The sequence below is a fragment of the Acinetobacter tjernbergiae DSM 14971 = CIP 107465 genome (genome assembly GCF_000374425.1).
Lineage (GTDB): Bacteria > Pseudomonadota > Gammaproteobacteria > Pseudomonadales > Moraxellaceae > Acinetobacter > Acinetobacter tjernbergiae.
Map to the genome: position 1 here is coordinate 1 of NZ_KB894354.1, position 57,671 is coordinate 57,671.

At 38.5% G+C, this 57,671-nt stretch carries 48 protein-coding genes, 1 tRNA gene and 4 pseudogenes (1 of these 53 running past the window's edge); 26 read left to right on the top strand and 27 right to left on the bottom strand.

From position 1 onward, the window contains the following. The 6 genes from C502_RS17990 to C502_RS0101300 form a co-directional block, all read left to right on the top strand. On the top strand, positions 1-265 hold a 265-nt coding region (locus tag C502_RS17990; protein WP_018677050.1), incomplete at its 5' end, for a transposase. 209 nt (positions 266-474) lie between these two features. Next, positions 475-1,413 carry a diacylglycerol/lipid kinase family protein gene (locus tag C502_RS0101280; protein WP_018677051.1) on the top strand — a complete coding sequence of 313 codons (939 nt, stop codon included), beginning with the start codon at positions 475-477 and terminating at the stop codon, positions 1,411-1,413. Continuing rightward, entirely contained in the window at positions 1,394-2,161 is a 768-nt protein-coding gene (locus C502_RS0101285) for a metallophosphoesterase family protein (RefSeq protein ID WP_018677052.1), read from the top strand. The genes C502_RS0101280 and C502_RS0101285 overlap by 20 nt, the downstream gene beginning before the upstream one ends. Before the next feature lie 176 nt (positions 2,162-2,337). Continuing rightward, the gene (locus C502_RS0101290) at positions 2,338-2,628 is read left to right on the top strand and encodes a co-chaperone GroES (protein WP_005144860.1); all 291 of its coding nucleotides are present in this window, start codon (positions 2,338-2,340) and stop codon (positions 2,626-2,628) included. 57 nt (positions 2,629-2,685) lie between these two features. Next, a complete protein-coding gene (gene groL / locus C502_RS0101295; RefSeq protein ID WP_018677053.1) occupies positions 2,686-4,320 on the top strand; it encodes a chaperonin GroEL in 1,635 nt (544 codons plus the stop codon). 152 nt (positions 4,321-4,472) lie between these two features. Beyond that, complete coding sequence (locus C502_RS0101300) at positions 4,473-5,210, top strand: outer membrane beta-barrel protein (RefSeq protein WP_018677054.1); 738 nt, start codon at positions 4,473-4,475, stop codon at positions 5,208-5,210. A 61-nt stretch (positions 5,211-5,271) separates the two neighbouring features. Here C502_RS0101300 and C502_RS0101305 read toward each other — a convergent pair whose 3' ends face one another. Continuing rightward, positions 5,272-5,646 (bottom strand): diacylglycerol kinase, encoded by a 375-nt coding sequence (locus C502_RS0101305; RefSeq protein WP_018677055.1) that lies wholly within the window; start codon positions 5,644-5,646, stop codon positions 5,272-5,274. A 191-nt stretch (positions 5,647-5,837) separates the two neighbouring features. Here C502_RS0101305 and C502_RS0101310 point away from each other — a divergent pair, with 191 nt between their 5' ends. Then, positions 5,838-6,905 (top strand): 4-phosphoerythronate dehydrogenase, encoded by a 1,068-nt coding sequence (locus C502_RS0101310; protein WP_018677056.1) that lies wholly within the window; start codon positions 5,838-5,840, stop codon positions 6,903-6,905. Further along, positions 6,902-7,885 carry an EF-P lysine aminoacylase EpmA gene (gene epmA, locus C502_RS0101315; protein WP_018677057.1) on the top strand — a complete coding sequence of 328 codons (984 nt, stop codon included), beginning with the start codon at positions 6,902-6,904 and terminating at the stop codon, positions 7,883-7,885. The genes C502_RS0101310 and epmA overlap by 4 nt, the downstream gene beginning before the upstream one ends. Positions 7,886-7,904: 19 nt before the next feature. Here the strand turns inward: epmA and C502_RS0101320 are convergent, their stop codons facing one another. The 5 genes from C502_RS0101320 to C502_RS0101335 form a co-directional block, all read right to left on the bottom strand. Further along, positions 7,905-9,032, bottom strand: a complete 1,128-nt coding sequence (locus tag C502_RS0101320) for a helix-turn-helix transcriptional regulator (protein WP_018677058.1) — start codon at positions 9,030-9,032, stop codon at positions 7,905-7,907. Between the two features lie 202 nt (positions 9,033-9,234). Beyond that, positions 9,235-9,393: a YgdI/YgdR family lipoprotein gene (locus C502_RS19400; protein WP_217997235.1), complete on the bottom strand. Its 159-nt coding sequence runs from the start codon at positions 9,391-9,393 to the stop codon at positions 9,235-9,237. Between the two features lie 96 nt (positions 9,394-9,489). Continuing rightward, positions 9,490-10,521: a formylglycine-generating enzyme family protein gene (locus tag C502_RS0101325; protein WP_018677059.1), complete on the bottom strand. Its 1,032-nt coding sequence runs from the start codon at positions 10,519-10,521 to the stop codon at positions 9,490-9,492. Next, positions 10,518-12,200, bottom strand: coding sequence for an arylsulfatase (locus C502_RS0101330; RefSeq protein ID WP_018677060.1), 1,683 nt, complete (start codon positions 12,198-12,200; stop codon positions 10,518-10,520). Before C502_RS0101330 ends, C502_RS0101325 begins: the two co-directional genes overlap by 4 nt. 133 nt (positions 12,201-12,333) lie before the next feature. After that, entirely contained in the window at positions 12,334-12,951 is a 618-nt protein-coding gene (locus C502_RS0101335; RefSeq protein WP_018677061.1) for a rhomboid family intramembrane serine protease, read from the bottom strand. 154 nt (positions 12,952-13,105) lie between these two features. Between C502_RS0101335 and nfuA the strand changes: the two genes are divergently transcribed. Both nfuA and C502_RS17995 read left to right on the top strand, forming a co-directional pair. Continuing rightward, complete coding sequence (gene nfuA / locus C502_RS0101340) at positions 13,106-13,738, top strand: Fe-S biogenesis protein NfuA (RefSeq protein ID WP_018677062.1); 633 nt, start codon at positions 13,106-13,108, stop codon at positions 13,736-13,738. A 354-nt stretch (positions 13,739-14,092) separates the two neighbouring features. Next, positions 14,093-16,003, top strand: a pseudogene (locus C502_RS17995) (ligand-gated channel protein); the annotation flags it as partial. Positions 16,004-16,038: 35 nt separating this feature from the next. Here C502_RS17995 and C502_RS0101350 read toward each other — a convergent pair. After that, positions 16,039-17,046, bottom strand: coding sequence for a hypothetical protein (locus C502_RS0101350; protein WP_018677064.1), 1,008 nt, complete (start codon positions 17,044-17,046; stop codon positions 16,039-16,041). 24 nt (positions 17,047-17,070) lie between these two features. Continuing rightward, entirely contained in the window at positions 17,071-18,084 is a 1,014-nt protein-coding gene (locus C502_RS0101355; RefSeq protein WP_018677065.1) for an alpha/beta fold hydrolase, read from the bottom strand. Between the two features lie 236 nt (positions 18,085-18,320). Between C502_RS0101355 and C502_RS0101360 the strand changes: the two genes are divergently transcribed. After that, on the top strand, positions 18,321-18,935 hold the full coding sequence (locus C502_RS0101360; protein WP_018677066.1) for a carbonic anhydrase: 615 nt from the start codon (positions 18,321-18,323) through the stop codon (positions 18,933-18,935). Positions 18,936-18,968: 33 nt separating this feature from the next. Here the strand turns inward: C502_RS0101360 and C502_RS0101365 are convergent, their stop codons facing one another. Further along, a complete protein-coding gene (locus C502_RS0101365; protein ID WP_171067597.1) occupies positions 18,969-19,592 on the bottom strand; it encodes an arylesterase in 624 nt (207 codons plus the stop codon). 42 nt (positions 19,593-19,634) lie between these two features. Here C502_RS0101365 and C502_RS0101370 point away from each other — a divergent pair, with 42 nt between their 5' ends. Both C502_RS0101370 and C502_RS0101375 read left to right on the top strand, forming a co-directional pair. Further along, the gene (locus C502_RS0101370) at positions 19,635-20,339 is read left to right on the top strand and encodes an ABC transporter ATP-binding protein (RefSeq protein WP_018677068.1); all 705 of its coding nucleotides are present in this window, start codon (positions 19,635-19,637) and stop codon (positions 20,337-20,339) included. Further along, a complete protein-coding gene (locus C502_RS0101375) occupies positions 20,336-22,828 on the top strand; it encodes an ABC transporter permease (RefSeq protein WP_018677069.1) in 2,493 nt (830 codons plus the stop codon). Before C502_RS0101370 ends, C502_RS0101375 begins: the two co-directional genes overlap by 4 nt. Here C502_RS0101375 and C502_RS0101380 read toward each other — a convergent pair. Then, positions 22,825-23,631, bottom strand: coding sequence for a rhomboid family intramembrane serine protease (locus C502_RS0101380; RefSeq protein WP_018677070.1), 807 nt, complete (start codon positions 23,629-23,631; stop codon positions 22,825-22,827). The genes C502_RS0101375 and C502_RS0101380 overlap by 4 nt on opposite strands. Before the next feature lie 72 nt (positions 23,632-23,703). Between C502_RS0101380 and mtgA the strand changes: the two genes are divergently transcribed. Further along, positions 23,704-24,378 carry a monofunctional biosynthetic peptidoglycan transglycosylase gene (mtgA, locus tag C502_RS0101385; protein WP_018677071.1) on the top strand — a complete coding sequence of 225 codons (675 nt, stop codon included), beginning with the start codon at positions 23,704-23,706 and terminating at the stop codon, positions 24,376-24,378. A gap of 112 nt (positions 24,379-24,490) precedes the next feature. Beyond that, positions 24,491-26,569, top strand: coding sequence for a polyphosphate kinase 1 (ppk1, locus tag C502_RS0101390; protein WP_018677072.1), 2,079 nt, complete (start codon positions 24,491-24,493; stop codon positions 26,567-26,569). Between the two features lie 246 nt (positions 26,570-26,815). Here ppk1 and C502_RS0101400 read toward each other — a convergent pair whose 3' ends face one another. Next, positions 26,816-27,859 carry an NAD(P)H-dependent flavin oxidoreductase gene (locus C502_RS0101400; protein ID WP_018677074.1) on the bottom strand — a complete coding sequence of 348 codons (1,044 nt, stop codon included), beginning with the start codon at positions 27,857-27,859 and terminating at the stop codon, positions 26,816-26,818. Between the two features lie 118 nt (positions 27,860-27,977). Continuing rightward, entirely contained in the window at positions 27,978-28,679 is a 702-nt protein-coding gene (locus C502_RS0101405; RefSeq protein WP_018677075.1) for a VIT1/CCC1 transporter family protein, read from the bottom strand. A 231-nt stretch (positions 28,680-28,910) separates the two neighbouring features. On the opposite strand from C502_RS0101405, the gene C502_RS0101410 reads away from it, so the two are divergent. Continuing rightward, complete coding sequence (locus C502_RS0101410; RefSeq protein ID WP_023274505.1) at positions 28,911-30,125, top strand: tetratricopeptide repeat protein; 1,215 nt, start codon at positions 28,911-28,913, stop codon at positions 30,123-30,125. Between the two features lie 98 nt (positions 30,126-30,223). Here C502_RS0101410 and C502_RS0101415 read toward each other — a convergent pair whose 3' ends face one another. From C502_RS0101415 to C502_RS0101455, 9 genes and pseudogenes are all read right to left on the bottom strand, one after another. Next, a complete protein-coding gene (locus tag C502_RS0101415; protein WP_018677077.1) occupies positions 30,224-31,126 on the bottom strand; it encodes an alpha-amylase family protein in 903 nt (300 codons plus the stop codon). Next, positions 31,104-32,952, bottom strand: a pseudogene (locus C502_RS18000) (hypothetical protein). The gene C502_RS0101415 and the pseudogene C502_RS18000 overlap by 23 nt, the downstream one beginning before the upstream one ends. Continuing rightward, on the bottom strand, positions 32,953-34,203 hold the full coding sequence (locus C502_RS0101425) for a glycosyltransferase family 2 protein (protein WP_018677078.1): 1,251 nt from the start codon (positions 34,201-34,203) through the stop codon (positions 32,953-32,955). It abuts the pseudogene before it with no gap. Further along, entirely contained in the window at positions 34,190-35,095 is a 906-nt protein-coding gene (locus tag C502_RS0101430) for a hypothetical protein (protein ID WP_018677079.1), read from the bottom strand. The genes C502_RS0101425 and C502_RS0101430 overlap by 14 nt, the downstream gene beginning before the upstream one ends. Next, positions 35,096-35,845 carry a hypothetical protein gene (locus C502_RS0101435; RefSeq protein ID WP_018677080.1) on the bottom strand — a complete coding sequence of 250 codons (750 nt, stop codon included), beginning with the start codon at positions 35,843-35,845 and terminating at the stop codon, positions 35,096-35,098. A 180-nt stretch (positions 35,846-36,025) separates the two neighbouring features. Then, on the bottom strand, positions 36,026-37,468 hold the full coding sequence (locus C502_RS0101440; RefSeq protein WP_018677081.1) for a cryptochrome/photolyase family protein: 1,443 nt from the start codon (positions 37,466-37,468) through the stop codon (positions 36,026-36,028). A gap of 121 nt (positions 37,469-37,589) precedes the next feature. Next, positions 37,590-38,072, bottom strand: a complete 483-nt coding sequence (locus C502_RS0101445) for an FKBP-type peptidyl-prolyl cis-trans isomerase (RefSeq protein ID WP_018677082.1) — start codon at positions 38,070-38,072, stop codon at positions 37,590-37,592. Between the two features lie 122 nt (positions 38,073-38,194). Then, entirely contained in the window at positions 38,195-39,481 is a 1,287-nt protein-coding gene (locus tag C502_RS0101450) for an NAD(P)/FAD-dependent oxidoreductase (protein ID WP_018677083.1), read from the bottom strand. 93 nt (positions 39,482-39,574) lie between these two features. Next, positions 39,575-40,894, bottom strand: coding sequence for a D-alanyl-D-alanine carboxypeptidase PBP6B (locus C502_RS0101455; RefSeq protein ID WP_023274502.1), 1,320 nt, complete (start codon positions 40,892-40,894; stop codon positions 39,575-39,577). 171 nt (positions 40,895-41,065) lie between these two features. Between C502_RS0101455 and C502_RS0101460 the strand changes: the two genes are divergently transcribed. Further along, on the top strand, positions 41,066-42,769 hold the full coding sequence (locus C502_RS0101460; protein ID WP_018677085.1) for a M61 family metallopeptidase: 1,704 nt from the start codon (positions 41,066-41,068) through the stop codon (positions 42,767-42,769). Positions 42,770-43,010: 241 nt separating this feature from the next. On the opposite strand, the gene uraH is transcribed toward C502_RS0101460, so the two are convergent. After that, positions 43,011-43,412 (bottom strand): hydroxyisourate hydrolase, encoded by a 402-nt coding sequence (gene uraH / locus C502_RS0101465; RefSeq protein ID WP_018677086.1) that lies wholly within the window; start codon positions 43,410-43,412, stop codon positions 43,011-43,013. Positions 43,413-43,544: 132 nt separating this feature from the next. After that, positions 43,545-44,237, bottom strand: coding sequence for an outer membrane protein (locus C502_RS0101470; RefSeq protein ID WP_018677087.1), 693 nt, complete (start codon positions 44,235-44,237; stop codon positions 43,545-43,547). A gap of 150 nt (positions 44,238-44,387) precedes the next feature. Here C502_RS0101470 and C502_RS0101475 point away from each other — a divergent pair, with 150 nt between their 5' ends. The 5 genes and pseudogenes from C502_RS0101475 (at position 44,388) to C502_RS0101495 (ending at position 50,843) form a co-directional block, all read left to right on the top strand. Further along, a complete protein-coding gene (locus C502_RS0101475; RefSeq protein ID WP_018677088.1) occupies positions 44,388-45,071 on the top strand; it encodes a heavy metal response regulator transcription factor in 684 nt (227 codons plus the stop codon). Next, the gene (locus C502_RS0101480; protein ID WP_023274501.1) at positions 45,055-46,431 is read left to right on the top strand and encodes a heavy metal sensor histidine kinase; all 1,377 of its coding nucleotides are present in this window, start codon (positions 45,055-45,057) and stop codon (positions 46,429-46,431) included. The genes C502_RS0101475 and C502_RS0101480 overlap by 17 nt, the downstream gene beginning before the upstream one ends. A 543-nt stretch (positions 46,432-46,974) precedes the next feature. Then, positions 46,975-49,206, top strand: a complete 2,232-nt coding sequence (locus C502_RS0101485) for an NADP-dependent isocitrate dehydrogenase (protein ID WP_018677090.1) — start codon at positions 46,975-46,977, stop codon at positions 49,204-49,206. 264 nt (positions 49,207-49,470) lie between these two features. Beyond that, positions 49,471-50,124, top strand: a pseudogene (locus tag C502_RS18715) (IS3 family transposase); the annotation flags it as partial. A gap of 122 nt (positions 50,125-50,246) precedes the next feature. Further along, entirely contained in the window at positions 50,247-50,843 is a 597-nt protein-coding gene (locus tag C502_RS0101495) for a DUF4112 domain-containing protein (protein ID WP_018677092.1), read from the top strand. Positions 50,844-50,896: 53 nt separating this feature from the next. On the opposite strand, the gene htpX is transcribed toward C502_RS0101495, so the two are convergent. Next, complete coding sequence (gene htpX, locus C502_RS0101500; RefSeq protein ID WP_018677093.1) at positions 50,897-51,802, bottom strand: protease HtpX; 906 nt, start codon at positions 51,800-51,802, stop codon at positions 50,897-50,899. A 211-nt stretch (positions 51,803-52,013) separates the two neighbouring features. Beyond that, entirely contained in the window at positions 52,014-52,874 is an 861-nt protein-coding gene (locus tag C502_RS0101505; RefSeq protein ID WP_018677094.1) for a lytic transglycosylase domain-containing protein, read from the bottom strand. A 492-nt stretch (positions 52,875-53,366) separates the two neighbouring features. On the opposite strand from C502_RS0101505, the gene ttcA reads away from it, so the two are divergent. Continuing rightward, positions 53,367-54,272 carry a tRNA 2-thiocytidine(32) synthetase TtcA gene (gene ttcA, locus C502_RS0101515; RefSeq protein WP_018677096.1) on the top strand — a complete coding sequence of 302 codons (906 nt, stop codon included), beginning with the start codon at positions 53,367-53,369 and terminating at the stop codon, positions 54,270-54,272. A gap of 200 nt (positions 54,273-54,472) precedes the next feature. Beyond that, positions 54,473-54,856 (top strand): SCP2 sterol-binding domain-containing protein, encoded by a 384-nt coding sequence (locus C502_RS0101520; RefSeq protein WP_018677097.1) that lies wholly within the window; start codon positions 54,473-54,475, stop codon positions 54,854-54,856. A 53-nt stretch (positions 54,857-54,909) separates the two neighbouring features. Here the strand turns inward: C502_RS0101520 and C502_RS0101525 are convergent, their stop codons facing one another. After that, complete coding sequence (locus C502_RS0101525) at positions 54,910-56,019, bottom strand: transglycosylase SLT domain-containing protein (RefSeq protein WP_018677098.1); 1,110 nt, start codon at positions 56,017-56,019, stop codon at positions 54,910-54,912. A 370-nt stretch (positions 56,020-56,389) separates the two neighbouring features. On the opposite strand from C502_RS0101525, the gene greB reads away from it, so the two are divergent. Then, entirely contained in the window at positions 56,390-56,878 is a 489-nt protein-coding gene (gene greB / locus C502_RS0101530) for a transcription elongation factor GreB (protein WP_018677099.1), read from the top strand. Positions 56,879-56,974: 96 nt separating this feature from the next. Then, positions 56,975-57,064 (top strand) — tRNA-Ser (locus tag C502_RS0101535). A gap of 403 nt (positions 57,065-57,467) precedes the next feature. On the opposite strand, the pseudogene C502_RS18010 reads toward C502_RS0101535, so the two are convergent. Continuing rightward, a pseudogene (locus C502_RS18010) lies at positions 57,468-57,671 on the bottom strand (IS5 family transposase) (it continues 730 nt past the right edge of the window).

The window sequence follows — 57,671 nt, forward strand, 5'->3', positions numbered from 1 at the left end:
GTTAAAGAATCAAGGTATTGATTTAATTACGTATCATCGAAAGAACATGCGGACTGTTCAACTCTGTGCACAAGATGAATATCACTTAAAACAACGTAATAAGATAGAAACGTTATTTAGCTTATTGAAAGGACAATACAATTTAGTGACGAGTAAGGCACGTAGTATTCATGGATTTCTAAGTGGGATTTATGCATCGTTATGTGCATATCAATTAACCCAACGAAATAAGCCAAAAATTCAAATTATGGAATCAGTGGCTTAAACAGGATTCGGGTTATTCTATGTATTTTTTTTATGTGTATTATTTTTATTAAAAATTATAATTAAAAACAATGATTTAAATTTGTTTATTTTTTTGAGAATTATTATTGATAAATTGAATAATGCTCATCCAAAATTTACATAAACAAGCTTTTATTTGTTGATTTTGTAAACAAAAATACAGGTAAATTATTTTAAAGGCTGATGTGAGTGAAGCAAGATTTGCAGCCCTTATCGATTATCTATAATCAGAAATCAGGATTCCATGCGACACAACAAGAGGATGTTTATGAAAGCCTGATGACATTGTGGACACAATATCATTTTGAAATTCAGGTTTTTAAATTAAATCAACACATTGATTTTGATGAAATGATGAGAAAAGTTTTAGCTCGTCATCAATATGCACATTTGCGTGGTGTTGTGGTGGCTGCGGGTGGTGATGGAACTTTAAATGCCGTTGCAAAAAAGTTGCTACATACTGATATTCCGATGGGAATCATTCCTTTAGGAACTTTTAATTATGTTGCACGTGCGCTAGATATTCCGATTGATGTGGTTCAAGCAGCAGAGCTGATCGCCATAGGTCAGCCACGCGATGTTCATGTGGCAATGATCAACGATCAAATTTATTTGAATAATGCCAGTCTAGGTTTGTATCCTTTATTCATCAAGAAACGTGAATTATATAATCACTATTTAGGGCGTTTTCCATTACATGCTTATACGTCAGCTTTGGATGTATTGCTTCGTGAACATAAATCATTAAAGCTTGCGGTTACTGTCGATGGTCAAAAATATCCTGTTGCGACGCCTTTAATTTTTTTTGGAAATAATCAACTGCAATTGAGTGATATGAAATTAAGAATTGCAGAATGTGCGGCAAAAGGAAAGTTAGCAGGCGTGGTGGTGGTTAAAAGTGATCGACTCAGTTTATTAAAAATGTTGTGGCGGTTAATTCAAGGGAAAATTGACCAGAAGAGAGATGTTTATTCTTTCTGTGCCGAGGAAATACGAGTTGATTGTAAAAAGTCAAAACTCACTGTTGCAGTAGATGGTGAATTGGTGCAGATGCAGCCGCCATTAAAATTTTCAGTTCAAAAATCAGCGTTAAAAGTGATGGTTCCAAATGTTGTTACACCTGTCTGATCTACATTTTGGTACTGAGCGTGTGGGATGTATTCAAGCCATACAGCAATTTTGTCAGCAATATCGTCCAGAAGCGATTGTTGTGAGTGGTGATCTTACACAACGCGCTCGTTTTAAGCAGTTTTATCATTGTCGCCAGTTTTTAGATTCTCTGCATATCCCATATCTTGTAGTGCCAGGCAATCATGATATTCCGCTTTATCATGTTTGGAATCGTTTTTTCTCCCCATTTGTTCGTTATCAAGCTTTCTTTGGTGGTTTAGAACCGACGTTGGAAACGGAGCATTTTTATCTTGTCGGAATGAATAGTATTCGTCGTAGATACCATACACGAGGGCATATTTCTCTTGAACAAATTCATGAGACGAGCAGAAGGTTAAAGAATGCACCAGCCAATAAAATAAAGTTAGTCGTTTTCCATCAACCTTTTTATACCTTTCCCAATGAGCATGGCGATAAGGATTGTCCTGTACTGGCTAAAATTGCATTAGAAGCTTGGGGCGAAGAGGGATTGTTTGGTTTATTACACGGGCATTTGCATAAAGTTGCTGTGCATGATTTAAATCAAATTTTTCAGTTGGGATTTGATCATCCAATTTTAGATATTCATGCTGGAACAGCCACTTCAAATCGATTGCGTTTTGGATTGTCAAATAGTTTTAACGTGATTTTGGAAGATGGAATAATTGAGCATTATTGGTTTGATGAGAAAGACAATATCTTTGTTCCATCACAAAATGTTGTTTAATTCGACATGTCTGAAGAGTTGTGCTTAAAAAAACATCTATAAATGGAATTTTTTTTCATTTTCCCCTTGAAGCCTTTTTTTTTAACCCCACAAAAGTGGCATATCAAAAATTTGTGTATTGCTTCAAACCGAGCAATACAAATTAATCAAAAAGACTAAGTCTGATGGAGTTAACTATGAGCAACATTCGTCCATTACATGATCGTGTTGTGATTCGTCGCGTAGAAGAAGAAACTAAAACGGCTGGTGGTATTTTACTTCCAGGTTCTGCCGCTGAAAAACCATCTCAAGGTGAAATCATTGCAGTAGGTAATGGTCAAATTACTGACAATGGCGTTCGTGCTTTAGACGTTAAAGTTGGTGATAAAGTATTGTTCGGTACTTATGCGGGTACAACAGTAAAAGTAAGTGGTGAAGAACTCTTGATCATGAAAGAGTCAGACATCTTAGCTGTACTCGAAGGCTAATCGATACATAACTCACAAATTATCAGATTCAGTATTTAAAAAGATTCGGAGTTTAACATGTCAGCTAAAGACGTAAAATTTGGTGATTCAGCTCGCTCAAAAATGATCGCAGGCGTAAACGTACTTGCAGATGCAGTAAAAGTAACTTTAGGCCCTAAAGGTCGTAATGTTGTTATTGACCGTTCTTTCGGTGCACCACACATCACTAAAGATGGTGTAACTGTTGCGAAAGAAATTTCTTTAAAAGACAAGTTTGAAAACATGGGTGCTCAACTTGTACGTGAAGTTTCTTCTAAAACCAATGACATCGCAGGTGACGGTACAACAACTGCAACTGTACTTGCTCAAGCAATCTTAAATGAAGGGATCAAATCTGTAACCGCAGGTATGAACCCAATGGATTTAAAACGTGGTATCGACATCGCAGTAAAAACGGTTGTTGAAAATATCCGTACCAACGCAAAACCTGCTGATGACTTCAAAGCGATTGAGCAAGTTGGTTCGATCTCTGCGAACTCAGATACCACAGTTGGTAAGTTGATTGCACAAGCAATGGAACGTGTTGGTAAAGAAGGTGTTATTACTGTAGAAGAAGGTTCTGGTTTCGAAGACGCTTTAGACGTTGTAGAAGGTATGCAATTTGATCGTGGTTATATCTCTCCATATTTCGCGAACAAACCAGAGACTTTAACGGCTGAACTTGAAAATCCATTCATCCTTCTTGTTGACAAAAAAATCAGCAACATCCGTGAATTGATTGCAGTATTAGAAGCCGTTGCTAAAACGGGTAAACCACTTTTGATCATCGCTGAAGATGTTGAAGGCGAAGCGCTTGCGACGCTTGTTGTGAATAACATGCGCGGTATCATCAAAGTATGTGCAGTGAAAGCCCCTGGTTTTGGTGACCGTCGTAAAGCAATGCTTCAAGACATCGCGATCTTGACTGGCGCGACGGTGATTTCTGAAGAAGTAGGTATGTCTTTAGAGCAAGCTTCTCTTCAAGACCTTGGTACTGCACACAAAATCACTGTATCTAAAGAAAACACAGTGATTGTTGATGGTGCGGGTAATGCGGCTCAAATCTCTGAACGTGTTCAACAGATTCGTGCGCAAATCGAAGAATCAACGTCTGAATATGACAAAGAAAAACTTCAAGAACGCGTTGCTAAATTAGCAGGCGGTGTTGCAGTCATCAAAATTGGTGCGGCAACTGAAGTTGAAATGAAAGAGAAGAAAGACCGTGTAGATGATGCGCTTCATGCAACTCGTGCAGCAGTTGAAGAAGGTGTTGTTGCTGGTGGTGGTGTTGCCCTCGTACGTGCAGTCAATCAATTAGATGGCTTAAAAGGCGCGAACGAAGATCAAACTGCGGGTATCAATATTTTACGCCGTGCGATTGAAGCACCCCTTCGCCAAATCGTTGCGAATGCAGGTGATGAGCCATCTGTCGTGATCAATGCGGTAAAAGCAGGTGAAGGTAACTTCGGTTATAATGCTGCAACTGGTGAATATGGCGATATGTTAGAAATGGGTATTCTTGACCCTGCTAAAGTAACGCGTTCTGCACTTGAACATGCAGCTTCTGTTGCTGGTTTGATGTTAACAACTGAATGTATGATTACTGATCTGCCAGAAGATAAACCTGCTGCTCCTGATATGGGCGGTATGGGCGGTATGGGTGGAATGATGTAATTACATCTTCTTCCCAGATCAAAAAATCCCTGCGAATGCAGGGATTTTTTACGTTTGTAGAATAGAAAAAGTCTTACTAACAGGTTATTAATAATCTGATTGATATTTATAAAACTAAGAATTGAATAGAAAACAAATTATTGGAGCTATAAATGAATAAATTCTTTTATTTCTTGATCGGTTATGGCTTCTTGAGCTGTCCAGCTTATGCTGAAAGCATTAAAGATTCATTGAATGGAGAGACTAAATTCTTTATCAATATTTATGGCTTTGCAGCAGATATTGATGGAGTAATTGGTTATCAAGGATTGAATTATCAAGTTGATCAACCATTTAAAGATACGCTTGAAGCACTAGATAAAGCATTGATGGGGCATTTTGAAATAAATAAAGGTAAATGGGGCATTTTTTCAGATATCCAATATGTAAAGACTGAGGAAAAAAAAGATGTACTCCCTTTTCCTGTTGCATTATCCACCAAAGTGAATTTAAGTAATTTAGGTATTTATTATCGAGCTTATGAACAATTTGCTGATGCAAAGGGTTTAGTTATCGAACCGACCTTAGGTTTTAACTATACAGATTTAGAGGCGGATTTATCTGCTTTAGGTATGCAAGTTTCAGTGGGAAAAAGTTGGGCTGAGTATTTTGGTGGGGTGCGGATAAAATATAATACGGATTCGTCTTGGAATTTAGCCGCCCAATATACGTATGGGATTGAGCAGACCCAAATCGCACAAGCATATTTAGGTTATCGTCAAAATATATGGACCAATCCGATCAACTTTAGAGTGGGTTATCGTTATGTATCACAAGATTACAAAGATGGCGCTTTTAAATGGGATACTGTACAACAGGGACCAGTAGTCGGAATTGGTCTTGCTTTTTAAGGTCAATTTGATGGTAAATGAGAGAATAAATCGACATATGATTCATTCTCTCCGATCATGGTTATTTAAGTAAAATAATCATCCAAGTACAAAAGATAATCGCAAGAGAAACAAATTGAGCAGCACTGCCCATGTCTTTTGCATTTTTAGAAAGTTGATGTTTTTCTAAAGAAATACGGTCGACGACTGCTTCAATTGCTGAATTAAATAATTCAACAATAATTGCAAGCAAACAAACAGCCACCATAAGTGCTTGTTCTAGAGCAGAGACATCAACCAAAAAACTGATGGGGATCAAAATCAAATTAAGTAAAATAACTTGCCTAAATGCGGCTTCATGGCTAAAAGCGGCTTTAAATCCTGCGAGTGAATAACCCGTTGCATTAAAAATACGCTTGATACCAGTTTTGCCTTTATAGGGAGAGTAAGGCGTCATGATAGAACTGCTTATGAAGAAAACATAACTATTATAAAATTAAAAGTAGGCTTGAGGATTGGCAATAAGTCGCATGATTGCATCAAAATTATAGTGTTTCTCGCCATTTTCACTGGAACATTGAGATTTGATTTGTCAATTTCCCTTGTGCTAAGGATAATGAGCACAGACAAGTTGATGGAAGGCACTGCATGAAAATTATCGCAGATGAAAATTTGGCATTTACCGATTATTTCTTTGCGGAATTTGCAGAAATACAGCATAAAGCTGGGCGTACACTCACGCATGTAGATGTACAGGATGCAGATGCTCTTTTGGTTCGATCTGTGACCAAAGTCAATCATGCATTAATTGATCAGACAAAAATTCAATTTGTGGGTAGTGCGACAATTGGCACAGACCATCTCGATATCCCAGCGTTAGAACAACAAAACATTGCATGGAGCAATGCTGCGGGCTGCAATGCACAAGCCGTTGCTGAATATGTGATTACCGCTTTATTGCATTTGAATATCGACTTATTAGAACAAGAGAAAGCTTTTACGTTAGCAATTGTTGGTTTAGGCAATGTAGGGAGTCGACTCGCAGTTATGGCTCAATTGTTGGGCTGGAATGTGATTGGCTATGATCCTTATGTGCAACTGGCAGGCATTGAAAATCTATCTTTTGATGAGTTGTTAAAACATGCCAATGCAATTTCGATTCATGTGCCTTTAACGTTGTCGGGCGAATATCCAACACAGCATTTGTTTAATGAAGCTGCATTTGCTGCAATGAAGCCATCCGCTATTCTAATCAACAGTGCACGTGGGTCTGTGATTCAGCAATCTGCATTGATGGCTGATATTGAGAAAACCAAACGCCAAGTCGTACTCGATGTATTTGAGTTTGAACCAGAAATTCCTGAAATTTTATTAAATATGTTGGCTTTAGCGACACCGCATATTGCAGGTTATAGCCTTGAAGGTAAGGCAAGAGGTACACAGATGATCTATGAAGCCTTTTGTCGTAAATTCGCTTATCCAGCATCCAAACAGTTTGAAAGCCAATTACCAAGTGTTGCACCGTATTTTGAGCAACAAGCTTTAAACGCTGCTCTCAGAGAGCATCTTACACAAATTTATGATATTGCAGCGGATGATCAACAACTTCGTGACTGCGTTCAAAACGGTAAGGTCGAGCAAACAGCATTTGATTTACTCCGTAAAAATTATCCTTTACGCCGTGAATGGGCAGCACACAGTGGACCAAAAGCATGAGCCAAGATATGAAAACTTATCAACCAACTTGTTCTATTGATGCATTAAAAGCACGTGCAGAAATGTACCATAAGATTCGCCAGTTTTTTGCTGAGCGAAATGTATTGGAGGTTGAAACGCCAGTTTTGTCGCAGGCAGGCGTGACGGATGTACATTTGGCATCGGTACAAGTACAGCGTCATATTTATGGGAAATTGAATACTCAATATTTACAGACTTCACCTGAATTTCCAATGAAACGCTTATTAGCCAGTGGCAGTGGGGCGATTTATCAAATCTGTAAAGTCTTCCGTGATGATGAACATGGTCGCAAGCACAATAGCGAATTTACTATGTTGGAATGGTATCGACCCAACTTAGATTTAAAAGCATTAATGCATGAAACAGCCGATTTATTAGAAACCTGTTTAGCACATCGCTTTGGTGAAGTTCGTCCCTATATTTTAAGCTATAAACATGCTTTTCAAGATCGCTTGGATATTAATCCATTACAAGCAACGTTAAAGCAACTCAAAGAGACAGCGAATCGAGTGGGTCTAAATCTTGATTTAGGTGATGATCGTTTGGGTTATATGGATTTATTATTTTCTCATTTTGTTGAACCGAGTTTAGGTTTCGATGCACCCGTATTTTTAACTGATTTCCCACCTGAAATGGCGTCATTAGCCAAAGTGAAAACGGATGAAGATGGTGAATTGGTTGCAGCACGTTTTGAGGTGTATATCGAAGGTTTAGAATTGGCAAATGCCTATGATGAACTTCTAGATGCGGATGTATTAGCAGGTCGTTTTGATGCAGATAATGCGGAACGTGCCCAACAAGGTTTGTCCGTCATTCCAACAGATCAATATCTTTTAGCGGCTTTGCCGCATATGCCAGAATGCTCAGGTATTGCGCTAGGCATTGATCGCTTACTTATGGTCGCGATGAATAAGATGAAAATTGATCAAGTGATCACATTTCCAGCAGAGATTGCCTAAGACTTAGGTTTTCAGAAGCCTATAAAAATTGCATTAATAATTGAATTAATTCACTTTGCCGATGTGTTTTGGTTTTTTTGAAGATCGCCTGTAAATGTTTTTTGACCGTATCTGCTTGAATCTCATGCGCAAGGGCAATTTCTTTGGTGGTTTTCCCTTCAAGTAATTGCTCACATATTCTATGTTCAACAGGTGTAAACATAAAAAGCTGAGTACAAATTTGTTTCTGATATTTGGGTTTATGCCTTAGCCCAGAAAATGTCGCGAGTAGAACAGGGCGTAAACCAAAGATTTTATTGGTTTTTTCTGGGCTTAGTAAATCTAGTGTTAAGAAGAGATGGTGATCAATCATCATCGTCTTACTACGCTCGTTATAAGCTAAATCATGATTATTTTGATAGTTACGTTCTAGCTCGATCAGGTTGAGTTCAAATTGTTGTTGTCTACTTTCATTGAATGCAAAGCGGCGTTGTTTGATTTGGATAGATTCATTATTTTTCAAGAGCTGTTTTGCTTCGGTATTTAGTTCTAAAACATCACCATTCAAGTTAATAATCGCAATCGGTTGATTCATTTTTTGAATCAATTGTGACCCTAGTAAAGTCATAAGCGAGTATTCAAAATGATGGCGATATTGCTGAACTTTTTGTTGTAATCTCGGTAAGATTTCATAAATCGGTTGCAATTCAGAGCAACTCAAAGTACCGCGATCTGGGCTGGTTAGAAAAGAAAGAATAACGCAGACTTTGTGATCATAAATAATTTGAATCGCTGAACAGAAACGTAAATCCAGTGGTTGTAATACCTGTTGATAGACTTGGGTTTGAATAATTTCATCTTCTGCAAAATGTTGAAAACAATGCATCCAACCATCTATAGGTGCCAATAGCATTTTATGTAGACGTGGGTCATCATCAATATCTAAACGAATTTGTTTTAGGGCAGCTTGTTCAAGTTGATGTGCATCAAAATCTACTCCATGATGGACACTAAATGAAAGTGCTTGTACTTCAAGGTCGACAGCGAGTAGTTGGGATGCTTGAAGATTAAAATGTTGATTCAGTTGTTCTAATAAAATAATCCAATCATCAGCATGCTGCACCTTATTTAAGATTTCCATGACAGTGCTTTGTTGGCTTAGATCCATTCAAAAATCTCATTAAAATAAATAGAATACATTTCCATGTAGTTTATATGGGTTTTAATTAAATGAAATCAGTAACTGAAATATATTCTAGTTTTATTTATACAATTTGATGAGATGAATCATTTGAAAGAAAAAAACTGAATGAACTTTATCACTTGATGAAAAATGCCTAAGCCTTACCAAAGCCTAGGCCAGATTGAATTTAACAACGTCCTTTTTTAGCTTGTCCCGGAGGACAAAAATCACCGTGACCCTCATGATGGTCAGGATTAACAATTACGCTACCATGAGGCGTATGTACGGCACAGGCTGATAAACCAAATGTCATTAAAGTGCTGAAGCAAAGTAGTATTATTTTCATCATTGCATCCTCTTTTTATTGCTTTCTCATTCACTTTAAATAGATCTGTACTTTTCGACTAGCATCGACATGAGTGATTTCTAATGAATATTTGTATCATGATTGGGGGCGTAATACGGTTCTAAATCCGACATGGGTTGCTGCTAAATCAAATTCCTGTGGATAGCGGCTGCTATTACGATAACGCGCACAGAAATTGGAGGCACATAAAAAAGAGCCACCTTTTAATACATATTGTGTGACATGAGCATCTTGCTGGCGTAGTTCAGTGTAATTCCCCATATGTTGATCATGCGCACCGTGATAAACCGAAGATGTCCATTCCCACACATTGCCGATCATATCGTATAACTTGAATGCATTTGCAGGATAGCATCCTACGGGTGCAACACTTTCAAAATGGTCTTCAGCGGTATTTTTTTGTGGAAACTCACCTTGCCAATAATTAGCTTGAGGATGTTGATGTGCATCCTGTGGGGCTTGACGTAAAGGGGTATCCGTTTTTGAACCTGCTTTGGCTGCATATTCCCACTCTTGTTCAGTGGGTAAATCTCGCCCTAACCAAACTGCATAATGCTCTGCATCATTTTTAGTGACATAGCGGACGGGTTCAGAAGGGAGAGGTGCTTGCCCCTTAGCACCGTTAGGTGTTTTCCATGTGTAATCTGCTTTGAGTTGCCACCATTGATTCGGAGTGTTCACATTCGGTGAAAATACCGCAGCCTGTTTTTGTTTTTCTGCATCGGTGATGTAGTTTGTAGCTTTCACAAAACTAGAAAATTGGGCAACCGTCACTTCAGTTTGGTCGATCCAAAAACCATCTACTTGACGTTGTTTTTCTCCAAAATTTAACTCATCGGGATAGGCTTGGTTGGAACCAAGCTGAAAAGAACCTTTGGCAATCCAAACCATGCCCGCCGTTTGATTTTTTTGCCATGCATTGGGTAAGCCTGAATATTGTTGGCATTGTTGTAATGTGCCAAGTTGTGTCTGTGTCTGTGTCTGTGTCTGTGTCTGTGTCTGTGTCGTGGTTTGCGTATGTGCATGACGGCTATCAGGCGTAACTTTACTACAGCCTGTCACAAAGGACAGGCTACAGATTGATGCGAATAAGGAAATAAACTTCATTTAATATTGTATTCCTTGACGCCATTTTGCTGGGTGTATTGGTTATATACCTTGACAAGTTCTTGTAATTTGGTTGGATTATCTTGGGCAAGGTTTTGGGTTTCTCCACGATCATTTTTGAGGTTATAGAGTTCCCATGTACCCGTTCCAAGCTCTGATTTGCCTTGTAATGCAATCTTCCAGTCACCTTGACGAGCGTATTTACTACCATGTAGTTCATCTGCGAAATTAAAGTTTACAGGGCGAATCGCTTGAGCTTTATTTTCGAGCACTGATTTCCAAGAATAACCACTTGGCGTATTGATTTGACGCCCTTTATATTGACCTTGTGGGACTGCAATGTTGGCATAATCGAGCACAGTCGGGAACACATCGAGTACAGAAGCAAAACCATGATGGGTTGCTTGAGCTTTATTTTGATGTGGAAGTTTTACAATTGCAGGCGCTGTGGTTGCACCTTCACCTGCGGTGTCTTTCCATAAATGAAAAGGTGCTGCGCTGACTTCTGCCCAACGTGGTCCAACATAATGATAAGAGTTTGATGTACCAACATTATTTACACCATTATCAAAACCTGATTCCGCTCCATAATTGCCACGAATAAAGCCTTCTGCACCATTATCCGAAACGAAGAAGATTAAGGTATTGTCATATAGATTATTACGTTTCAGATATTGAATCACACGACCAATATTGGCATCCAAATTTTCGACCATGCCTGCATAGATTTCCATTCTGCGCGCTTCTAAAGCTTTTTGCTCGCTCGAAAGTTCATTCCATTTACCATATTTTTGTGGTGCATTTTGAGAAGCAATTGGTTCAGCCGCAGTAAAATTAGCAGGAATTAATCCAAGTTGCTTTTGGCGTGCAATCCGTGCGTCACGAATCACATCATAACCCGCATCGTAAACACCACGATAACGGTCACGATATTCGGTTGGTGCTTGTAAAGGCCAATGTGGGGCAGTGTAAGCCGCATAGGCAAAGAATGGTTTACCTGAATTTTTTCCTGATTCTAAGTAGCTAATTAATTTATCGGTAAAATAATTGGTTGAGAAAAAATCATCAGGTAAGGATGAGATCGGCACTGGTTTGCCGTCTTCAGTATAAGTCGCATTACGTTTATAAGCAGACGGAGCTTGTTTAAAATGTAGGTCTAAACCTTGTAGTAAGGTAAAGGAATGATCAAAGCCTTTGGCATGTGCATTGGTCGCATCAGTCAGACCTAAATGCCATTTACCACTGATATACGTTCGATAGCCATTATCTTTGAGGACTTCTGCAATCGAGAGTGAACGTTCATTTAAATAGCCTTCATAGCCAGGTTGCCCCTTTAAGTGAGTAGGCGTGAGTTCCGCCATTGCACCAATACCAGCTAAATGATGGTCTGTGCCTGAAATCAACTGAGAACGGGTTGGTGAACAGGTTGGAGCAGTATGGTAATCTGTTAAGATTCGACCTTCTTGGGTCAGTGCATCAATATTTGGAGTATGGATTTCTCCTCCAAAAGCGCCTAAATCTGAATAGCCTAAGTCATCTGCCATGATGAATAAAATGTTAGGTTGTTTCTTTGTTTCAACCACAGTGGTTGAATTATCAGAATCGTTATTGCTGCAAGCTGAAATTGACAGGCTAAATAATGCAATTGAAAGTGTACTAAGAAGGCTATTACGAGACATTAGAATCGACTTAATTTTCTAAAAGAATTAAATGAAGTTTAGAGTTTTGATTTTTATGATAAAAATAATTAAATTTTGATTGTTAATCTGAAAAAAAGAAAAGCCCCGATTACGGGGCTAATTTTTGCATCAATTAGAACGGTATTTGGGTGAGTTGATTTAGAAAGTGGGGCAGTACTTTCGGTTCTAATAAGATTGTAACGATAACACCATAGGCAGCTCCCCATAGGTGAGCACTATGGTTGATATTGGTATTCCCTTGTTTACCTGACCAGATGCTATAGGCAACATATAAAATGGCAAAAATAATAGCGGGCACGGGGATAAAGAAAACAAATATCAACTTCCAGGGTTGAAACAGAATATAAGCAAACAATACTGCTGATACAGCACCAGATGCACCTAAACTTGCCCAGTGAATATCATGTCGGTGTTTTAAATAGCTTGGTAAAATTGCTGCAATTAATCCACCTAAATAAAATAAGACAAAGCCAGTGTCATAGAAAAACTGACGGTAAAAGCTTTCAATAATATTGCCAAAGAAAAATAGCGTGATCATGTTAAAGAGCAAATGTGTACCATCTGCATGAACAAAACCGTGTGTGATAAACCGGTCATATTGCCCGCGTTGCATAGCAGGTGGCCAAAAAATTAAACGATTCATCACCGTTTTATTAGAGAGTGCTAACAAGGAAATTGCAACGGTAATAATGATGAGCGTCACAGTATGATTAAAGGGTAGATGTAACATAAATGTTTTAAAATTGATCAGTGTCTAGGCAATAATGCCATTAAAAACTTAATAAACAATGATCTTGCATAGAATTCCTACAAAAATGGTTGATTTTTTTTTATTACACTCCATCTTCGGTTAAGATAACGACATCAGCTTGAGGATTATTGTTATGTCGACTGAGAACACTGCCATTGCAGAAGAAATTCCAAACCTTTTGATTACTCCCTCTGCGCAAGAGTATTTAAGCGATTTATTGTCAAAACAAAATACTCCAGGAATTGGCGTTCGTGTTTTTGTAGAGCACCCAGGTACACCACGTGCAGAGTGCTGCATGGCATATAGCGCACCTGATGAAGTGGTACCAACAGACTACAAACAGGAATATCCTGATTTTCCTGCTTATGTTGATGCACCATCAATTCCATATCTTTTAGATGCTGTGATTGATTACAACAAAGACCGTTTTGGTGGTCAATTAACTTTCCGTGCGCCAAACTCAAAAGTGCCACGTGTCGGGCCAGATGCATCAATCGAAGAACGCATTACCTATATTCTACAATCTGAAATCAATCCAGGTTTAGAAGGGCATGGCGGCAATTGTAGTTTAGTCGAAGTGAAAGATGATCCAGAGCATGGTCTTACTGCTGTATTGAAATTTGGTGGTGGTTGCCAAGGCTGTTCAGCAATTGATGTGACCTTAAAACAGGGTGTGGAAACAACCTTACAACAACATGTTCCTGAACTAAAGCGTGTGGTTGATCAAACAGATCACTCTCAGGCTGATGGTGCATACTTTAAGTAATTAAACTTGAAATTTACTGTATTTTTAAAAGCCCTTTCGAGGGCTTTTTTTATTTCTTTATAAAAATATACAAATTTTTATTTAGTTTAAAATCATATAAATAATTATAAAAATGAATATATAAATAATAATTATTATCATTTGTGTTGAGTTGTACGATTTTTTTGTTAGAATTCCCAATGATTTTTAAGAAAAAATTAAGATTTATCTGATTTAGGTGTGAATATGTCCAAGAAAATAGTTCGTCAAACCTTACTCGCAATTTCGGTTTCTAGCAGTATGCTAACATTCGGACATGCAGCAGAAACGTTGATGACTGAAAAATAATCAGTTGAAAAGTCAAGTGAAAATAATGTTGTTAAGCTAGAAACAATTGTTTTGACAGCCAGTGGGTTTGAGCAGGATATTAAGAAAGCAGCAGCATCTATTTCCGTTCTTACACAAGAAGAAATCAATAAAAAAGCATATCGTGATGTAACTGATGCACTCAAAGATGTTCCTGGTGTTGTGGTGACAGGTGGTGGTAGTTCAAGTGATATTAGTATTCGTGGTATGGGCAGTGCTTACACCGTTATTATGGTGGATGGAAAAAAAGTAAATACACGCTCAGTACGACCAAATAGTGATAATTCGGGTATTGAACAAGGTTGGTTGCCAAATATTGGTGCAATTGAGCGTATTGAAGTGATTCGTGGACCGATGTCAGGATTATATGGTTCAGATGCGATGGGTGGGGTGATCAACATCATTACAAAGAAAGCTGGGAATGAATGGACTGGATCAATCAAGCTCGACACAACATTACAAGAAAACTCAAACTCTGGAAATGTGTATCAATCCAATGTTTATATTGCAGGCCCTTTGATTGCTAAGCTTTTATCTTTTAAAGCAAATGGATTGTATTCTCAACGTGATGAAGATGAAATCTATGGAGGGTATAGTAAACAAACAATTCGTGCGGGTGGGGCAGCCTTTAGCCTTACACCGAATGATGACCATACCATTGATTTGGAATATCAGCGTTCGATTCAAAATCGAGATGCCACGGTGGGTAAAAGTATTTCTCCAGTACAAACTGGACGTAACCCACCGACAAACTCGTTAACAGATTATTATCGTACAGAATATAGTTTGACGCATCGAGGTAAGATTGGCGCTATAGAAACACATTCATATATCCAACGTGAAGAGAATGACAATCCATCACGTAATATGGAAGCAATCAATACTACCTTTAATAGCATTAATAAAATTGATTTTGATCGTCATAGTCTCAGCTTTGGCGGGATGTATTTAAAAGAAGAATTAGAAGATAAAGGGAATCAGTTAAGTATTGGTGGTGCAAGACCTGTTTCAAATCTTGATCGTTATAGCTGGGCGTTATTTGCTGAAAATGCGTGGAATATTGTTGATGATTTCACTTTGACCAGTTCGTTGCGTTTAGATAAAGATGAGAAATTTGGTGATCATTGGAGTCCAAAAGTTTATGGTATTTGGACGTTGGATGATCATTGGATCATAAAAGGCGGTGTATCAACTGGATATAAAACACCTGCATTGCGAGCAACTGTTGCTGAATGGGGGCAGGCGACGGGTGGTGGGCAAAGTAAAGGTGTGATTGTCGGCAATCCTGATTTGAAACCTGAGAAAAGTGTCAACTATGAGGTTTCTTTCAACTGGGATAGTTTAGATCGTCTGACCGCGGGTCTCACTTTATTTAATAGTGAGTTTAAAGATAAGATTACTGAAATTAGGACTTGTCAAGGAACTTCAGGCTCGTTGAGTTGTGATTGGTTAGGTGAAAAATTTGACTTTGTGAGCTTGCGTGAAAACGTCGATAAAGCAAATATGCGCGGTGCAGAAGCCACTTTCGGTTGGAATTTTTTACCAAATGTGAATGTGAGTGCGAACTACACTTTTACTGATACGGAACAAAAAAGTGGTGTAAATAGCGGAAAACCTTTAAATGAAATGCCAAAACATATATTCAACACAACCGCAGATTGGGAAATTAACGATCAGTTCTCAAGTTGGGGCCGTGTGAACTATCGTAGTAAAACCTCTGACTATTTAAGTCGCACCACCATGGCAAAGGGTAAACCTGCTTATACAATGGTTGATGTTGGCGTAAACTATAAGCCAACACAAAATATTGCAGTCGCAGCAGGTATTTATAATCTCTTTGATAAAGAAATTGATACTGCGACTTATAACTACGTCTTAGATGGACGCCGTTACAATCTTGGTATGACGTATCGTTTCTAAATAGCAGAAAGTGAAGGATAAGTGCAACACATGCCTTATCCTTCTTTGTTTAAGATTTCACTGACGTGCTCTGAATAATAAAATTTTTCTAAGTGTGCTCGTGCGCGTTGTCTTAAATAGCCTGTTTGAATCACTTGCTGTAGCACAGGCGTTAGTAGGTGACTCAATTCATTTTGGATCAAATCTTCATCGATATTGAGATCACGAAGTAATAGGTCAAACGTTCTCTCTTGGTTTCGTGCATACCACGCATATAAGCCATCATGGATTTGTTGTTTTAAATAAGGGGTTTGGCGAATATGATCCCAAATTTCATGACCCATACCAACCGTTGTTGGTAGGTCTTGGACTTCGAAATAATGGCGCAATACTGAGATCGGCATAAGTTTAATTTTATGCCAAATATTCGCTTGGAAATGATAGAGCTTGTCATCATTAAAGTGTTGATTTAAAACTCTTTCACTCATTTGGCTGATCTTTAAAATATTCTTTTGTAAATAATGTCCAATGGTTTCATTGAGATTTGAATCTGTGACCGACTCTAAAACAGATTTGCCCATTTTCATAAAATGTCCCACACCAGGAACACGTTTAGACATGACTGAATTATCTAGATAATCTTGAATTGAATGCTGGATAAGCTGAGTAATCAGAGCTGAAAAAGCAGGGTTGTTGACGATGGTCTTAATTAAATCTTGGCGATGTCTCGTTTTGCTCGCAACATATTGTGCAATTGAATCTATGGTGAGTACAGGAATCACTTCTTCAATCGTGGTGGTATCATTGAGTGGATGAATTAGAGCGAAACGAATATGTTCAGCAATTTGCTCAATTAAAAATGAACTGGCTGGCGTAGCGAGAATTTGTTTCTCGATGAGTTTAAATATTTGTTCAAATGACCAAATATGTTGTAGTTGTTGTAAACGTAACCAATGATAGAACTGTTTAAATTCATATTGAATCGTTTCGGTTTGTGCAAATTCTTGATCTAGAAAATCAAGTTGTGCATCTATTAATTGTTCTATCATTGGATGTTTAGACATAAAATCTCAAATTCTTAATTAAGTTTATGGTGAAGGGGCAGTTGCAGGCTTTTGTGTTTGGATCTTGCTCAAGAACGGTAAATATTGTTGAACGACCAATTGATCTGCTTCCAAGATGGGCATATGCCCCACATTATCTAAAATCACAGGTGCTTGCGCATTTTTCAATAATGATTTTAACTCAGGTGCCACTTCGACATTAATAATTTTATCTTGCTTGCCCCATAAAATCAGGGTTGGTGCATCAATAGATTTTGCAAGCAGGGCAAAAGAATCTGGAGTAAACAGTTTATTGAGTGCGATCACTTGATCCACCATTTTTTGCGTTTGCTCAACTTGACCAATCATCATTTTTTCTTGGGCTTGGGCAATTTCTTTTGGAATAAATGGCGGTGCATACATCGCTTGTTGCATGAGGAAATTGAAGTCACCTTTCTTACTAACGATCATGTTTTTCACATGATTCGGATCTTTGAGATAAGGTGTTGTTGCTGACTTATATACACCTGCCGCATCAACCAAGAATAGGCTCTTGGTCTCAAATGGATATTGACCTGCATAGAGCATTGCAATTGAGCCACCAAGTGAGTGACCTGCAATATGTGCAGGGCCTGTCAAATTTGCGGCTTCGATAAAACGACGTAATTTTTCAGTCACATTCGGAACTGAATAATCAAAGTCTTTAGGAACTTGCGTTTCGCCACTCGCGGGTAAGTCAGGGATAATCACATGGTAGTTTGCAGTGAGTGCATGGGCAACACGATTCCAGTTATCTCGACTACCTGCTAAACCATGAATTAAAATAACAATCGGTTTTCCTGCTTGGCCACCTTCACTATATGACCAAGCGATGTCACCTACTTTTAAGGTTTTACTTTGTAAGCCTGCCCAAGTACGTTCTTGTTGTAATACATTTTGAAAACTCATTTCTATTTCAGCAGCTTGAGTAGAGCTTACTGCAATTGTTGCTAAGCTGAATGAGAGCAAAGTGGCATTGATCGCTTTGCGAAAAGGCGTTGAAAACATTGTTTTGGTCATGATTGTTCTATCCTTGATTTATTTTTAAACCAATTGATTATTGTAGAAGTTTGGAGTGGAGTCATTTGCATAATCTACAGATGTATGGAAATTCTTGCCAATGAAATCAGAGATTTTCTGCTATTCATATAAGTAAAGAATTGATTAGCGTGGTGAGAGTTTCTATTTTTGTCAGTGACTTTCTATCATGCGCACATTAAACTGCTTACTTATGTTAATCATAAATGGATGCACGCATGCTCACCGCGCAACAAGCTTTAGAACGTTTAAAAGTTGGTAATGCTCGTTTTGTGAAAGGGGAAGCCACCCAACAAAATCAACTTACTCACCAAGAGCGCGCTGCATTGGCAGGAGAACAGAATCCTTTTGCAATTGTTTTAGGATGTTCAGATTCACGTGTACCTGCGGAAATGGTATTTGATCAAGGTTTAGGTGACTTATTCGTTATCCGTGTTGCAGGAAATGTCGTTGCACCTTCACAAGTTGGAAGTGTTGAATTTGCAGCAGAACGCTATGATTGTGCAGTCGTCGTCGTATTAGGGCATAGTCATTGTGGCGCGATTCAAGCAACCATTGATACTCTAATGAATCCTGACCAACCACCATCATCAAATTTGATGTCGATTGTGAACCGAGTACGTCCTTCAGTAGAAATTTTGATGCAAACTGACTTAAAGGATGATTTGAAAAAATTATCTGCACATGCAGTTCGCTCAAATGTATTTGCTTCTGTTAATCAATTACGTCATGGATCAACCGTGTTAGAAAACCTAATTGAAAAAGGTAAAATGATCGTGGTTGGGGCAGAATATTCGCTTGAAACAGGTGAAGTGACGTTCTTTGATTTTTAATTAAAATCTAAGACTCTAAAAAATAAGAGGTGCCTAAAGGGCGCCTTTTATATAGGGATAAGCCAAATTTAACAGGATAGGTTGTGCTTTGGCGTTTGGGTGGATTTGATCGTTTTGGATTAAAGTTTTATGCCCTGCAACACCCTCTAAAAAGAATGGCAGCAGTTTAACCTTATATTGCTGACTTACAACTTTATAATTATTTTCAAAAGCGGTGCTATAGGCTGTCCCATAATTTGGTGGTATTTTCATACCGAACAGTAAAACATTAGCTTGCTGTTTTTGGCTGAGTTGTACCAATTGCGCTAAATTTTTTTGAATCATTTGGGGTGGTTGACCACGTAAGCCGTCATTGCCACCTAACTCAATCACAACAATTTCAGGCTGATAAGTTTGCAATAATTTAGGCAATCTTGCCAAAGCACCACTTGTAGTTTCACCACTGACGCTTGCATTGACCACTTTATGCTGTTTCGGATACTGTTGATCTAAACGTTGTTGTAATAAGTGAACCCAACCTCGTTTGGCATCTATACTATAACCTGCACTGAGACTATCACCCAGAATCAAAATAGTCTTTGCTGAAACGAGTGTTGGTAATACACCAATTGTAAGGATTAGAAGGGTTTTTGATACCAACAAGATCATTTTAGATATTTGCATCGCACTTCAAATTTGTCCTAAAGGATACGTGACATCATGCCACAACCGATTATTTCTGCCCAAAAAGTTACACAAAATATCCAAATTAATCAGCAAAGTTTAACCATTTTGAAAAATATTGATTTAGATATTTATCAGGGGGAACAGATTGCGATTACTGGGCGTTCAGGTTCTGGCAAATCAACATTATTAGGTATTTTAGCGACGCTTGATCGACCGAGCATGGGGGAGTTATGGGTGTGTGGACAAGCGGTACATACCTTAACAGAAGAACAGCGTGCCCAAGTCCGCTTAGAAAACATTGGTTTCGTGTTTCAATCTTTTCAGCTTTTACCGCAGCTCAGCGCACTTGAAAATGTGATGTTACCCTTACGTTTGCAAGCTGATTTCAATTTTAAACAAGCTGAAAAAAAGGCATTACAATGGTTGGAACGTGTTGGATTAGTTCGTCAGGCACAACAAACGCCTAAAGTTTTATCGGGTGGTGAGCAACAACGTGTTGCAATTGCGCGGGCATTAATTGCTGAGCCTAAAATTATTTTTGCAGATGAACCGACAGGTAATCTGGATGGACAAACCGCAGCAGAAATTGAGCAACTGTTATTCGATTTAAACAAAGAACTCGGAACAACTTTAATCCTTGTCACGCATGATCAAAGTTTGGCAGCCTTGTGTCAACGACATGTCAAATTGCTTGATGGTCAAATCCAAGAAATTGTAAAAGTGCAGGAGGGCGTATGAGTTCAGTCCTCAAGCCACTGCTTTTGCAAAGCTTCCGTACAGGAGGATTGTATTTATTGATCATTGCTCTGTCTTTGGCAATCAGTGCCACCACCGCATTAAAATTTAGTAATACTCAAGTCCAAAATGCAGTTTCATTGCAAGCTGCTGAAATGTTGGGTGCAGATTTAGTCTTGTCTGATAATGACCCTATTCAATCAAACTGGGTGCAAAAAGCCCAACAACTCCAGCTAAAAAAGACATCTGTCACTTTATTTGGATCAATGGCACATACGCAAAATCAATTTGTGATGGTCAATGTCAAAGCTGTCGATGAACATTTTCCACTGCGTGGTAAATTAGAGATTCAACCAAGAGCGAAATCGATTCAACAAGGTGAAGTTTGGTTAAGTCCAAGAGCAATTGATCTATTAAAAGTAAAAGTGGGGGATCAGGTTGCAATTGCTGATGGCAAGTTTAAGGTAACAGGCATTATTGAGCATGATTCTAATCAGGAATTGGGCTTTTCAGGTTTTTCACCGACCGTTATTATTCATCAAGCAGATATTGCGAAAACGAATGCTATTCAGGTTGGGAGTCGAATCGAATATCGGTTATTGATGGCGGGTGAGCCAAAACAAGTCGAAACATTTAAGCCCCTATTTAAACAACAAACCAAGCATGAATCTGATCCCAAAGTTGATCAAAATCGTGTTCAGCAGGCAGAGAATAGTGAACAAAGCACACTGAAACTACGTGATGCGAGTCAATCCAATACTCGTTTGATGAAACCCATTGAAAATCTGGATACCTTTCTACAGCTTGCCAACCTTTTAACGATTCTGTTGTGTGGGATTGCGATTGCTTTAACCAGCCAACGTTATGTGCAACAAAATCAGGATCATATTGCCTTGATGCGTTGTCTTGGTGCGAGTAAACAACAGATATTAGTGGCCTATGTGATATTGCTTGCGATTGTCAGTGCCTTATCAATTGTGATTGGAAGCTTAATCGGAATCGCGTTGGGGTATGGTTTGTTGCAATTGATGTTGCAACTGATTCCACAATTGCAACTCAGCTTTGCCATTGCTGATTTGCTTATGGCATTACCCATTGCAATTTTTACCAGTGTCATGGTGCTGATTGGTTTCATTTTGCCAAGCATTTGGGAATTATTGAATACGCCACCGATTCGTGTCATTCGTCAGCAAGAGCGTTCACGTAAGTCCTACATGATGATGTTCAGTGTCGGTATTGCGAGTTTGGTCATCTTTAGTTTGGTGCTGAGTGATAATTTAAAATTAAGTTTATTGGTCTTATCTGCCATCTTAGTGCTTTGTTTGGCTCTGTTTATAGTGATTTGGTTTGTATTGAAAGCCATTAAACAGCTCAAACATCCCTTATCTGCTTATGTTCGAATTCCACATCAGACGGCTTTTCAAATTACCGCGCTTGCATTAGGTCTCAGTTTAATTACGGTATTGAGTGTTTTAAGAACGGATTTATTAGAGCGTTGGCAGCAACAATTACCTGAAGGTACACCGAATCAGTTTGTCTATGGTCTGCCGCCATTTGATATGCCACAGTTTAAACAGCAGCTTGAACAAAATAATTGGCAATCAACACCCCTCTATCCCAATATTCGGGGACGCTTAATTGCTAAAAACGGTCAGGCTTTCAGTACTGAACTGATTCAACAAAATAACTCCTTACGCCGTGAACTGAATTTGACTCAAGCGGAGCTTTATCCAAAAGATAATCTTATTACTCAAGGGAATCCAAAGTTCACCCAAGTTGGACAAGTGTCAGTAGAAGAAAAATTGGCTACTGAGCTAGGGATCAAAGTCGGAGATCAACTGAGCTTTAGCTTGCCCGAAGGGTCGTTGGATGCAAAGGTGATTAACCTACGTTCAGTCGAATGGGAAAGCTTTAGTCCTAACTTCTTCTTTATCTTTTCCCCACAAACTATGGATGAAAATGCAGGAAGTTATTTAAGCAGTTTTTATGTGCCTGCTACAGATCAGCCGAAAATGGTGCGATTGATTCAGCAATTCTCCAATACTGTATTTATTGATGTTGGGCGTGTTTTAGATGAAGTGAAACGTTTAATGAATATATTGGTTCAGGTGGTGACAGTCTTGGCAATATTGGTTGGTTTGTCAGGTATCTTGGTTTTAATTGCATGTTTGAATGTTTTAATGGATGAGCGTCGTAAAGAAGTGGCGTTATTACGTTCGTTTGGTATTGCAAAGAATAAATTAAAACAGATGCTCAGTTTAGAAATTGGTTTTATTGGGTTAGTGGCAGGAATCGTAGCATGCCTTTTTGCCGAAGTAATTAGTGCGATTGCCAGTTACAAGATGCAAATGGCAATCCAATTCCATCCTGAAATTTGGTTAATTTTACCCATGAGCATGATGTTGGTTTGTATGCTGATTGGTCGTTATCGACTGAGTTATTTATGTGATATTCCACCGTTACAGAGTTTGAGAGAGATGAACCAATCTTAAAAACTTAACTGGTTTTGACGCAGGATTTCACTCCATAAGGGATGAAGTCCTGTGCTTAACTCATTGCAGTAACTATAAAATGTAGCAAGCATAAGCGTTCCTACGATCAAAGCAGCGATTTGAACTCTACTTTTATTATGAGCTTTTTGGCTGAAATACCATGCGATTGCAAGTAATACACCCATGATCATCCCGCCGATATGGGCAGCATTGTTGATGCCTGAAACCGTAAAACCGAAGGCGAGGTTAATCCCCATCATCATTAATAGTGATTTTTTATCTAGCCAAAAACGTTGTTGGGGGAGCGGTGGAAATAAAGAAGCTGCCGTGAGTGCAGCACCTAAACCCATTACTGCACCTGAAGCACCTGCACTGATATGTGGAAGTAGCTTCGGATCAAAATATTGTAATAATTCATAGCCATCACGAATGCTGAGATAACTTGAAAGTACGCTGCCCATTAAACCTGCTAGAAAATACAAAGCAATATAATAACCACGCCCAAACAGTGGTTCTGCAATACTTCCAAAGATATACAGTGCCCACATATTCAGCATTAAATGAATTAAGCCAAAATGGAAAAACATACTGCTAAACAGACGTTCAGGCTGCCCTGAAAAGGTCAATGGCGGAAAATCTGCACCCCAAGCAATTGCATCCATAGGGGAAGGGTCGGTAATATTCACACCTGAAAGTATTTGCCAACCGAATAACCCAACATTGATTGCAATTAACAAGGCTGTAAACCACCATGTCTGTAGTTGCAATTTTTGAGTGATTTGTGGTGGAGTGGTTTCAGTCATATGTTTGTGCGAGTTATTACGATATAAAAATAGCTTAGCATGAATTTGTTGCCCAAGGAGTGATGCGCTTTAATGAAAGCCTTTTTAGCACGTGCAGTGATGTTGATTATCGGTATCATTCTACTGATTCAGCTTTGGATTTTTGGTAGTTTGGTTTGGTGGAGAACGCAGCCTGTTGAAACAACCATGTTTATGCGTTGGGACTACCTCACTGACTTTAAGCCAATTCAACAAAACTGGCGTGATTATGATGATATTAGTGACAACTTTAAGCATGCTATTTTGGCTGCTGAAGATGCTAAATTTATTCATCATCATGGCTTTGATTGGGCTGGGATTCAGTTTGCTTTGGAACGTAATAATGAAAAGGGTGAGGTGGTTGCAGGTGGTTCAACAATTTCACAACAGTTAGCAAAAAACCTATTTCTTTATAATCAGCGTTCATTCATTCGTAAGGGGCAGGAAGCTGTTGCAACATGGATGATGGAGCGAATGTGGTCAAAACGCCGAATTTTAGAGGTATATATGAACTCGGTCGAATTTGGTCAAAACATTTATGGTGTTGAAGCTGCTGCACAATTTTATTATGGTAAAAGCTCAAAAAGTTTGACACGAGAGCAGGCGGCTTTTTTAGCGGGCCTATTACCAAATCCTAAGTATTATCAAGATCATCGTAATGATCATAAATTACAGTTTCGTAAGCGTGTGATTTTAAGATATATGAATGGTACACAAATTCCGCAATAATTTAGTTAAATTAAAAAAAGCTCAATATTTTTGGGCTTTTTTACCAAATTGACATATTTTTGCAGCATACTTAAATCATAACTTGATGAATGATAAAGCGACAAGGTTCAGTATGAATACTGCAGTGACGACAACAACGCCAACAGAATATACTTATAATGATCGATATATAAATCGTGAGCTTTCGATTCTCGATTTTCATTTACGCGTACTTGAGCAAGCTGTCGATCCACTTCATCCATTACTAGAACGAATGAATTTCCTGCTGATTTTTTCAAGAAATTTAGATGAATTTTTTGAAATTCGTGTTGCAGGAATGATGGAACAACTGACTTTAGGCAATGAAAGTCGTACGCCAGATGGTTTAACGCCGAAACAGGTACTCGATCAAATTTCTAAGACAGCACATGCTGCGATTGAACGTCAATATCGTATTTTAAATGAACAGATTTTACCTAAACTTCGTGACGAAGATATTTGCTTCTTACGCCGCGGTGAATTGACCCCAGCACAATCAGCATGGATCAAAAAATATTTCCAAGAACAAGTCGCACCCGTTTTAACACCAATCAGTCTTGATCCAGCACATCCATTTCCACGTTTAGTCAATAAAAGCTTAAACTTTATCGTCACACTGGAAGGCAAAGATGCCTTTGGTCGTCAAATTGATCTTGCTGTTGTGCCTGCACCACGTTCTTTACCGCGTGTGGTACGTTTGCCTGATGAACTTACGGATGGCAAAGAGCATCATGTCATGTTATCTGCCATTATTCATGAACATGTTTCAGACCTATTTCCTGGCATGACAGCAACAGGTTGTTATCAATTCCGTGTGACCCGTAATGCCGATCTAGCCTTGAATGAAGATGTAGAAGACTTAGCAAAAGCCTTAAAAGGTGAGTTAAGTTCTCGTCGTTTTGGTCGAGCAGTTCGCTTGGAAGTGACGCATAACTGCCCAAAACATATTTATGAATATTTATTGGATGAGTTCGATCTCAATGAAGAGCAACTTTATCGTGTAGATGGTCCTGTAAATTTAGCACGGTTATTGTCTAATTTTAAACGTCCACATTTGCGTTATGATTCGCATACACCTGTGATTCCAAAACCATTTAAAAAGTCGGAAAGTGTTTTTGCTGCAATGCAAAAACAGGACATTTTATTGCATCACCCATTTGAGTCATTTGCACCTGTGATTCAATTGTTGCGCGAAGCTGCACGCGATCCACAAGTGTTGGCAATTAAACAAACACTTTATCGGAGTGGTGCAGACTCAGAGATTGTGCAAGTTCTTGCTGAAGCTGCACGTAACGGTAAAGAAGTCACTGCTGTGATTGAGTTGCGCGCTCGTTTTGATGAAGAATCAAATATCGAAGTTGCCAATGTGCTGCAAGAAGCGGGTGCTGTCGTTGTATATGGTATTGTCGGCTATAAAACCCATGCCAAAATGATTTTAGTCGTGCGCCGTGAGAATAATAAATTGGTGCGTTATGTACATTTGGGTACAGGTAACTACCATGCGACCAATGCACGTATTTATACCGATTACGGTTTAATGACGACAGACAAAGATCTGTGTGAAGATGTACATCGTATTTTCCAAGAGCTGACCGGCATGGGGAAAATGGCGAAGCTGAAAAAGCTGCTGCATGCGCCATTCACATTACATGCACAATTGATCAACTATATTGATGAAGAAATTGCTAATGCAAAAGAAGGTAAAGCTGCACAGATCATCGTGAAAGTGAATGCTTTAACGGAAGTGCAACTCATCAATAAATTGTATGAAGCTTCACAAGCAGGCGTACAAATTGATCTAATTATCCGCTCAATATGCTGTTTACGTCCTGGTTTACCGAACCTTTCAGAAAATATTCGTGTTCGTTCGATTGTTGGGCGTTTCTTGGAACATACTCGCGTTTATTATTTTAGTAATAATGGCAACCCACGTATCTATTGTTCGAGTGCGGACTGGATGGATCGTAATCTATTTAATCGGGTTGAAGCTTGTTTCCCAGTAGAAGATCCAGCTTCTAAAAAGCGTATTTATCAACTTGGTTTGTTGAATTATTTAAAAGATAATCAGCAAGCTTGGTTATTGCAGGAAGATGGTGTATGGGATCGTGCCCAGTTAGCTGAGGGTGAAGTTCCTCATAATGCACAACACACCTTGCTTGAAGCGATTAAATAAGCCTAACAAATTGACCTTAAGACCTGATGCTTATCAGTTAAGCGTAATTTCATTATTACTGATTAATCAATCTCCCCTAACCCCTCTTTGAAAAAGAGGGGAACACCATTGAATTCAACACCGTATTGAATTTCGAAATACTCCCTCCTTTGAAAAAGGTGAGAAGCATCGCTTCGCAAGGGGAGGATTAAAAATGCTTCACTGATTGGCATTAACCTTAATATCGGTTTTTTCTTGCGCTCATCATCAGTTGGTTTTGATTTCTAAGACCAACTGATTGACTAAATCAGCCGCTTCTAATTCTCTAATTTGCGCCACATTACTACCTGCCCAAAATGCGCCATAACTAAAATCTTGGTGGGTATTTGCAATACTCATCAGTTGTTTAGCTAAGTCATACGTATAAGGATATGCGGGTGTTTTAGGTCGGTTTGGCAAATCAATTTGGGTATGCCAAGTTCCAACTAGACCACGAGCAGGACGACCCGATAAACTGGCACTGATTTGAGTAATCGTTTGACTAAATAAAGCTTTTCGATAGGCTGCATGGGCACTCGAACTTTTGCATTGTACAAATGCTGTACCTAATTGCACGGCAGTAGCACCTTGTTTCAACATCGATTTGGCTTGATCACCATTCATAATACCGCCTGCTGCCACGATAGGTAATTTGCAATGTGTTGAGATCAGTTGCACAAGATCACTGGTTTTAATGGCTGCATCAAAAGTTTGATTGAAAATACCTCGGTGTCCTCCAGCTTCAATGCCTTGAGCAATAATAATATCAATGCCAGCAGCTTCGATTGCCTGAGCCTCAATGAGATTGGTTGCAGAAACCATAGTGATAATTCCAGCTTGTTTTAAGGCTTGAATTTGATGTGGATGAGGAATTCCAAAATGGAAACTCACGGCTTTTGGACATGTTTCAAGTACTATATTGAGGAAATCATCATTATCTAAAAAGCTCGGATAAATACAATTCAGTTGAGTTGGAGGCGCTGCTCCAAATTTTTCAAACTGTGGACGAATATAGTCAATCCATTGTTGGGTGATTTCAGGATCGAGTTGTTCTGATTGATGGCAGAAAAAGTTTACTTGAAAAGGGTGGTCAGTCAGTTCTTGAGTTTTAATAATTTGTTGTTTCGCTGCCTCTGCTGAATTTGCCCCAAGTCCCAAAGAACCTAAAGCACCTTGATTTGAAACCTCGGCAGCCAGTTCTGGTGTTGAGACTCCAGCCATTGGAGCAAGGAAAATAGGATGTTTTATTTCTAATAATTCTAAAATTGACATGCTTATATACTCTTTAGATTTTTAATCACCTTAACGTAAAAACAAAAAGCCTTGCAAACAATAACCACTATTTAATTATTGAATACAGATGTGATTTTTAAAGTGAAAATGAGTGATCTTAAATGGCTGCCACGTGGAAGAGCGAGCCGACCCAACTTGAAAATGCCATTGCAAGAATACCCCATAACGTAATCCGTAAACTGCCTTTGAGCATCGAGGTTCGGGCAAAGTAACTGGATAATGCACCAAGTAATGCCAATGATACGATACCTGTAATTAAAACTGAACGTGCCACCCAAGCGCTTGGGCTGAGTAAGATGGCAAGCATGGGAAGTACAGCACCACAGGAAAAAGACGCTGCGGAAGAGAGTGCAGCTTGAACAGGATTCGCCGCCGTATTTTCATGGATACCAATTTCATCACGGGCATGTGCCCCGAGTGCATCATGTTCAGTGAGTTGCATGGCAACTTCATGTGCCAATTCAGGGTTTAAACCTCTCGCAATATAAATTTCTGTCAGTTCTTTTAGTTCTGCATGTGGGTTTTTTTCAAGTTCTCTTGCTTCAAATTTTAAGTCTGACTTTTCAATATCTTCTTGAGATTTAACTGAAATATATTCCCCAGCTGCCATCGAAGTTGCACCAGAGATGAGCCCTGCAATACAGGTGACTAACAATGTTTGTGAACTCGCACCACTTGCCGCCATCCCCATAATTAAACTCGTGACGGAAATGATGCCATCATTTGCGCCAAGCACTGCTGCACGAAGCCATCCTGAGCGTTGTATGACATGGAGTTCTGCGTGATGTGACAAAGACATAATTGATCTCTTCTTATGAAAATAAAAGCAATCATCGGGATAAATGGAAGAATCATTCTTATCAGAATTTTATGACGATTCATCAACTTAACTTACTTATAAAGTAACTTATTTTAACGATAGCACCATAGTGATTTAGTTATTATATGTGAATAGTTGAACACTTTTAATTTGAATGAAATGGGTTTTGTATACGCCAATCTTATTGGTATTTTTGAGCTGAGATCTGCGATGAATAATTCGAAAAATAAGCTGTTGATGCATACACTCGTTATTCTTGGTGTTATGTTGCCTCTACAGCATGCGGTCAGTGCGGAACTCGATTTTGTAAAAGAAGGCGATGTGGCATATAAGCCTGGTCACCCAATTTATGATCGTTGGGATAAATTTTATAAAATTGAACAAGATCAGCCTGAAGAAGCTGAAAAGATTCTGGTGGAGCTTGGGCAACTTACACCACAAGATATTAAGGTTTGGAAGAGTTTGACTTATCTGCAAATTCGTTTGAATAAGCCAAATGAGGCGATCAAAAATGTTCGTAAAGCTGAGCTACTTGCACCCCAAGATCAACAGTTAAAATTACAAGAAGCTTATCTGCTCAATCAACAAAATAGAAATACTGAAGCATTGGTGATATTTAAAAATTTAAGTACTTCATCTGATGCTGAAATTGCCACTAAGGCACAGCAAGCTGTGCAAAATCTAAGTGGTTCAACTGTTAAATCAACCTTTAAAGATATTTATTTTGCGCCATCTTATGAGTCTCGTTATGACGATTTCATTTTTCCAGTAAAAATGCGCTATGGTAAAAATTTAGAGGGTGGACGAGCGCAAGTTTATGGTTTTTTAAATCTGAATCGTGACACAAAATCAAAAGGTGGCGTGCGCCCAGAAATTATTGATGAGAATGCGGTTACAGTCGGTGTCGGGGCAAATTATCAGCCGTGGCAATCCCTACCGATTCGCGCATACTTAGAAGTTGGTGGTAGTTATGATTTGATTGATCGTAATCGTGATAAGTTCCGTGAGAGTGTTGTTGGTGGTGTGACAGGCTATCAAGAATGGTATGCCAACCCAAGCATCGAACAGCGTACAGTGTGGAATGATTATTTTACTGATCTATATGGCAATGTTGCGAGCTACTCACGTGAAGACTATAACGTGATTGCCGATCTCAGATTACGTTCTGGTTTAAATGTCTATCGTGGCGAAGCAGGTACAGTCCAAGCATATGGCAAACTACATACTTTAGCTGATTCTAAAGGTGAAAATTACAATAACTTATTTGAATATGGTGTTGGTGTGGCTTGGCAACCATTCAATTACGTCCCTGTAAAATTAAGGGTCGAACGTCTGTATGGTGATTATTTTAAAAATGCTTTGTCTGATGGGACTGAGAATTATAACAACACGCGTACAGAACTGGTGTTTTATAAGGATTTCTAAGAATGAAAAAATGAATATCGATTGTGTTTGGAACTCGACCTGAGTTGATTAAATTAGCCCCTGTTATTTTATTGGTTTAACAAGATGCATGTTTTCATTTATGCACTGCTTTTCAAAGGTGAGCCGTATTTGAGTTGATACCATAAAGCGACGGCATAAACGGTGACACGGTTCATATAATGTGGGCCGTCAAATATATAAACTTTTTGCCCTTCGTATGCTTTGAGTTGTTCAATCAATTCCCAAGGGTAGGCAGAACGAAATTTGCCTTCTTTAACAGGTCTAAAAGCTTCTAAAACAATAATCACATTTTCTTTGCCAAATTCTTTTTGTAGCTCATCTAATGTCGCTCGTGCCTCTTGAGGTGATCGAGTACCGACACCGACACCATCTTGAAAAAATACGCCAGTTTGAGGTGGTAACCAACTTTTTAACCATGCGTCTAAGTGTTTTGGTGTTTGATCTGCACTGTAAATACTGACCCAGATTGGTTTAGGTAATGTACGAATGGCTTTAGCCAGATCGTCTACACATAACCATGTCGGGTCGGCTTCAATCGGTAAGTAATAGCCTTTTAAGGGAATAGATTTCGTTTTTTCAATAATTTGTTTGGAGTGATCGGCAAGTGTTAAGACATTAGATCGAGCAATTTTTTCATTATATTCACCCGCTAAACCTAGAATAATATTTTTTGCCCACGGTTCTTGATTAAGTTGTTTAAGATTTATATTTTTTTCCCATTTGGGAAAGTTTATATCATGATCAAACCAAGATTTAGATTCAACGACTGACCATTGAGGAACGAAAGTCGTTACTCCTAACAAGTCCCAGTTTCCTTGAGGGACAGTCGTTGCTAAATCTGGCTGCCAAAACATTCCTTCAATTTGAGGGGCGTGAAAATCTGTTTCAATACGGTGTACACAGCCGCCGACGAGCAATAAAGTCGCTATAGTTAAACTGATTAGAATTGCTGTTAATTTATTCAGCCTTTTTTTGATCATTCAGTCGTTTTCGCCAAAACCAAAGCAAGATTGCTAAGATCATCATAGCAGAGATAGCCACGATCAGGATAAAGAAAGAGGATTGCTGCACTAAAGGTGCTTTTTGATTACCGACAATGATTTTCTGTAAAATAAAAATTTGTCCATTTTCTGCGACTAAGATTTTGCTTGCATTATTTGGAATATTGGATTGAATCTTATCCCACAGTTTGGTGAAATTTTGTGCCCCCTCAATAGAATCTGAAATAATATCGAAACGTTGATCATGAAAGTTAATAAGAAAGCCACGTGCTGCTGCAGGTGCATAAATAATATCTGGATGCATGAGGACTTGTTGACGATAGATATTTGGATTAACTTGAATATTCAATACTTCGGGCTTGGCTGTATCCACTTTAACAAGGTTGAGGGGAATTGGATTATTCGTCATTAACATTTTTTTTTGCAGTTTGACTAATTGCAATTGCCATTTCTAAACTACCCGAATTGCTATCAATTGCAATCGTGGGGTGCGTCGCAAAACTCATAGAAAGTGCTGCAACACCATTTTTGAGTTTATGTGGAAGTTTAACAGTGGATTTTTTAGTATCAATCCATAAAGAACCTTTGGCTGTAGGTAAGCATTGAGCATTTACAATCACCGAGTTCTCTAGCTTCATGCTAAAGTTTGTATTGTCAGAAATTGTTTTAGCAAAATAATTAAATTGTCGGTTTACAGGATCTGAATCTAAGTTTGCTGTTTTAAGACTACCTGCTAGTCCACCATCAATCCAAGTTGTGATATTTGATCCTTCTAGCAACCCACTTTGTACGCGAAGGGCAATTTGACCTTGTAGGATATCAGTCGGTTGCCAAACTGCAGGAAATGATAAAAATAAGTTTTTTTCTGCTTGATTAAGACGGAAATCACTAATACCAAGATCAGCAAGTGTTTTAATCTCTTTGAGTTGTGCCCAAGTCGGTGTAGCCAGTTTATTGGGTAGAAAGGTAGCTGATGTATCAAGTTGCTGTAAGTAGTCTACATTTAATAAGCCATTGATTGCTGATACGAGTTTTTCAGGTTGATCATATTGAATACGCAGTGTTGGGATTTCATTTTCTGCACTAATTTGTACTAATGTTCCATTCGGCAATGCTGTCGCAGATTTACTAATTTCGATAAAAAAGTTTGCTGCTTGGTCTACAGGGGCATTTTGCTCATACCATCGAATCGGAGTGACCGAGCTCCAAGCACTTATTAAGCGTCCTAACATGGATGCTTCATTCATATTGGCTTGATTGAATTTTACCACGCCAACAAATGGTGTTGGTCGAACAATCTGTGGATTAAAAAGTGCATCGGGTAGATCTTTTAACTTATAGATAGGTCGGTGTCTTAAATAATCAATTTGCGAATTACTGAGATAAGTGACCTGATCGACATCCTCACTACAGAAAGTAGTTCGATCTGCTGCTGGAGAGGTAGGTGGTGAATATTGTTGTATAATAAAGTCGAGTCGATGGAATCCACTTTGACTCGCAGGAATGTTGAAGTCTAGTTCACCAGAGCCATTCAGCGTGGTGTTATAAATAAGTTTATCATCGTATTTGACTAATAATGTTGTAAAGTGTTCGGTGGAGTATTCACTGGTAAAACGAATACTTTGCCACTCAGAACCTTTACCGACATAAAAGAAATGGGGCTCGATCGTATATTTGTTTGATGTATTGATATTATCAAATGTCCACGTATTCCAAGTGTCAGCTAATGCAAATACAGGCAAAGAGAGTATGGCACTTGTGAGAATAAGTTTTAAACTAGGGTGAGTAAATCGTTTAATTTTCATTTATTTTCTCTCTTTGCGACGTTCAGTTTTGTACCACTGTAATGAATTCCCTTGTATTTTATTTTTCAGCATGTCATAGGCAGCTTTGAAAACAATAAATAAAAATATTTGGGAATAGGTTACGTAGGATAGAACTGAAAAGAAATATAGTTGAGGTTTCGCTCTTTCCAAAGACAAGGTAAACCACATTTGTGCGACATATAAACAAAATGATAAGCCCCAAAGTAAGGTAAATGGGCCTGGAAGCGTAATCCCAGCAATACCTAATACACCTAAAGTCAGCGTGATATGGCTCCAAATTAGTGCTGGGACAAATAATATGTAACACATGATGTTATTAAAAATTTCAACACCAATCGGAAAGGGTTTTCTTAAGGCAACTGGTAAATATTTACTGGTGACATAAAAGTTTCCTTGTGTCCAACGAGAGCGCTGTTTGATAAAGATACTGAGAGATGGAGGATCTTGTTGCCAACCAACGGCATAGGGAACCCACTTAATACGCTTTTGCCCAAGAAAAATTCTAAAGCTCATTTCAGTGTCATCCACTAAGGATTTTTCATCGAAGCCGCCTAGTGTTTCAAGTGCATCTCGCCAAATCACATAGTTGGTACCCATGAGTGTTGATAGCTCAAAGCGTTGCCAACGACCACCTTGGAAAATCCACTGGAAAAAAATAAATTCAATGGCAATAAAACGGGTCAGCATGCTGTCACGCCAGTTACGGGTGCGAACTTTACCGTTGACCGCAACAAGTTTTTTGTCTGCCAATAAGGTTTGAGCAAGCAATCTCACACAATCTGGTTCAGGGGTACTATCTGCATCATAAACAACAATTAGTTCACCTTGTGCATGGGGTAAACCATTATTTAAGGTTCGAGATTTACCTTTCCCCCCCATACCTTTAGGGACATTGACAATTTTAATGCATGGATAGATTGCCGCCATTCGTTCTGCAATTTCTAAGGTATTGTCTTTCGAACCATCATTAATCAGTAAAACTTCATACGCATGTGTGGGGTAATCCTGTTGTGCAATCGCATGTAAGGTCTCTTCGATCACAACACCTTCGTTATAGGCCGGAATTAAAACACTTAAAAGAGGCCAGTGTTCAGGTATCGGTAGATTTTCCAATTCTCGGGCTGCATTTTTTGAATATTTCCATGCTTGAAAACTTAACCATGCCCAAAATGCTTGAGGAATCCAAATACCTAAAAAACCAAATAAGAAAAGAACATCAATTGCGGGCATTTATTCTTCTCCTACGGATAATAGAAATAATTAGAATCAGTAATAAGGTGCATCCAAGTAAGAGCGAAATCCATGAAATTGAGCTACCGAAAGTACTCAGTAAACTTGGGTAACGTGTTGAAAAAATGTAATCTAGAGGGATAATTACTGTACTTATGGCAATCATTAAATAACCAAATAGATTGGTTTCTATCTGGTCAGGTGTGCTTCGATAGTCAGTATTATTGAGTGTCCAAGAGATTCCAAAATGAGGGTATTGGATATTATTGAGTGATAGTTCTATGGGGGGATTGACAATAATCTGATACCCAGTGTTTTGTGATATATCGGACGTTGCTTGGTAAAAATAATGTTGATGGTGCTGAATAACACGAGCAGGAATATTTAACTCATCTGAATTTTCAGATTGAATCAAGTAACTTCCAGCAGGTTGGGCAATGATATTTTCATCCCAACCTGTTTGAATAATCGCAGCAAGGGGGCGCAGTCCGATTGCTGTTGAAAAGGTTGCTTTTGCGGCGAAATATTTTGAATGTTGCATTTGGTAAACAGCAACAGGAATAGCGCCCTCATTAACTGCTTTTTTAATTTTATAATAGTTCAGGACACTAAAATATTCATTCGGCAGGATAATGCCAGGTTTAACACCATGCTCAATCAAGTTTTTAAAACTCTCTGATTGTAATTGGTCTACTGTAAAAATGGGCCACCAAGTTGAAGTTTGAGGAAATAATTGAGTGACTGCCGATGCAGATTGAACATGTGTTGATGCATCTGTACTACTACGCTTAATTTGGCAATGGTAATACTGTTGGTAAAATTCCTGTAACGTTGCGTCAGGAAAATGAGAGGTCGCAATCAGCATCCCACAAATATTCAAAATAACAGACATTTAATTTATCTCCAGTGTTGTTGGAGATAGATATTCAACATGTTGTTTAATATTAAGTTTTAATACATTAAGTTCTTGGAGTTGTTGAATGCATAAGGGATAAAGCTGATCTTCATTTTTTTCTGGTTCATGGATAACAATACTTTTGATTTCGCTGAGCTCTTCATTAATAAAATGGTAAATCACACTGTCACGTTCAATGGATAAAATTTCTATAATTTTGTTCTGTGTTTCTTTCCAAACATCTTCACCTAGCATTTCTCGAATCAGAACCGTATTGCTAATATGAGTAGTAATCACTTTATAATGATCTTTTTGTGTGAGTTGTAATAACTTTTTCAGTTCAGCTTGAAAGTGTGCTAATGCGGTGAGAGGTAAAATATCATGTTGATAATTACGATCATAACTTTGAATGGCACGGAAACTTTTTAAGGCATTTTGGATATTATGGCGTATTGCACTTAAAAATATCGGAGCCATAGGAATGACGAATAACAGTAATAGTTGTCTTTCGATGTAGGTCTGATTGGCTAAGTCAAGTGAAAAATAAACGGCCATACTGATAAATGCTACTAGACCAACAACTAATGCTGATCCTACATTTAGAAATCCACCTGAGATGAGTAAAATAATTAAAAAAATCCAACTTCCTCGATAACTGGCAGGCAGCCACTCATAAGCAACAATACCCATAAAGATTTGAGCTGCGATAATCCATAAGACGAGGGCGGGTGCTGGATTTTTTTGCATAGCAATTTTATTTTAATAAAAATCTTTTCTAATTAACTTAGCACCATATTACTGTGCGTTTGATTGTTTTATTGTTATTGATTTGGTGAAATGATTTTATAAACAGTAACATACAGTATGAATTGTTTATTTTTACGCTTAAAAAATGATAACTCAGCAGATCAATTGGGTGACATGATGCTACAGATATGATTGAAAAGCTTCTATAGCACGTACTCTACTCATTTTTAAATCAACAATTGGTTTGGGATAATTTAAATTTCGAGTTAAATCTTTTGCATAAGGCTCATGAACTGTTTTAGCATCTAAATGAGCAAGTTCTGGTACCCATCGACGAATATAATCACCGTTTGGATCAAATTTTTGTGATTGGCTGACAGGGTTAAACACGCGAAAGTAGGGAACAGCATCTGTGCCAGTAGAAGCACACCATTGCCAGCCTCCATTATTGGCAGCTAAGTCACCATCAATCAAATGCTGCATAAACCATTGTTCGCCTTTACGCCAATCAATCAATAGATTTTTCGTTAGAAACATGGCACAGATCATACGAACTCGATTATGCATCCAACCCGTTGCGAGCAGTTGACGCATACCTGCGTCTACAATAGGAATCCCTGTCTGACCTTGTTGCCATTTTTCCAAACTGACTGGGTCATCACGCCAATCAATCCGTTGGGTTGCAGCCTTGAACGGTAAATGTTTAGAAACTTGAGGAAAATCAAATAAAATATGTTGGTAGAATTCACGCCATAGAAGTTCATCGAGCCAAGTTTGTTGACCTTCAGATTGAATAATAAAGTCACCATGCTGTTGTCGAAACAAGGCTTGAATACATTGGCGAATTGAGAGTATGCCAATATTTAAATAGGCAGAAAGTTGGCTAGTACCTGATATCGAAGGAATATCCCGAGATACTTTATAGTCGTTTAGATGCTCATTGACGAAATGGTCTAATAAATGAAGCGCATGTAATTCACCAACTTTCCAAACGGGCATCTTTGTTTGCTTGGTTTTTTCAGCATATTCGAGTTGGAGTTGATGCAGATTTGTCTGTGTTAAAGATGATAAATCTAATTTAATCGGCTGTTGAATTTCAGGAGTTGGATAGCATTGAGGCAAGCCATGCTGTAAGCGTTGGTAGCAGGTTTTCTTAAATGCACCAAAAACTTGATAGGGTGAATTGGATTGATTGCGTATCGAGGCAATTGGAAACAATGTCCGATCATGAAAAAGTACAAGCTCTTTTTGATGACGATTTAGCTGTTTTTGTACATCGGCATCACGTTTAAGTTCATGAATACCGACCTCAATATTGGCATAGATATGTTGGAAATTGATGAATTGGATTAAATCTAAAAAGAATGTGGCAATATCTTTCCATAATGGAATGGTTTGAACGATTAATGGGATATTCAGTGTATCCAGTTGTTGTTTTAATTCTTGTAGTTGGCGTAGATAAAATTCGATTTTAATCGGAGCATCATTATGTTGTTGCCATTGCTCAGGTGATAAGACAACGATTGCAATACATGAACCTGCCTGAGTCGCTTGCCATAATGCTGCATGATCATGGATTCTTAAATCTTGGCGAAACCAAATCAGTTGATAAACGTTAGACATAAGATAAGAACCACTCAATTGATTAGCACGAAGCGAAGTAACTTTCTTATTTTACTGATGTCCATGTGAAGAAAAAGCAAAGCCGAAGCTTTGCTTTTTCTTATCTAATTCAAAAAATGAATTAGTGGTGGTGACCACCTGCACCGTGAACATGACCATGATCTAATTCTTCTTGAGAAGCATCACGGATTTCAACGATTTCAACTTCAAATGTTAAATCTTGACCAGCAAGTGGGAAGTTTGCATCAACAACAATGTTGTCGCCTTCAACTGCTTTAACGGTTACGATTTGTACGCCATCATCAGTTTGAGCTTGGAATTGCATACCAGGTTGGATGTTATCTACACCTTGGAACATTTGAGCTGGAACTTCTTGTACGAGGTCTGGGTTGTATTCGCCATAACCTTCAGCAGCTGGAACATTTACTGTGAATTTTTCGCCAACAGTTTTGCCAGTAAGCGCATTTTCTAAACCAGGAATGATGTTGCCTGCACCGTGCAAATATGCAAGTGGTTCACCTTGAGATTGATCAAGTGTTTCACCCTCAGCGTTTGTTAAAGTGTAGTGGAATAAAACCACGTGGTTAAGTGCAATAGCAGTCATGTTGTTTGATCCATTCAATCAATTTAGGTGTATATCATAAAGTGAAAAATAGGTTTTGTTGACTATTTTCCACTTTTTGAAACTATTTCGTTATAAATAGGAACGAAATTGAAAATTTCAACTCAATAAAGTTTAATTTTTGGGCGAACGCGACGTGTGAGGAAATCTTTCATGGTGAGCATCCCTGCTTGGGTATAACCATGAATATTGGCTTGATGTAGTCGATACAAAGAAACATACATGGTTTTGGCAATAAAGCCCTGCACACTCACATCACCGAGTAATTCTCCAACGGCTTGATTACGGCTTAAAGAAACCAAAGAACCTTTGTCACTGAAACTAAACATAGGTTGTTGAGTGCCTGATAAACGTGCTGCCATGGCATCGACTAAGAAGGTTGCTTGCTGACTGGCAACTTGGGCACGTGGGCCGAGCGGTGGCTGACGTGCATCAAGTTGACAGTTTGCACAATCCCCAAAGGCAAACACATTTGGATCTGAATAAGTTTGTAGTGTGGCATAGACCATCAAACGATTAATTTTATCGCGTTTAAAATCTGTGAATGATTCGAGTACTTTAGGTGCTTTGACGCCTGCTGCCCATACAGTAATGTCCGAATGCAAGACATGACCATTGCTAAAATAGACATTTGATTCATCGACTTTTTGCACTTTATGTTGCGTCAGAATGTCGATGCCCATTTTTTGTAATTGTTTCGCACTATGTGCCGCCGTTTTTTCATTGAGTGCAGGCAAGATACGATCTGAGGCTTCGATCAAGGTAATTTTAACTTGTTTCGGATTAATTTTCTTTAACCCATAACGATAAAAGTTCTTGGTGGTTTCAATCAATTCAGCCGCTAATTCAACACCTGTCGCACCCGCACCGACAATACCAATATTTAAGGCACGCTCAGTTGCTTGGTTCTGCGCTTCAATATAAAGGTGAAACAAATCTTGTTGGAAAATGTCCGCTTGTTTGCGGCTATCTAAGAAATGGCAATGTTCACGTACACCCTCAGTACCGAAGTCATTTGATACAGAACCAACAGCGAGGATGAGTGTGTCATAACTTAAATTTTGTATAACAGGGATATGTTCTTTAGAGAGTTGAGGAGGGGAAATGGTAATTTGCTTTTGGTCTTTATCTACCTCAATTAAGGTTCCGAGGATGAACTCAAAATCATGTTTTTCTGCGTGAGCAAAATAATTGGTCTGTTCTTCGTGAGGATTGAGAGAGCCAGCGGCGATTTCGTGAAGCAGTGGTTTCCATATATGTGTGAGGTTTTGGTCAACGAGCGTAATTTTGGCTTTATTTTTCCTGCCAAAACGTTCGCCGAGTTGTGTCGCAAGCTCTAAACCACCTGCGCCACCGCCCACAATCACGATATGATGTAAGGTTTTGCTCATGATTAACCTAATTATTTTTGTGAAAGGATGGTTGGATTATGCCATCCTTTTTTCCAGATTGTATGGTTAATCTTGATAAAAACAGTTGGTCTTTTAGCCTTGATTTAACGGGTAAAGCTTAGCGGCTTTGACATCATTGGTTGAAAAAAATGAAAATAGACCAGTCAACCAAGTCATAATTTTTTGAAAAATATTGGCTTCTTCAATTTGCACATTATTTTCAATCTGTAAGCTACGGATAAGTTGGTTATTTTGATAAACCGTTACGGTTGCCAAGTTCATAACTTGGGTTAATGGTGCTGTCAAATGTTGTTCATTGAGTTTGATATTGACGTGGGTATTGGTCGTTTGAATCGGTTCAATGATTTTAACTTGCTGATTTGTATCAATCATATGAATGCGCTGTGTGAGTAAATCAAAACTATTTAAATCAATCGGCGTTGCTTGATCATATAAAGATGTCGTTACGATGGCTGGTTGTTGTGTTTCGACTTTAAATATTTTCAAGGTTGATTTAATGACTGGAAGCTCAGCAATCAGCCTTTGTTTCGGGATGACTTCTTCATCACGGGTATAGGTATAGGCTAAATTCATTAATTTATGGGCGACTTCGGCACGCTTGACTGCGCTAGGTGTACCAAGTACCACAACAATTAGACGACGTTTATCGGCATCTGGATTCTGTGTCGGGCGTTCTGCTGTTAATGCTAAGTTATAACCTGCTGCCTTGGTATAACCTGTTTTTAAACCATCTGCTGTTGGATCCATTTTCAATGCAAGATTGGTTGCACGATGGAAGCGTTGGTTATAGCTAAAGCTTGGCATTTTTGAATAATGTAAATATTCAGGCGTTTGTTTCACAATCGCTTTTGCTAATAGACTAATATCAGCCGCCGTAGAGTAATGGTCTGTCATGGTAATGCCAGCAGGATTACTAAAATGGGTATCTTTCATCCCTAAAGCTTGTGCTTCTTTGTTCATACGTGCTACGAATTGTGGAACGCTACCCGAAATTTTTTCAGCAAGCGTAACTGCCGCATCATTGGCAGACATCACAATTAAACCAGCCAAAAGCTGATCAACCGAAATTTGTTCGCCAGCCTTTAAATACATCTGAGATTCATCCCACATCACTGTAGTTACGACAGGTGTTGCAGTGAGTACTTCTTCTTTACGTAATTTACCTGCTTCAATTTCTTTTAAAGCAATATAAGCCACCATCATCTTGGTTAATGAGGCGGGCGCACGTTGAGCATGACTATTATGCTCAGCAATGATTTGCCCAGATTGAGCATCTACAATAGACCAAGCTTGTGCTTCAACTGTTTCAGGGGCGATATTGAGTAAATTGGCATGTGTAAGGTTGGCACATAACAGACTAAACAATGTAAAGAGAGAGAGGAAAAATTTCACGAGAACACCTTGTGCAGCCGATCCAATGGCACGAAAAGCGAAAAAAAGTATGCTATGACTTTTTTGTTGCAGAATCCAGCAACTTTTGCCAACAATTAAGACATCTGCGCATGACTTTGTAAAAAAATGCTAAGCTGTGTGAAACCGTTCCTATTTTTATGATCTAAAACTATGTTGCACTATCAAATTGAGTTTGACGATTATCGCCAACATCTTATTCATGTCACGCTTCGTTTTCTTGCCAATCCAAACCAAGAGCTTTGGTTACCGACATGGATTCCTGGCAGTTATTTGATTCGAGAGTTTTCAAAACATATTGAATCGGTAAAAGCATCAGATGAAGCAGGGCGGTTGCTCAGCATTAAAAAAACAGAAAAAAATCGCTGGCGCTTATTCAATAATGACCATGAACTGATTACAGTTGAATATGATGTCTATGCTTATGATTTGTCAGTACGTGGTGCGTATGTCGATCAAACTCGTTTATATGTCAATCCAGCTTGTGTTTGCTTAGGCTTACAAGATCAAGAACACTCGCCGTGTGAAGTTGAATTATTTTTACCTGATGAGTTAAAGCATTTCCAAATCGTGACGGGCTTAAGCTCAAAAAGTTTAGTCAAAGGACGTTTTACTCTAAAAGCTGAGAACTACGATCAATTGATTGATAGTCCATTTGAATTGGCAGAGCAAAGCCGTTTTAGCTTTGAAGCGAATGGTATTCCACATGAATTTGTCATCTCAGGTAAACACACAACGAATTTGACGCGTTTACAAGCTGATATTGCAAAGATTTGTCAGACTGAAATTGACATGTTCGGTTCAGCACCATTCCAAAACTATACCTTTATGACGATGGCAACGGGCAATAGTTATGGTGGGCTAGAGCATTGTAATAGTACTAGTTTGATTACACCACGTGATGATTTGCCGAAAGCAGATGAAGCAGAAGAACCTTCTAAAGATTATCAACGGTTCTTAGGTCTGTGTAGTCATGAATATTTTCATTCATGGTTAGTGAAGTTTATTCGTCCTGAAAACTTCGCCAATTATGACTTAAACAAAGAAAGTTATACCTCTTTGCTTTGGATTTTTGAAGGTTTCACCTCTTATTATGATGACTTGATTTTGTTGCGTAGTGGCGTGATTTCTCAGAAATCATATCTAGAGCTACTCAAAGCGCAAATTGATCGTTATTTGCAAAACCCAGGGCGTTGTATTCAGTCTGTTTCAGAATCGAGTTTTGATGCATGGATTAAATTCTATCGTCAGGATGAAAACTCGAATAATGCAGGCACAAGTTACTATAACAAGGGCAGTTTAGTCGCACTTTGCTTAGATTTGGGTTTACGCTTACGTGGTTCGAACTTAGATGCCTTAATGCGTTGTTTATACGAAAATACTCAAAAGGGAATTCAAGTCAATGAACGCACGATTTTTGAATTGTGTAATGAACTGACGGGTGATAATTGGCTAGAGCAAATCAATCATTTGATCAATACCACCGATGAATTGCCTTTAGATCAATTATTCCCAGAATTTGGTCTGAGCTATACGCTTAAAAATGATAAGGCTTTGCCGTTTGGGTTAAAAGTCACGGATAAAACCGAAGGTGTTGTCTTACAACATGTTCGTCGTGATAGTGCTGCTGCACAGGCTGGTTTATCCGCAAATGATGTGATTATTGCAATTGATGGCGTAAAAGCATCGGAGAAACTTTTAGCGAAGTATGCGAAACAACAAGGTTCATTTACAGTTTATGCATTCCGCCGTGATGAGTTTTTGCAATTCGAATTGCAAGTGGGTGAAAACGCATTAACGACAGTTGAGTTAAAAGTTGAAGATCAGCATAAAGTTGACCGTTGGCTGAGCTGCTAGGTGCTTAGAAAAAGACGCTAATTCTGAGCTAATGTCAATCAGTTAAGCATTTTTAATCTTCCCCTTGCGAAGCGATGCTTCTCACCTTTTCAAAGGATTGAGTATTTCGAAATTCAATACAGTGTTGAATTCAGTGGTGTTCCCCTCTTTTTCAAAGAGGGGTTAGGGGAGATTTATTAATCAGTAATAATGAAATTATACTTAACTGATCAGCATTACTCATTCTGAGCGTCTTTTTTTGTCAATTGCCTCGGTAGGTGGAATAACCATACGGGCTGAGCAGTAAAGGAATATGATAATGAGGAACAGTTCCATCGACTTCAAAAATGACAGGAACTTCTGGGAAAAATGAACTTTGTTGGTTCTGTTGAAACCATTCGCCTGTTTTAAAGGTCACTTTATAAATCCCTGTGACTAATTTTTGTTGAGTTGGGGCGAGCGCAGTAATTCGTCCGTTGTGATCTGTTTTGGCTTGATTGATTTCTACCCATTTATCTTTTTGTTGCACTGCTAAAGCCACACTCACATTGGCAGCGGGCAAACCATTCTCCAAGTTAAGTACATGAACACTGAGCGGATTAGCATTGGCTGCCAAAACTGCACTTGAATAAAATAGTGTGACTGCGGTTAAAAATTTATACATGTACTAACTCCAAATGAGCGTTTAGATAAACAGTAGAAGGCACATTGTGACCAGATACTGAAAATACATCTGTAAAGATTCACTTGCCGAATATTAAAAAGGCACTGTCGATCAGTGCCTTGGTTATGCTTGTTAGAATGAATATCTTGCACCTAAATAAAACTCGCTTGAATATAGATGTGCTTTCATCTGTTCATCTTGTAGTCCACGAGCATTGGCAAAGTTATTTAAACCACTCTCAGCCTTGCCCAAATCGACATAGCGATAACCTAAATCAAGATTTAAGTTTGGAATAGCTTTGTAGCTTGCACCTGCACCTAAGCTATACACTAGCTGAGTATCGGTATTGGCAAGATATTGACGAGATATGTTGCCTTGCCAACCTGAAGATTCGATATGAGCAACACCTAAGCCAAGATTGCCATATATCGCTACATTGTTGAGAACTTCAAAATCACGGTAAGCATTTAGCATCAAACGCTGAGTATCTACTTTGTGATGATTAAAACTGGTCGGAAAATTGCTTGAACCACTGGTAAATTCCGCATCATTTTTGAAGGTGTATTCACCTTCAGTGCGCCAGCCATTACCAAAATCATAACCAAAACCAAGTGATGCATTGGTTAAGTTTTTCTTTTCATCGCCTGCAACAAATTGACCAATACCTGGACGTAAACTAGTTTCCATATTGTCCGCTTTGAGTTTAACCGCAGCAACTTTTGCCGAGACATAATACCCCGCATGATTCGTTTCCTGAGCATAGCTTACGGATACAGTTGTCAGTAAAAAAGATGAAAATGCGAAGCGAATAAATATTTTGTCCATACTCAATTTTCCCAAATCAGTAGAGGAATACTTGGTGATAAAAATCTTAATTTCCTCAATACATGGTAGGAAGAAATGAATCTTGGGATGATGACAATTAGATTACCGATTTGTAATTTTTCAGGTGACTAAACAAGGTTAACATGTGCTATGCATATTTTAATTGTTGAAGATGAATCCAAAATTGCGCAGTTTTTAGCGAAGGGATTACAAGAATCTGGATATACCTGTGCCATTGCGAAAGATGGCATAGATGGATTGTCACGTTTGCAAGCTGAAGCATTTGACTTACTGATTTTAGATGTCATGTTACCGAAATTGGATGGTTGGCATGTTTTGCAGACGTTACGAACCTTTTCAAAAATGCCTGTGTTAATGCTCACGGCAAAAGACCATGTACTCGATCGAGTCAAGGGTTTGGAGTTAGGGGCTGATGATTACCTCATTAAACCCTTTTCTTATGTCGAGTTATTGGCACGAATCAAGAGCTTATTGCGCCGTGTGCCAAGTGTTGAAAAAGAAATTTATCAGATTGCGAATTTGAGTTTGAACCGATTCAGTCGAGAAGTATATCGTGCAGACAGTAAAATTGATTTAACGGCCAAAGAGTTTGTGTTACTGCAATTATTAATTCAGCATCGGGGTGAAGTGCTGACACGGACACAAATTGCCTCAATGGTTTGGAATATCAACTTTGAGACGGACACCAATGTGGTAGATGTCGCTATACGCCGATTAAGAGCCAAGATTGATGATCATTTTTCTCCCAAGCTGATTTATACCGTTAGAGGTATGGGCTATAAGGTCGATTTACACAATGAAAATCATGAATAGACTGTCCTTAGCTTCACGTTTAAGTATTGCTTTTAGTCTGATTTCTTGTGTTGTTTTTATCAGTATTGGCGGTTTGTCTTATCAAAGCTTTCGTGAAATGGTTTATACCCAACAGGACAAAGCATTAACTGCTCGTATCAAGCGGATGGAGGTCTTTTTGACCGATGCTCATACCATTCATATATTAGGAAAATATCCAAAACTTTATGAAAATATGGTGGGGCATGAAGACAGTATTTTTATTGTCAAAGAATCAAACAAAGACTTGATTCGGCTTAATCCTTTAAATATTAAAATTCCTAGGTTGAATTATTCTCCGCAAATTCAATACTGCAATAATACAACCCATCATCCAACAACACGTTTTGCTTTCAAATCGATTCAGTTTGGCAATCAAGATTATCAATTGATTGCAGGGCAGCAGTGGTATGGGGCGAATCAGATACTCAGTCAATATTTTTGGAAAGTCGCATTTTATAGTGGCTTAGGTATCGTGTTATCTAGTTTGTTAGGTTTTATGGTGGGGCATTATTTGTTTCGTTCCATGCGTATTTTGATTGCAGAGACCAGTAAAATCAATGTAAAAAAATTAAATCATCGCATTGAGGTAGAGTCCACCAATCTTGAGGTGCAACAACTCAGCCATGCGATGAATCAAATGCTCGATAAAATTCAGGACGATTATCAAAAACTAGCCCAGTTTTCAGAAGACATTGCACATGAGTTGAGAACTCCACTCAATAACCTGATGGGGCAGACACAGATTATGTTATCCCATGCTCGAACAACAGATGAATTAGAGAATTTATTGTATTCGCATTTAGAAGAGTATGAACGTCTGACTAAACTGATTGAAAGTATGCTTTTTATTGCACGTTCAGAACATCGTGAATATGGATTAGACAAAAAATCCGTGAATCTAAAACAACTCATTAAAAATATTACGGATTATTTTGATTGTCTAATTGATGAAAGGGAAATGTCATTAGTGATCCATGTCATGGATGATTTTAATATCGTTGCAAATGAAATATGGATACAGCGAGCAATTGCAAATTTAATGAGTAATGCTGTTTTACATGGAAAAGAAGGAGGTGAAATTACATTGGAGGTAAAACAGAATGATGCTGATTGTATGATCAGAATTGTTACACATAACGTATTTATTGATGAAAAACATCTATCACATTTATTTGACCGCTTTTATCAAGTCGATGAAAGTCGGCACAAAAGGACTCAAACAGGTGGCTTGGGTCTGGCGATTGTAAAATCAATTATGCAATTGCATGGTGGTTCAGTCGAAGTTGAAAATCAAACAGAAGGTGTGGCATTTAAACTGATTCTACCTAGGGTCTGTTGAGATTTTCGCGATGCCTAGTGCCATCTAAAAATATTCTCTATCTCAATGAGCGTTATGACTCGTAAGGTGAAATACCATAGGCTTCATACACCGACTCTCATAGCTGAGCTTATTTTTGTTATGAAACGAGTAACAATTTATTTTCGAGTTCATCTGATGAAAAGTGCAATTTTGACTACTTTTTGATATCGGTAACAGCACGCTTATTGAGCAGATGAAATTACACAAAGCAATATTTCACTCTGATAAACAATACGTATTTTGGGTATTTCTTAACGAAATGTCATTATACAGTATATTGCGTTGACGAGAGCAGCATGAATACTGATAATCTCTAGTTTTAATTGAGCAAACTGGTTCGCAGGGGTGAACACTTGAACTTGCCCCTACTATTTCGTAGCGAAATGTCGTTATCACTGGATATTGCGTTGACTGAGATGCGATCAGGACTGATACTCTCACGCTAATTTAAGCAAACTGGTTTGCAGGGGGCGAAGCCTTTTTTAGCCCCTAGAAACTTAATCTAACACAAGGGGCAATATAATGGCTGGTGGAAAGTCAACAATCATTTACACACTGACTGACGAGGCACCGCTTTTAGCGACCTACTCACTGCTGCCGATCATTGAGACCTTTACTAAGCCTGCTGGCATTGAGATTGTGAAAAGTGACATCTCAGTGGCTGTACGCGTGCTCGCTGAATTCACGGAATATCTAAGTGATGAGCAGAAAGTGACGAACAACCTTGCGGAGCTAGGTCGTCTCACACAAGATCCAGATACCAATATTATCAAACTTCCAAATATTAGTGCTTCAGTTGCTCAGTTAATGTCATGCATTAAAGAGCTTCAAGCGAAGGGCTATGCAATTCCTGATTATCCAGAAAACCCAACAACTGAAGAAGAAACAGCGATCAAAACTCGCTATGGCAAGTGCTTGGGTTCAGCTGTAAATCCTGTATTACGTGAAGGTAACTCTGATCGCCGCGCTCCTGCCGCAGTTAAGAACTACGCTAGAAAGCATCCACATTCAATGAGTGAGTGGAAACAGTGGTCGCAAACTCACGTTTCGCATATGGAAGAAGGTGACTTCTATCATGGCGAAAAGTCGATGACACTTGATCGCGCACGTAATGTAAAAATGGAGTTGATTACTAAAAATGGTAATAGCATCATTCTTAAGCAAAAAGTTGCGTTGCAAGATGCTGAAATCATTGATTCAATGTTTATGAGCAAACAAGCACTTTGTGAGTTTTATGAAAAGCAGCTTGAAGATTGTCGTGAAGCAGGCATTTTGTTCTCATTGCATGTAAAAGCAACGATGATGAAAGTTTCACATCCAATCGTTTTTGGTCACTGTGTCAAGATTTACTATAAAGAAGCATTTGAAAAACACGGTAAGTTATTTGATGAGTTAGGTATTAACGTCAATAACGGTATGGCAGGTCTCTATGAGAAAATAGAAACTCTTCCGACCTCGTTACGTGAAGAAATCATTGAAGACTTACATGCGTGTCAGGAACATCGTCCTGCACTTGCAATGGTAGATTCAGCTAAAGGTATCACTAACTTCCATTCACCTAATGACGTGATCGTTGATGCATCTATGCCTGCAATGATTCGTGGTGGCGGTAAAATGTGGGGTGCAGATGGTAAGCAGTATGACTGTAAAGCTGTAATGCCTGAATCAACATTCGCACGTATTTATCAGGAAATGATCAATTTCTGTAAGTGGAATGGTAATTTCGATCCGAAGACGATGGGTACAGTACCCAATGTCGGCTTGATGGCGCAAAAAGCTGAAGAATACGGTTCGCATGACAAGACTTTTGAGATCCCAGAAGCAGGTATTGCCAACATCACTGATCTAGAGACTGGTGAAGTGTTGATGTCTCAAAACGTTGAAGAGGGCGATATCTGGCGTATGTGTCAGGTGAAAGATGCTCCGATTCGTGATTGGGTAAAACTTACTGTTGCTCGTGCGCGTAACTCTGGTATGCCTGCAATCTTCTGGCTTGATTCTTATCGTCCACATGAAAATGAATTGATCAAGAAAGTACAAAAATACTTAAAAGATCATGATACTTCAGGTCTTGATATTCAAATCATGTCTCAAGTCCGTGCGATGCGTTATACACTTGAACGTGTAGCACGTGGTTTAGATACGATTTCTGTAACGGGTAACATTTTACGTGACTATCTCACTGACTTGTTCCCGATTATGGAATTGGGTACTTCTGCGAAAATGCTATCAATCGTTCCGTTAATGGCGGGCGGTGGTATGTATGAGACTGGTGCAGGCGGTTCAGCACCGAAGCATGTTCAACAATTGGTTGAAGAAAACCACTTGCGTTGGGACTCGCTGGGTGAATTCCTTGCACTTGCAGTTTCTTTAGAAGACATGGGAATTAAAGAAGACAATGCTCGTGCGAAGTTGTTGGCGAAGACGCTTGATCAAGCAACGGGTACATTACTCGATAATGACAAGTCTCCATCACGTCGTACAGGCGAGCTTGACAACCGTGGTAGCCATTTCTATCTAGCACTGTATTGGGCTGAAGCACTTGCTGCGCAAGATGAAGATGTTGAGTTGAAAGCGAAGTTTGCACCACTGGCTAAAGAATTGGCTGAAAACGAGCAAAAGATTGCTGCTGAGCTTGCAGAAGTGCAAGGTAAAGCGGTTGATATTGGTGGTTACTACGCCGTTGATGCAGATAAAGTAAATGCAGTCATGCGTCCAAGTACGACATTCAATACAATTCTTGCTGCTGTTTAAAATAAATTATTGCTCATTTTTGAGTTGGTAATATAGAAAAGTCGGTGCTTAGGCATCGACTTTTTTGTTTGAAATGATATATAAAACATACTTAAGTGGTAGTTATAGCTAGAAGAATCTGAAATTTTATAAGTGTAAATCCCTGTCTAGTAGTAATAATCCTAGCCAAAAAATGGACAGTTCTTCCCTCTAAAGATAACGTAACGTTAACTTTGGAGATGTCATAATGGCTAACGCTTTAGTATGGAAATTAAACAATAAGCAATAGATTACGCACTTTCTAATTCACATGAATCCGTAACAGTAATCGCCCTGAAATTAGGTGTGGGCTATTCAACACTAGATAAATGGATTCGTGAAGCCAATCCAGCGGATTCAAGTAAACGCCAACTTTCATCAGAACATAAGCAATATATTGCGCAAGATTCTAGATTTAGAAAAAGAGGTCAAACAACTCAGGGAAGCAAATGACATCTTAAAAAAGGCGCATGTGTACTTCCTGACAGATCATACCAAGAAAAGTACACGGTAATTCAAGAGCTCACTGTGACTGAAATTACGGTTTCTTCTGCTTGTAAATATCTAGGTGTTAGTACTTCTGGATACTATGCTTGGCGAAAGCGACAGATTTACGTCAATTGGAAATATACTAATTTAAAAGCTGTATATTGGCAGCATCATGCTCGCTTAGGCGCGCCTTCAGTGGTGCATGATTTAGGTTACTGTATGAGTCGTACAGGTGGAAGAATGTTGCAAAAGCTTGGTTTACGCAGCAAGATTGCACGTAAACATAAGCATACGACTGATTCAAATCATCGCTTGCCTACAGCACAAAATTTGTTAGATCGTCAGTTTACAGTCACTAAGTCAAATAAAATTTGGGCAACCGATATTACCTATGTTCGAACTAAAGAAGGTTAGTTGTACTTAATTGGTTAGGATCATTCTTAAGCTCCTAAAATTATTATGAAATAATAATTTTACCGACAAAATAAAAAAAATACTTTATTCTCAAGGATAACCATCATTTTGAGTTAGAAATGACAGATCAAACAGGGCAGAAAAAACTAAGCAAGCAGCAAGCGATTGCTGTAGAGCGTGATTTGGCAAAATTCGCCAATACCATGGATAGCTTGGTTCGAATTCCATTTACCAAGCAGGGCGTTGGTGCTGATGCTGCATTAAGTACAATTCCATTTGCTGGGGATGTTGCAGGGTTTATTCTGACGTTGTATGCCTTTAAAAAAGCAAGAGAAGTCGGTGTGCCACAACATAAACTGAAAGGTGTACTCAAACTAGCGATTATGGACATGCTGATGGGTTTTATCCCTGTTGTTGGAACGTTATTTGATGTGTTTATTCGTCCAAGTCGCAAGACTTTAGAGATTGTGCATGAGCATATTCGTGAGGAATATCAGGTGTACAGTGATATTCATGTGGTACATCCTTTCTTACATGAATCACTGGAACAAAAGCAGAAAACTTCAGCCTTTTGGCGTAATCCTGTGGTGAGTTGGGTGTGGCTACGTATTCCAGATTTACTCGGTATTGCTGTACTTATTTTACTGGCTGTATTGCTATGGGCTGGCTTTGGCTATCTCTGGCAATTGTATCAATCTTTCCAGACCCTTAATTGATCCTCAAAAATAAAGCCCCCATAATGGAGGCTTTATTTTTTATCTGATGTAGATTACTGAACATTCAATTGCTGTAATGCAGCAACACGTTGTTCAATGGTTGGGTGGGTTTGGAATAAAGCCGCTAAGCTAAAACCCTGTTCCTTACCTTCCGCAATCGCAAATGCTTTCATTTCTTTCGGCATTTGATCTGGCAATTCTGATTCTGCTTGTAAACGAAGTAACGCAGAAATCATGGCTTGTTTACCTGCTAAACGTGCGCCAGCTTCATCTGCACGATATTCACGTTGACGAGAGAACCACATCACGATCGCAGATGCCATAATACCAAATACGATATCGAGTACCATCGTAATGGCAAAATAAGCAAGTCCAGGCGCTTCACCATCTTCACGACCAAATACATTACGGTCGATGAAATCACCTGCAATACGTGCAAAGAACATGACAAAGGCATTGACTACACCTTGAATTAGCGCAAGCGTCACCATGTCACCATTTGCAACGTGACCAATTTCGTGTGCGAGTACGGCACGCAGTTCATCTTTGTTCATACGCTCTAATAGACCAGTTGATACAGCAACTAGAGCATCGTTTTTATTCCAACCTGTTGCAAATGCATTCGATTGGTAAGAAGGGAAAATACCAACTTCAGGCATATTAATACCTGCACGTTGAGATAATTGAGCCACTTCTTGTAGTAACCAAGCTTCAGCTTGACTACGTGGTGCACTTGGGTCAATTAATTCAGTTCCAGTGGTTTTTTTAGCCATCCACTTCGACATAAATAGGGAAATAAAAGAACCTACCATACCGAAGACAAAACAGATCACTAATAGGTTGCCTAGGTTCAAGCCACCCGCGCCATGGTAACTACCGACACCGAAGAGTGACAAAATAATGCCAGCTACAACCAGTACCGCGAGGTTGGTTAGCAAGAACAAACCAATCCGCATCATTGAGAAAACCCTCTTGTAAATAAATATTGATCTGATTTATAAATTAAATCACAACAATAATATGCAGGGCGAACCTCAAAAATTCAAGAAAAAAATAGATATAGATACATTAAGCTAATAAAACGATCTATCAGCTTTCAATAGAGATATGAGCGTAATTTTTATAAAAAAGTAAGAAAAATCATGTGATGAGAATCAGTGATCTAAATAGTTAATCACCTACTCGAATGCGTGCAGAAGCAGTTGCATTTGTAGTGGTATATGTGCCTGGTGCATCTGTGAATGTACCATCTGCTAAGGTGATAATTTGGCGATTATATTGTTTCGGGGCGGCGACAGGTTCAGCATTAGATGATGTGTAACTTGCAGATTGAGCAATTACTTGAGTATTTGCTGCATTCGAATTGGATGTAGAACCTAAGCTCGATGAATAAAGATTTTGATAACGGCTTGTCACACGACGCACATAATCTTGTGTTTCTCGAAATGGTGGAACACCACCATATTTATCAACATTGCCTTCACCTGCATTGTATGCAGCTACTGCAAGTTGGGTATTACCATTAAAACGTTTTAATAACCAACTTAAATATCTCGCCCCACCCAAAATATTTTGTTGAGGGTCATAGGCATTACTGACGTTAAAACGACGTGCAGTTGCAGGCATGAGTTGCATTAAGCCCTGAGCGCCTACAGGTGAGCGTGCGTTAATATTAAAGCCTGATTCGGTATGCATAACGGCTTTAATTAAACCTTCAGAAATGCCATGTTGTTGAGCCGCTTGGCGGATCAGTTGGTCAAAGGCATTTTTATTACGGCTATAACTTGGCAGAACAGAGGCTTCACTTGAACCCCAATTACTATAACTATGAATATTACTGTCAGGATAATAGGTTGCTTTTACAACTTTTAGATGGCTGTATTCTGCTTTCTTTTTATTGGTCAGCAAAGTTGTGCCATTATTATCTTTAAATTGATAAATCGTCTGTCCAGCATAACTTGATACTGTACAATTTAGAAAACCGATTGTCCCCAAGCAAAGGGCAAAAATATATTTTGTTTTGTCCATCATTATAATATTCACAAAAGATGAGCATAAGTTCTTCACAGCAGTGTAACAAAAAAAAGTGGAAAAAGAACTTTGGCTACAATTTTTTTATTTTCACTGTCTGACAAAAATCAAGTCTATTTGTGCGAATGTTCAGCAAAAAAAATTAAAATATTTTTTTTAAAATAGAAGTCTTGACTTACATAAGTTATTGATTTTATTTTATTAAAAATAGTGGTTAAAAAATGATCAATTTGATTGTAAGCCTTATTCTCAGCTAAAAAAAGTTTGTCAATAGCGAAGAAATCCACAATTTTATCCACAGCTTTTGTGGAAAACTGTGGAAAAGTTTGAAATATAAGCAATCCAGACAGTTTTGACATAATTTGGTCACAATTTTACCAGTATGAAACTGAAATATGACGATTGGACGAAATTGAAAAATTCTTTAGGTGCGCATCTTTTCGGAATGGGATAAAATCTCGCGGTATTTTTGTTTATGAGTAAATCACGTCTATGTACGCGCCAGTGGAGTCCAACCAAGGATTTAATTTTAAGCCTGAGCTTCCGACGAGTTCGGCATATTATCGCCTGTTGAAAAAGCTACGTCGTCAAGTTGGGCATGCAATTCGTGATTACAACATGATCGAAGATGGCGATAAGGTCATGGTATGCGTATCTGGCGGTAAAGATAGTTATACCTTGCTCGATATTTTATTACAGTTCAAGCGTATCGCGCCGATCAACTTTGATGTCGTTGCTGTGAACCTCGATCAAAAACAGCCTGGTTTCCCAGAAGATGTTCTGCCGCGCTATATGGAAGAAAACAATATTCCATATTACATTCTTGAAAAAGACACTTACACCATTACTAAGCGTTTGACTCCAGAAGGCAAGACCTATTGTGCAGTGTGTTCACGTTTACGCCGTGGTTCACTCTATGGCTTTGCACAAGAAATAGGGGCAACTAAAGTCGCTCTAGGTCACCATCGTGATGACATCATGGCAACCTTCTTCTTAAATTTATTTCATGGCGGTAGCTTAAAAGCAATGCCACCGAAACTTCTTTCCTCAGATAAGAAGAATATTTTGATTCGTCCTTTGGCATATGTCGAAGAAAAAGACATCATCAAATATGCTGAATTACGTCAATTTCCAATTATTCCGTGTAACTTATGTGGTTCGCAAGAGAATTTACAGCGTGCCATTATTAATGACATGCTACGTGAATGGGATAGACAACACCCTAAACGCTTACATAGCATTTTTGGTGCATTACAGAACGTATCGCCTTCGCAATTGGCTGACCGTGAATTATTTGATTTTGAAGCATTGGATAGTCAACGTGAATTTGACTTAAAAGATCCAGAAGAGATGAAAAATCGTCTTGATGTGGTCAATTTAAGTTTTGCTGCTGAGTAAAATATAAGATTTTTAAAAAAGGCACTTAAATAAGTGTCTTTTTTTTTATAAAAAAGCCTAAAAAATTGAATTCTCCGTACAAAAAGTCATAGCCTAAAATAAAAATTACGTGCTATAACAGGGCACAAGCAAATTGCTTCATGTAATGTCATCTGGATAGATGGCACAAGAAATTGAACAAATACATTTGAGGAATAATCATGGCTGCATTTTTAACTGATGATTGGTTTGCAACTGTTGAAAAACTTACTGCTGAAGCGGGTGATTTAAACTTACCACCAGCACTTGCGAATTTAGCGATTAACTTAGTTGTAACAGATGCAGCTGGTAATACCGAATTGGCTTTAGATGCAGGTAAAATCTTAAAAGGTTTATCTGCGAATGCAAAAACAACTTTAAATATGGATGCTGAAACTTTACGTAAAGTATTCTTAGAGTTTGATATGGCTGCTGCAATGCAAGCATTTATGACAGGTAAAATCAAAGTACAAGGCGATATGTCTCAACTTATGGCTTTACAAACGGCTAAACCAAGCCAAGAACAAAAAGATTTATTCAAGAAAGTACTTGAGCAAACTGCTTAATTCTTTTCTAAAAAAAAGCTTACCGATTGGTAAGCTTTTTTTATACCTTAAATTTAGATATCAATACGGCTGCTAGTCTTTAAATGCTCTAAGTAAGTTCGAATACGTGTTACATATTGAACAGCTTGTTTATAACGACCATTTTGAGCTTGGTTACGCTGTAAATAATCGTATAAATTTACCCACTGATTTGGGTTCTTACCTTGAGCTTTGATTCGTTTCTGAATCTGGTTCACTGCGCCTGGTCCCATATTGTACGCCACTAAAGCATACCAATTACGGTCTGGGTAAGGCACACTGCTAAATTGGTCTAGCATCAGATCAAAATACTTGGCACCACCTTGAATGCTTTGTGTTGGATCTGATCGGTTACTGACACCCATTGCTTGTGCTGTACTATTGGTCAACATCATTAGACCGCGGACACCAGTGGGAGATACTGACGTGGGTTTAAGATAAGACTCTTGATAGCCAATTGCTGCGAGTAAATGCCAGTCTAGATTATATTTAGATGCACTTCGTTTAAAACTCGCTTTATAAATTGGTAAACGCTGATTCAGATCTTTTTGAATCGTAGACCATGCTTCAGGTTTCACCACATTCCGATTATAAAATGAAGCGAGTTGTTGCGTTGTACCCAATTGCTTACTTTGACAGACAAAACCACTTGCAGTAAGTGTTAATGGATCATCTGCTTGCTGAAGTACCCAATTAAGTTGTGGATTTAATCCATTTTTACTTAAGCTGGATTGATCACCACAGCTCGCCGAAAAGGAAACAAGATGTTTGCTTTCAATCGTTGCAAGATTTGCAGTGGTCATCGCTATGTTGGCTTTGCCTTGAGCGACCCATTTCAATGCCGTGGCATTGTCAGGAACTGTTTTAAAATCAAGTCTGACATTTAAGCTTTGGGCATAGTTGCGAGCTAAGTCATAACCAAAACCATGTAAAAATTGACCGTCTTTAAATACAGTTGTTGGATTTTCAACTGCAACCACTGTTAAAACATTCGTTGTAACAACAGTATTGTATTGATGTGATTTTTCTGCATTCAAGCTATTGAATGGAATGATTGCAATTCCGAGTGCGACAGCTTGAAATGAAAGTTTGGAAGATAAAGAGTTAAGGCTAGGCCTCGACCCAGAACTTGAATTACTGTGCATGTTGTCTCCGCTACAGGTAATTTATGCCCAAAAAGTTCAGCAAAACAATGCTCTAACTTTTAAAAGTTGATAAATTCAATAAGGGTGGGCAAGTCATGACGCCATTCAAAATGACATTCAGTTGATGGGAACGTGATGAAAATATTTCACAATATTTACAAAGTGTATAAAAATTAAACAAAAAACCAACTTAGGGGCGCATATTAAGCATCAGAGACTGAATTGTCAAATTTTGATCAATAAAAAATGAGAAATAAATCACAAATACCTGATTAGAAAAAGAATAAAATTTATACACTTTAGTGATGGTGAAATAAGGCATACAATGCAAAAACTTGTAAATAGAATGTTGTGTTAACGTGTTTTGCTTATGAAATCGAACTTAATTACTCGAAATGGACATGATTTATTGGTTGCTGAGTTGAAACGACTATGGCATGACGAACGCCCAGAAATTACTAAGAAGGTAAATTGGGCTGCAAGTTTAGGTGATAGATCTGAAAATGCAGATTATCAATATAATAAACAGATACTTAGAAAGATAGATCGTCGTGTTAGATATTTAGGAAAACGTTTAGAAGAATTAAAGATCATTGATTACATGCCTGAACAGGAAGGTAAAGTTTATTTTGGGGCATGGGTTGAGATTGAAAATGATGAGGGTGAGCGGAAAAGTTTACGTATTGTTGGTGTTGATGAAATCTATGATCATCATCCACAACATATCTCAATTGAGTCACCGATGGCACAAGCCTTATTACGAAAACAGGTGGATGATGAAGTAGAAGTGCAGACACCATCAGGTAAAAAATTGTGGTATATCAATTTAATTAGCTATGAAAAATCTGAAAATACCTGAAATTTTGGTGGATTGATTTTATTTTGATCGTTTGATTCATTATTTTAAATAAATAGTTTGCCAATTCGAATTTTTATTTATATGATAGCCGCCATTGGAAGCGTGGCAGAGCGGTTTAATGCACCGGTCTTGAAAACCGACGAGGGTGTGAGTCCTCCGTGAGTTCGAATCTCACCGCTTCCGCCAAATATCTAAATAAGCCCTTGTTTTTACAAGGGCTTATTTTTTATCTATGTGTTTACCACTCAACTTACCCCTCATAAAAATTTGGATTGGATTAAGTCATTTAATTCTCTTTAAGATGAGATAGGATAGTTAAGCTGTATAGTTTGCGATTACAGACGTTATTCTAAGGTAAGCAATCAAACGTTGTTTGAATGCCGTTTAAGCTTCTACAGTGATCACTACAGCACATTTAAGGTTAATTTGCACCTATTCATTAGAGTAGGTACTTAATGTACTTTAACTACTCACAGCAATTGATGCTGGTTGTGCTGTGGTTACCTTTGGCTTTCCAAATATCTATTGATGCAATTTGGCTTTGTTGCATAAAGATTTTAAAGATAGAGCTTTCCTAAGTTGCTCAAATTTAAGTGACAACTTGGGTATGAGGTCTGCCTAATTCTATAAATTTATTTAACACGGCTATACGTGCATGGATTTCATTGACCTGACTATCAAAACTCCTTGCACTGAGTTGATCGCCCAATAATTTGATGCAATATATCTTGGTTTCGACCAAACTACATCGATGATAACCAGCTACTTTTTCCAAAGCATTCTTCCTAGACGT

What these genes read in the sequence shown, in the direction of transcription:
- C502_RS0101475 (WP_018677088.1), top strand. Translation starts at nt 44,388, where the DNA reads ATGCATATTTTAATTGTTGAAGATGAATCCAAAATTGCGCAGTTTTTA.
- C502_RS0101440 (WP_018677081.1), bottom strand. Translation starts at nt 37,468, where the DNA reads ATGTCTAACGTTTATCAACTGATTTGGTTTCGCCAAGATTTAAGAATC.
- C502_RS0101485 (WP_018677090.1), top strand. Translation starts at nt 46,975, where the DNA reads ATGGCTGGTGGAAAGTCAACAATCATTTACACACTGACTGACGAGGCA.
- C502_RS0101335 (WP_018677061.1), bottom strand. Translation starts at nt 12,951, where the DNA reads ATGTTACATCTACCCTTTAATCATACTGTGACGCTCATCATTATTACC.
- C502_RS0101450 (WP_018677083.1), bottom strand. Translation starts at nt 39,481, where the DNA reads ATGAGCAAAACCTTACATCATATCGTGATTGTGGGCGGTGGCGCAGGT.
- nfuA (WP_018677062.1), top strand. Translation starts at nt 13,106, where the DNA reads ATGTCGACTGAGAACACTGCCATTGCAGAAGAAATTCCAAACCTTTTG.
- ttcA (WP_018677096.1), top strand. Translation starts at nt 53,367, where the DNA reads ATGTACGCGCCAGTGGAGTCCAACCAAGGATTTAATTTTAAGCCTGAG.
- C502_RS0101330 (WP_018677060.1), bottom strand. Translation starts at nt 12,200, where the DNA reads ATGTCTCGTAATAGCCTTCTTAGTACACTTTCAATTGCATTATTTAGC.
- C502_RS0101435 (WP_018677080.1), bottom strand. Translation starts at nt 35,845, where the DNA reads ATGCAAAAAAATCCAGCACCCGCCCTCGTCTTATGGATTATCGCAGCT.
- C502_RS0101430 (WP_018677079.1), bottom strand. Translation starts at nt 35,095, where the DNA reads ATGTCTGTTATTTTGAATATTTGTGGGATGCTGATTGCGACCTCTCAT.
- epmA (WP_018677057.1), top strand. Translation starts at nt 6,902, where the DNA reads ATGAGCCAAGATATGAAAACTTATCAACCAACTTGTTCTATTGATGCA.
- C502_RS0101380 (WP_018677070.1), bottom strand. Translation starts at nt 23,631, where the DNA reads ATGACTGAAACCACTCCACCACAAATCACTCAAAAATTGCAACTACAG.
- C502_RS0101495 (WP_018677092.1), top strand. Translation starts at nt 50,247, where the DNA reads ATGACAGATCAAACAGGGCAGAAAAAACTAAGCAAGCAGCAAGCGATT.
- C502_RS0101300 (WP_018677054.1), top strand. Translation starts at nt 4,473, where the DNA reads ATGAATAAATTCTTTTATTTCTTGATCGGTTATGGCTTCTTGAGCTGT.
- C502_RS0101525 (WP_018677098.1), bottom strand. Translation starts at nt 56,019, where the DNA reads ATGCACAGTAATTCAAGTTCTGGGTCGAGGCCTAGCCTTAACTCTTTA.
- groL (WP_018677053.1), top strand. Translation starts at nt 2,686, where the DNA reads ATGTCAGCTAAAGACGTAAAATTTGGTGATTCAGCTCGCTCAAAAATG.
- C502_RS0101445 (WP_018677082.1), bottom strand. Translation starts at nt 38,072, where the DNA reads ATGACTGCTATTGCACTTAACCACGTGGTTTTATTCCACTACACTTTA.
- C502_RS0101505 (WP_018677094.1), bottom strand. Translation starts at nt 52,874, where the DNA reads ATGATGGACAAAACAAAATATATTTTTGCCCTTTGCTTGGGGACAATC.
- C502_RS0101460 (WP_018677085.1), top strand. Translation starts at nt 41,066, where the DNA reads ATGTTGCACTATCAAATTGAGTTTGACGATTATCGCCAACATCTTATT.
- C502_RS0101290 (WP_005144860.1), top strand. Translation starts at nt 2,338, where the DNA reads ATGAGCAACATTCGTCCATTACATGATCGTGTTGTGATTCGTCGCGTA.
- greB (WP_018677099.1), top strand. Translation starts at nt 56,390, where the DNA reads ATGAAATCGAACTTAATTACTCGAAATGGACATGATTTATTGGTTGCT.
- C502_RS0101325 (WP_018677059.1), bottom strand. Translation starts at nt 10,521, where the DNA reads ATGAAGTTTATTTCCTTATTCGCATCAATCTGTAGCCTGTCCTTTGTG.
- C502_RS0101285 (WP_018677052.1), top strand. Translation starts at nt 1,394, where the DNA reads ATGTTGTTACACCTGTCTGATCTACATTTTGGTACTGAGCGTGTGGGA.
- C502_RS0101355 (WP_018677065.1), bottom strand. Translation starts at nt 18,084, where the DNA reads ATGACCAAAACAATGTTTTCAACGCCTTTTCGCAAAGCGATCAATGCC.
- C502_RS0101470 (WP_018677087.1), bottom strand. Translation starts at nt 44,237, where the DNA reads ATGGACAAAATATTTATTCGCTTCGCATTTTCATCTTTTTTACTGACA.
- C502_RS19400 (WP_217997235.1), bottom strand. Translation starts at nt 9,393, where the DNA reads ATGAAAATAATACTACTTTGCTTCAGCACTTTAATGACATTTGGTTTA.
- ppk1 (WP_018677072.1), top strand. Translation starts at nt 24,491, where the DNA reads ATGAATACTGCAGTGACGACAACAACGCCAACAGAATATACTTATAAT.
- C502_RS0101375 (WP_018677069.1), top strand. Translation starts at nt 20,336, where the DNA reads ATGAGTTCAGTCCTCAAGCCACTGCTTTTGCAAAGCTTCCGTACAGGA.
- C502_RS0101310 (WP_018677056.1), top strand. Translation starts at nt 5,838, where the DNA reads ATGAAAATTATCGCAGATGAAAATTTGGCATTTACCGATTATTTCTTT.
- htpX (WP_018677093.1), bottom strand. Translation starts at nt 51,802, where the DNA reads ATGATGCGGATTGGTTTGTTCTTGCTAACCAACCTCGCGGTACTGGTT.
- C502_RS0101350 (WP_018677064.1), bottom strand. Translation starts at nt 17,046, where the DNA reads ATGTCTAAACATCCAATGATAGAACAATTAATAGATGCACAACTTGAT.
- C502_RS0101370 (WP_018677068.1), top strand. Translation starts at nt 19,635, where the DNA reads ATGCCACAACCGATTATTTCTGCCCAAAAAGTTACACAAAATATCCAA.
- C502_RS0101305 (WP_018677055.1), bottom strand. Translation starts at nt 5,646, where the DNA reads ATGACGCCTTACTCTCCCTATAAAGGCAAAACTGGTATCAAGCGTATT.
- C502_RS0101520 (WP_018677097.1), top strand. Translation starts at nt 54,473, where the DNA reads ATGGCTGCATTTTTAACTGATGATTGGTTTGCAACTGTTGAAAAACTT.
- C502_RS0101405 (WP_018677075.1), bottom strand. Translation starts at nt 28,679, where the DNA reads ATGTCTTTGTCACATCACGCAGAACTCCATGTCATACAACGCTCAGGA.
- C502_RS0101480 (WP_023274501.1), top strand. Translation starts at nt 45,055, where the DNA reads ATGAAAATCATGAATAGACTGTCCTTAGCTTCACGTTTAAGTATTGCT.
- C502_RS0101425 (WP_018677078.1), bottom strand. Translation starts at nt 34,203, where the DNA reads ATGCCCGCAATTGATGTTCTTTTCTTATTTGGTTTTTTAGGTATTTGG.
- C502_RS0101320 (WP_018677058.1), bottom strand. Translation starts at nt 9,032, where the DNA reads ATGGATCTAAGCCAACAAAGCACTGTCATGGAAATCTTAAATAAGGTG.
- C502_RS0101360 (WP_018677066.1), top strand. Translation starts at nt 18,321, where the DNA reads ATGCTCACCGCGCAACAAGCTTTAGAACGTTTAAAAGTTGGTAATGCT.
- uraH (WP_018677086.1), bottom strand. Translation starts at nt 43,412, where the DNA reads ATGTATAAATTTTTAACCGCAGTCACACTATTTTATTCAAGTGCAGTT.
- C502_RS0101415 (WP_018677077.1), bottom strand. Translation starts at nt 31,126, where the DNA reads ATGATCAAAAAAAGGCTGAATAAATTAACAGCAATTCTAATCAGTTTA.
- C502_RS0101410 (WP_023274505.1), top strand. Translation starts at nt 28,911, where the DNA reads ATGAATAATTCGAAAAATAAGCTGTTGATGCATACACTCGTTATTCTT.
- C502_RS0101400 (WP_018677074.1), bottom strand. Translation starts at nt 27,859, where the DNA reads ATGTCAATTTTAGAATTATTAGAAATAAAACATCCTATTTTCCTTGCT.
- mtgA (WP_018677071.1), top strand. Translation starts at nt 23,704, where the DNA reads ATGAAAGCCTTTTTAGCACGTGCAGTGATGTTGATTATCGGTATCATT.